The organism is Nonomuraea jiangxiensis (assembly GCF_900099965.1).
GTDB classification, from domain to species: domain Bacteria; phylum Actinomycetota; class Actinomycetes; order Streptosporangiales; family Streptosporangiaceae; genus Nonomuraea; species Nonomuraea jiangxiensis.
Genome location: NZ_FNDJ01000050.1, coordinates 1 through 48846 on the forward strand (window position 1 = coordinate 1; position 48846 = coordinate 48846).

At 71.6% G+C, this 48846-nt stretch carries 44 protein-coding genes; 21 read left to right on the top strand and 23 right to left on the bottom strand.

All coding sequences use genetic code 11. The features are described from left to right. Positions 1-666: 666 nt before the first annotated feature. Positions 667-2142, bottom strand: coding sequence for an MFS transporter (locus tag BLS95_RS51965; protein WP_218136433.1), 1476 nt, complete (start codon positions 2140-2142; stop codon positions 667-669). A gap of 132 nt (positions 2143-2274) precedes the next feature. On the opposite strand from BLS95_RS51965, the gene BLS95_RS51970 reads away from it, so the two are divergent. Both BLS95_RS51970 and BLS95_RS58785 read left to right on the top strand, forming a co-directional pair. Then, the gene (locus tag BLS95_RS51970) at positions 2275-2646 is read left to right on the top strand and encodes an ArsR/SmtB family transcription factor (RefSeq protein ID WP_090947048.1); all 372 of its coding nucleotides are present in this window, start codon (positions 2275-2277) and stop codon (positions 2644-2646) included. A gap of 1022 nt (positions 2647-3668) precedes the next feature. Continuing rightward, positions 3669-3842 carry a hypothetical protein gene (locus tag BLS95_RS58785; protein WP_245765802.1) on the top strand — a complete coding sequence of 58 codons (174 nt, stop codon included), beginning with the start codon at positions 3669-3671 and terminating at the stop codon, positions 3840-3842. A 50-nt stretch (positions 3843-3892) separates the two neighbouring features. Here the strand turns inward: BLS95_RS58785 and BLS95_RS51980 are convergent, their stop codons facing one another. From BLS95_RS51980 to BLS95_RS59450, 4 genes are all read right to left on the bottom strand, one after another. Beyond that, positions 3893-5227 carry an MFS transporter gene (locus BLS95_RS51980; protein WP_176993887.1) on the bottom strand — a complete coding sequence of 445 codons (1335 nt, stop codon included), beginning with the start codon at positions 5225-5227 and terminating at the stop codon, positions 3893-3895. Positions 5228-5330: 103 nt separating this feature from the next. After that, a complete protein-coding gene (locus BLS95_RS55230) occupies positions 5331-5510 on the bottom strand; it encodes a hypothetical protein (protein WP_143044287.1) in 180 nt (59 codons plus the stop codon). A gap of 527 nt (positions 5511-6037) precedes the next feature. Beyond that, a complete protein-coding gene (locus BLS95_RS51990) occupies positions 6038-7231 on the bottom strand; it encodes an FAD-dependent oxidoreductase (protein ID WP_090947051.1) in 1194 nt (397 codons plus the stop codon). Between the two features lies 1 nt (position 7232). Then, the gene (locus BLS95_RS59450; RefSeq protein WP_090947052.1) at positions 7233-7787 is read right to left on the bottom strand and encodes a TetR/AcrR family transcriptional regulator; all 555 of its coding nucleotides are present in this window, start codon (positions 7785-7787) and stop codon (positions 7233-7235) included. A 512-nt stretch (positions 7788-8299) separates the two neighbouring features. On the opposite strand from BLS95_RS59450, the gene BLS95_RS52000 reads away from it, so the two are divergent. The 4 genes from BLS95_RS52000 (at position 8300) to BLS95_RS52015 (ending at position 12655) form a co-directional block, all read left to right on the top strand. Continuing rightward, positions 8300-8839: an LOG family protein gene (locus tag BLS95_RS52000; protein ID WP_176993888.1), complete on the top strand. Its 540-nt coding sequence runs from the start codon at positions 8300-8302 to the stop codon at positions 8837-8839. A 100-nt stretch (positions 8840-8939) separates the two neighbouring features. Continuing rightward, entirely contained in the window at positions 8940-10073 is a 1134-nt protein-coding gene (locus tag BLS95_RS52005) for an acyl-CoA dehydrogenase family protein (RefSeq protein WP_090947054.1), read from the top strand. 121 nt (positions 10074-10194) lie between these two features. Then, positions 10195-11259 carry a YihY/virulence factor BrkB family protein gene (locus BLS95_RS52010; RefSeq protein ID WP_090947055.1) on the top strand — a complete coding sequence of 355 codons (1065 nt, stop codon included), beginning with the start codon at positions 10195-10197 and terminating at the stop codon, positions 11257-11259. A 145-nt stretch (positions 11260-11404) separates the two neighbouring features. After that, the gene (locus BLS95_RS52015) at positions 11405-12655 is read left to right on the top strand and encodes a glycoside hydrolase family 16 protein (RefSeq protein ID WP_090947056.1); all 1251 of its coding nucleotides are present in this window, start codon (positions 11405-11407) and stop codon (positions 12653-12655) included. Between the two features lie 232 nt (positions 12656-12887). Here BLS95_RS52015 and BLS95_RS52020 read toward each other — a convergent pair whose 3' ends face one another. Further along, entirely contained in the window at positions 12888-14021 is a 1134-nt protein-coding gene (locus tag BLS95_RS52020) for a TIGR03364 family FAD-dependent oxidoreductase (protein WP_090947057.1), read from the bottom strand. A 144-nt stretch (positions 14022-14165) separates the two neighbouring features. On the opposite strand from BLS95_RS52020, the gene BLS95_RS52025 reads away from it, so the two are divergent. Together BLS95_RS52025 and BLS95_RS52030 are read left to right on the top strand one after the other, a co-directional pair. Continuing rightward, positions 14166-14951 (top strand): GntR family transcriptional regulator, encoded by a 786-nt coding sequence (locus BLS95_RS52025; RefSeq protein WP_090947058.1) that lies wholly within the window; start codon positions 14166-14168, stop codon positions 14949-14951. Then, positions 14948-15718, top strand: coding sequence for an HAD family hydrolase (locus BLS95_RS52030; RefSeq protein WP_090947059.1), 771 nt, complete (start codon positions 14948-14950; stop codon positions 15716-15718). Before BLS95_RS52025 ends, BLS95_RS52030 begins: the two co-directional genes overlap by 4 nt. Before the next feature lie 36 nt (positions 15719-15754). On the opposite strand, the gene manD is transcribed toward BLS95_RS52030, so the two are convergent. The 4 genes from manD to BLS95_RS52050 all read right to left on the bottom strand — a co-directional run bounded on the left by manD (position 15755) and on the right by BLS95_RS52050 (position 20141). Then, positions 15755-16984 (bottom strand): D-mannonate dehydratase ManD, encoded by a 1230-nt coding sequence (manD, locus tag BLS95_RS52035; RefSeq protein ID WP_090947060.1) that lies wholly within the window; start codon positions 16982-16984, stop codon positions 15755-15757. Positions 16985-17072: 88 nt separating this feature from the next. After that, positions 17073-17888 (bottom strand): carbohydrate ABC transporter permease, encoded by an 816-nt coding sequence (locus BLS95_RS52040; RefSeq protein WP_090947061.1) that lies wholly within the window; start codon positions 17886-17888, stop codon positions 17073-17075. Then, a complete protein-coding gene (locus BLS95_RS52045) occupies positions 17885-18829 on the bottom strand; it encodes a carbohydrate ABC transporter permease (RefSeq protein ID WP_218136435.1) in 945 nt (314 codons plus the stop codon). Before BLS95_RS52045 ends, BLS95_RS52040 begins: the two co-directional genes overlap by 4 nt. A 61-nt stretch (positions 18830-18890) precedes the next feature. Continuing rightward, the gene (locus tag BLS95_RS52050; protein WP_090947062.1) at positions 18891-20141 is read right to left on the bottom strand and encodes an ABC transporter substrate-binding protein; all 1251 of its coding nucleotides are present in this window, start codon (positions 20139-20141) and stop codon (positions 18891-18893) included. Between the two features lie 169 nt (positions 20142-20310). Between BLS95_RS52050 and BLS95_RS52055 the strand changes: the two genes are divergently transcribed. Further along, the gene (locus tag BLS95_RS52055; protein WP_245765803.1) at positions 20311-21072 is read left to right on the top strand and encodes a FadR/GntR family transcriptional regulator; all 762 of its coding nucleotides are present in this window, start codon (positions 20311-20313) and stop codon (positions 21070-21072) included. Between the two features lie 30 nt (positions 21073-21102). Here the strand turns inward: BLS95_RS52055 and BLS95_RS52060 are convergent, their stop codons facing one another. Beyond that, positions 21103-21498, bottom strand: a complete 396-nt coding sequence (locus BLS95_RS52060; protein ID WP_090947064.1) for a VOC family protein — start codon at positions 21496-21498, stop codon at positions 21103-21105. 60 nt (positions 21499-21558) lie between these two features. On the opposite strand from BLS95_RS52060, the gene BLS95_RS52065 reads away from it, so the two are divergent. Continuing rightward, complete coding sequence (locus BLS95_RS52065; protein ID WP_090947065.1) at positions 21559-22014, top strand: MarR family winged helix-turn-helix transcriptional regulator; 456 nt, start codon at positions 21559-21561, stop codon at positions 22012-22014. Here BLS95_RS52065 and BLS95_RS52070 read toward each other — a convergent pair. The 7 genes from BLS95_RS52070 to BLS95_RS52100 form a co-directional block, all read right to left on the bottom strand. Further along, entirely contained in the window at positions 22009-22506 is a 498-nt protein-coding gene (locus BLS95_RS52070) for a cupin domain-containing protein (RefSeq protein ID WP_245765804.1), read from the bottom strand. The genes BLS95_RS52065 and BLS95_RS52070 overlap by 6 nt on opposite strands. Before the next feature lie 48 nt (positions 22507-22554). Next, entirely contained in the window at positions 22555-23238 is a 684-nt protein-coding gene (locus tag BLS95_RS52075) for a CGNR zinc finger domain-containing protein (RefSeq protein WP_143044288.1), read from the bottom strand. A gap of 43 nt (positions 23239-23281) precedes the next feature. Then, the gene (locus BLS95_RS52080) at positions 23282-24487 is read right to left on the bottom strand and encodes an MFS transporter (RefSeq protein WP_090947067.1); all 1206 of its coding nucleotides are present in this window, start codon (positions 24485-24487) and stop codon (positions 23282-23284) included. 123 nt (positions 24488-24610) lie between these two features. Further along, entirely contained in the window at positions 24611-27955 is a 3345-nt protein-coding gene (locus BLS95_RS52085; RefSeq protein ID WP_245765805.1) for a glycosyl hydrolase family 95 catalytic domain-containing protein, read from the bottom strand. Between the two features lie 192 nt (positions 27956-28147). Next, entirely contained in the window at positions 28148-29077 is a 930-nt protein-coding gene (locus tag BLS95_RS52090) for a CAP domain-containing protein (RefSeq protein WP_090947068.1), read from the bottom strand. A 179-nt stretch (positions 29078-29256) separates the two neighbouring features. After that, positions 29257-29712 carry a hypothetical protein gene (locus tag BLS95_RS52095; RefSeq protein ID WP_143044289.1) on the bottom strand — a complete coding sequence of 152 codons (456 nt, stop codon included), beginning with the start codon at positions 29710-29712 and terminating at the stop codon, positions 29257-29259. Positions 29713-29877: 165 nt separating this feature from the next. Next, entirely contained in the window at positions 29878-30642 is a 765-nt protein-coding gene (locus BLS95_RS52100; protein WP_090947070.1) for an HpcH/HpaI aldolase family protein, read from the bottom strand. 167 nt (positions 30643-30809) lie between these two features. On the opposite strand from BLS95_RS52100, the gene BLS95_RS52105 reads away from it, so the two are divergent. Next, entirely contained in the window at positions 30810-31445 is a 636-nt protein-coding gene (locus BLS95_RS52105; protein ID WP_245765806.1) for an RNA polymerase sigma factor, read from the top strand. A 2-nt stretch (positions 31446-31447) separates the two neighbouring features. Further along, positions 31448-32521, top strand: a complete 1074-nt coding sequence (locus BLS95_RS52110) for a CU044_5270 family protein (RefSeq protein ID WP_090947072.1) — start codon at positions 31448-31450, stop codon at positions 32519-32521. 11 nt (positions 32522-32532) lie between these two features. Here BLS95_RS52110 and BLS95_RS52115 read toward each other — a convergent pair whose 3' ends face one another. Further along, positions 32533-33006 carry a MarR family winged helix-turn-helix transcriptional regulator gene (locus BLS95_RS52115; RefSeq protein ID WP_218136436.1) on the bottom strand — a complete coding sequence of 158 codons (474 nt, stop codon included), beginning with the start codon at positions 33004-33006 and terminating at the stop codon, positions 32533-32535. Positions 33007-33127: 121 nt separating this feature from the next. Here BLS95_RS52115 and BLS95_RS52120 point away from each other — a divergent pair, with 121 nt between their 5' ends. Beyond that, positions 33128-34195: an LLM class flavin-dependent oxidoreductase gene (locus tag BLS95_RS52120; RefSeq protein ID WP_218136437.1), complete on the top strand. Its 1068-nt coding sequence runs from the start codon at positions 33128-33130 to the stop codon at positions 34193-34195. Then, the gene (locus BLS95_RS52125) at positions 34192-34860 is read left to right on the top strand and encodes an NADPH-dependent F420 reductase (RefSeq protein WP_090947074.1); all 669 of its coding nucleotides are present in this window, start codon (positions 34192-34194) and stop codon (positions 34858-34860) included. Before BLS95_RS52120 ends, BLS95_RS52125 begins: the two co-directional genes overlap by 4 nt. A gap of 58 nt (positions 34861-34918) precedes the next feature. On the opposite strand, the gene BLS95_RS52130 is transcribed toward BLS95_RS52125, so the two are convergent. The 3 genes from BLS95_RS52130 to BLS95_RS52140 all read right to left on the bottom strand — a co-directional run bounded on the left by BLS95_RS52130 (position 34919) and on the right by BLS95_RS52140 (position 38098). Then, positions 34919-36508 carry a hypothetical protein gene (locus BLS95_RS52130; RefSeq protein WP_143044290.1) on the bottom strand — a complete coding sequence of 530 codons (1590 nt, stop codon included), beginning with the start codon at positions 36506-36508 and terminating at the stop codon, positions 34919-34921. A gap of 97 nt (positions 36509-36605) precedes the next feature. Next, positions 36606-37034 (bottom strand): hypothetical protein, encoded by a 429-nt coding sequence (locus tag BLS95_RS52135; RefSeq protein ID WP_090947076.1) that lies wholly within the window; start codon positions 37032-37034, stop codon positions 36606-36608. 104 nt (positions 37035-37138) lie between these two features. Continuing rightward, the gene (locus tag BLS95_RS52140) at positions 37139-38098 is read right to left on the bottom strand and encodes a DUF418 domain-containing protein (protein ID WP_245765807.1); all 960 of its coding nucleotides are present in this window, start codon (positions 38096-38098) and stop codon (positions 37139-37141) included. Between the two features lie 666 nt (positions 38099-38764). On the opposite strand from BLS95_RS52140, the gene BLS95_RS52150 reads away from it, so the two are divergent. The 7 genes from BLS95_RS52150 to BLS95_RS52180 all read left to right on the top strand — a co-directional run bounded on the left by BLS95_RS52150 (position 38765) and on the right by BLS95_RS52180 (position 48513). After that, positions 38765-39199 (top strand): PadR family transcriptional regulator, encoded by a 435-nt coding sequence (locus BLS95_RS52150; RefSeq protein WP_090947077.1) that lies wholly within the window; start codon positions 38765-38767, stop codon positions 39197-39199. Between the two features lie 186 nt (positions 39200-39385). Further along, the gene (locus BLS95_RS52155) at positions 39386-39934 is read left to right on the top strand and encodes an RNA polymerase sigma factor (RefSeq protein WP_090947089.1); all 549 of its coding nucleotides are present in this window, start codon (positions 39386-39388) and stop codon (positions 39932-39934) included. Beyond that, complete coding sequence (locus BLS95_RS52160) at positions 39931-40917, top strand: hypothetical protein (protein ID WP_090947078.1); 987 nt, start codon at positions 39931-39933, stop codon at positions 40915-40917. The genes BLS95_RS52155 and BLS95_RS52160 overlap by 4 nt, the downstream gene beginning before the upstream one ends. A gap of 32 nt (positions 40918-40949) precedes the next feature. Then, a complete protein-coding gene (locus tag BLS95_RS52165) occupies positions 40950-41234 on the top strand; it encodes a hypothetical protein (RefSeq protein ID WP_090947079.1) in 285 nt (94 codons plus the stop codon). Positions 41235-41394: 160 nt separating this feature from the next. Further along, positions 41395-44424: an ABC transporter permease gene (locus BLS95_RS52170; RefSeq protein WP_090947080.1), complete on the top strand. Its 3030-nt coding sequence runs from the start codon at positions 41395-41397 to the stop codon at positions 44422-44424. Continuing rightward, entirely contained in the window at positions 44421-46997 is a 2577-nt protein-coding gene (locus tag BLS95_RS52175; RefSeq protein WP_090947081.1) for an FtsX-like permease family protein, read from the top strand. The genes BLS95_RS52170 and BLS95_RS52175 overlap by 4 nt, the downstream gene beginning before the upstream one ends. Before the next feature lie 151 nt (positions 46998-47148). Then, the gene (locus BLS95_RS52180; protein WP_090947082.1) at positions 47149-48513 is read left to right on the top strand and encodes an NAD(P)/FAD-dependent oxidoreductase; all 1365 of its coding nucleotides are present in this window, start codon (positions 47149-47151) and stop codon (positions 48511-48513) included. Positions 48514-48516: 3 nt separating this feature from the next. Here the strand turns inward: BLS95_RS52180 and BLS95_RS52185 are convergent. Continuing rightward, a partial coding sequence (locus BLS95_RS52185) for a dihydrofolate reductase family protein (protein WP_176993567.1) occupies positions 48517-48846 on the bottom strand: 330 nt, incomplete at its 5' end.

A 48846-nucleotide genomic window follows, 5' to 3' on the forward strand; every position in this document is an offset into this window, starting at 1 on the left:
GTGACCACGACACCAGCATCACCGAGCTGGGCGCCCGAGCCGACGATGCGAAGCAACGGCCGTAGACCCTGGCCGGTACCCGAGCCGCGAACTGTCCTTGGCGTCATGATCCAACACCGTGATCAAACCGGGACCTCAGTCGGAGGCTCCTGCGTTATCGCAGGTCAGACGCTACTTTGTTGAAAATTTCTTCATTGCTATGGGGACCCCTGGAGGGGTCCCCGCATCACGGCCGAACACGACCCCGCCCGGCGCCGCCGACGCAGCGACTGACAGTGAGGCTCCTGCGGGGCGACCATGGTCCCGCAGGAGTGCAGGCCCCGCGTCCGATGAACCGGTGTGCCAGCGTCTTCACTCACTGCAGTGGGTCGGTGACGGCCTCCAACTCCAGGTGGCGGTTCATGTCGAGCTCGAAGCGCCCGTACAGGTTCGATGGGTCCAGAACAAGGCCGACAGGCCCCGCCGGTCGGCCGGGCTCAGCCGCTGCGGGTCCGCTTCGGCCGCCTGGTGTTCCGGTAGACGATCCTCGTACGGAACAGGCCCAAGACGAGTGCGTTTCGCGCCGTTCCTCGAGGCCCCGGCTGGGACCTTTATCGGAGGGCGGCCGCATCCCTTGAATCACGAGCTCACCAGTCGCCGAGCCCATCAGGCGGGCGGGGCTCCCCATCAGACCCTGTGGCGTTCGGCTGGCTCGAGTGCGTCGTCGCCCGGGTCCTGCGGGGTGGTGGCGGTACCGCGCGGCGACAGCAGCGCGATGAGGGTTCCGAGCAGTATGCCGCCGGCGGCGAGGTAGACGGCGGTACGGCTTCCGTCGGCGATCGAGGAGCGGAGCACCGGGCCCGATCCCTTGACGCCTGCGTTGGCGATCGCGATGAGCACCGCGAGGCCGATGGCGTTACCGAGGTTGAGTGTGGTGGAGGCCATGCCGGAGGCGACGCCTTGTTCGCGGGGGGCGACTCCGGCCGCGGCGGCGATCCACATGGCGGTCCAGGTGACGCCCTGGCCCACGCCCGAGATCACCAGCCCCGGGACGATAGCGAGGTAACCGCTGCTGTCGTGGAATCCAAGTGCGAGGACGGCGGTGCCGGCCGTTCCGGTGAGGAAGCCGGCGAGCAGGGTGGTGCGGGTTCCGAGGCGGGTGGTGAGGCGTTCTCCGAGTTGGGTGCCGATCGCGATCGCGAGTGAGGGGACCAGGAAGCCCAGGCCGGTCTGCAAGGCGCTGAAGCGATGAACGGTCTGCAATAGCACGGTCAGGAAGTAGGGCAGGGTGCCGAACGTCGCCATGTAAATGAACGTGACCGTGATCCCGGCGACGAGGCTGCGGTTGCCGAAGAGCCGGGGCGGCATCAGCGGGTCGGCGCTCCGCCACTCGATCGCCACGAAGGCGGCCAGCAGCACTGCCGCCAGCACCACGGCCGCGATGATCGCCGGGGACAGCCAGCCGATCTCGGGTCCCTGGACGAGGACGAATACCAGCAGTGTCGCGCCGCCGGTCACCGTCATGGCGCCGGGCAGGTCGAACCTGCGGTCCTGTTGACGACGCCCGTCACGCGGAATGACGGCCAGGGCGGCGATGGCGACGAGGCCAGCCAAGGGGACGTTGACGAAGAAGACGGCAGGCCAGCCGAAGGCCTGCGTGAGGACGCCGCCGAGCAGGGCACCTATGGTTAGCCCGCTGGCTCCGGCACCGCCCCACACTGCCAGCGCGCGGTTCCGCCGGGGGCCTTCCTCGAAGAGCGTGTTGATCAGTGACAGGGTCGAGGGAAGCAGGAGCGCTCCGCCGATACCCTGGATCGCGCGGGCGACGACGATGACGCCCGGGGTGCCCGCCAGTCCGCCGGCCAGTGAGGACCCGGCGTAGACGGTGAGGGCGAGAACGAAGATCCGGCGGCGGCCGAGCAGGTCGGCAGCGCGCCCGCCCAGCAGCAGGAACCCTCCGGCGAACACCACATAGGCGCTGACGACCCACTGCTGTGTCTGGTCCGAAAAGCCCAGGTCGGCGCCGATCTCCGGCAGTGCTACGAACACGATGTTGAGATCGAGGGAAAAGATCAGCTGCGCCAGTGCCAGCAGGGCCAGGCTCCAGCCCAGGTGGGTGCCGCCTCGCTGACTCCGGCTGGACGACATGGACATATTGGTCATCAGTCCGCCTTTCCAATAAGTTCGACTGTACGCATACTTGCGTACAGTACGCGAGTGCGTCAACAGACGTAGCACCGCGGGCGCGCAGAAGGAGGACGGATGTTCGCTAGTACGCGTACGTACACTGGGTATGTGATTCCTCAGCATCCCGAACGCCACCAGATCCGGTTGGAGAATGTCCTCACAGCCCTGGGCAACCCGTTGCGGCTGAAGATCGTCCGCACGCTCGCTGCCGGCGGTGAACAGGCCTGCGGGACGATCCTGGACGGCGTGTCGAAGTCGACGCTGACCCGTCACTGGAAGGTTCTGCGCGACAGCGGGATCATCTGGCAGCGCCCCTACGGCCGCGAGAACCTGCTGTCCCTGCGCCGCGAAGACCTCGACGCCCGCTTCCCTGGCCTGCTCGACGCCCTGCTGACCGCCGCCGACGTCGAACAGACCGAGTCGAGCCCGGACGCATCGGAACGGCAAGTCACGCCAACGTCAGCCGAGGCGACCGCCTAACGCGACTTTGCGTTCCGATGCTGGAAAGGCCGCCAATTACATCTGATGCGAATTTGCGATCCTTTGCGAGGTGTCATCGACGGACGGGTGGCTGACCACGTCAACCAGCAGCGATAGAGCGTAGCGATCATGTACCGAAACCCGTGCCTGTGACCGCTGTTCATGCCATCGATTCTCAACACATTGCGGCCGGTCACCACGACAATGTCCGGACAGAGACGCTGGGATCATGCGACGGCCGCGTGGCGCGCGCCGGATGACGCACGCCATCGTCAGCTGACCGTGGAAGCAGCGGGTCGTCAATGACTTCCCATTCCAGTTGCAGAGCCAGGCTGCGGCGCTGTTCCTCGACGGCCCACGGGCGGGCCGCCCGCCGGTGGGGGAGGAGCTTCAATGGTGAGCCCGCTGGTGGACGGGCATGATGTGCACGGAACCGCGGGGTGGCGGAGTTCAGCGGCATCCTGTACGCCGCCCGCAGGCGGGCATGGTGCCGAACGGCATCACAGACCACTAACAGGCGGAGAAGTCACAGACCACTACCGCTAATTTCTGCACTCAGCCTCCTCGAAGGCCGACCGGCGGAGAAATCCGGCCGCTCGACCACCAGGTCCGCAATCACCGGCTCCCGCAGCGTCTGACCGTGCTGTTCCTGGACAACCCACCCCTCGACCGGCCCGTGCCACCCTTCGTGAACCATGAGGGACCCGTCGACATCGCGCATCTCGCGGGTACCGGCGGGGCCATGTTCGGGCTTCCTGCCGCACCGGCCCGCCCTGCCGCACCGGGCGGTCCTTGGAGTCGTAGTGGGTGGCGGTCCGCATGTCGGTGCTGCGGGCGCGCACGGCGTCCATCAGGCCCATGCGCTCGATCACGCGGAGGGCCGCGCCGCGGATGTCCACCTTGTAGCCGCCCGTACGGATCGCGGGGGCGCGTTCGACCACGGTCACGGTGTAGTCGTGCCGGCGGAGCCAGTAAGCCGTCGCGGTGCGGGGCGAAGCGATGCCTGATCGAGAAGGGCCGGCGTGAGCCTGGCGGGCATCGGACACCACTTCAGGTCGAAGGAAGCGCTGATGAACGAGGCGCTGTTCGAGCTGATGGGGCAGATCGACCGGGTGCCCGAGGTTTGCGAGCAGCTCACGCGAGGGATCACGCAAGCTCGGTCGGGGAGGGCGGCACCGTCCAGGCGCTGCGCATGATCGTCTCTTGAGTCGGGGGCTGGCCTCCGCCCGGGCCGACAGGGGGTCGATCACAGCACTGTGGGGATGCCGGTGCCCAGGGTGGCGACGGCCACGATCAGGCCGGTGGAGATCAGCAGTGCGGTGTGCAGGCCGTTGACCGGGCCGGTTGCGGCAGCCAGTGAGCCGAAGAGCGCGACGCCGAGCACGCTGCCGGTCTGGCGTGCGGCATTGAGCGTCCCCGAGGCCCGCCCCGAGCGCGAGCGGTCCACGCCGCTCAGCAGGACCGAGGCCATGACAGGGACGATCAGTCCGAGGCCGAACCCCTCGGCCATGAGCGGCACCACCAGCGCCGCGTAGGGCGTACGTGCGGTGGTGCCGAGCATGGCCAGGCATCCTGCCGCCAGGAGCGACGTGCCGATGAGGAGGACGCGGCGGGCGCCGAGCGCGCCGGTGAGCCGGTTGGCGGTGAGGTTGGCCGCCATGATCGCCGCCATCATCGGCGCGAAAGCCAGCCCGGTCCACAGCGCGGAGGCATGCTGTTCCTTCTGGAAGTACAGGCTGAGGACGAAGATCAGCCCGTAGAACGCCACGTTGACGAGCAGGCCGATCGCCACCGGCACTCCGAACCGTGCCGAGCGGAACAAGCTCAGCGAAAGCATAGGCTCCGCCCCGCGGACCTCCGCGACCACGAACCCCGCACCGGCGGCGAGCGCGACGGCGAAGCCCGCGAGCACGACCGGATCGTCCATCCCGCGCGAGCCCGCCTCGATCGTGGCCACCGCGAGCGCGGTCAGCGCGGCGACCGCGCTGACCTGCCCGCACAGGTCCAGGCCCTGGTCGCGCGAGCGTGGTGAGCCGGTCGCGTAGCTCAGGGTCAGCCAGATGCCGATGGCGCCGATCGGCACGTTGACGAAGAAGATGGACCGCCATCCCAGCGTCGCGATCACCAGGCCGCCGACGACCGGGCCGGCCACGAGCGCCGTGCTGGCGCCCGCCGCCCACAGCCCCACGGCCCGCGCCCGGGGCTCCGGCTCGGTGTAGGCGTGATGGAGCAGGCTTAGCGAGCAGGCCGCGAGCGCTGCCGCGCCGATTCCCTGAACCGCCCGCGCGGCGATCAGCTCGGCCATGTTCGCCGCCAGCCCGCATCCTGCCGATGCGGCCACGAACACGGCGAAACCGGCGATGAACAGTCGCTTGGCGCCGTAGAAGTCACCCAACGTACCCGCCACGAGGATCAGCGCGGCGAGGGCCACGGTGTAGGCATCGACCACCCACTGCAACGCCGTGACGCCTCCGCCCAGCTCCGCGCCGATCGGCTTGATCGCCACGTTGACCACGCTCACGTCAAGCTGGATGACCGCGAATCCCAGGCTGGCCGCGACCAGCACGAACCCCTGCCGCACCTGTCCCGTCCGAGCACGCGATGTCGCGCCTGAGGACGCATCTGCTTTCTGCATCGGGTCAAACTACGCGCCCAACATTTCGATGACGGCCGAACCGTAGGGCCTACGTACCGGCATGATCGCGGTGGGTGGGCTTGGCCGTCTGACAGCCCCCGGTCGGCTCTGACGCGGCATCTTCGGCCGCCTCGCTGCGGGGCAGGGCGCCGTTGGCGGTGTCGAGCAGGTCGGCCGGCGCCGGCATGTGCACACTCAGCGCGTTACCCGATCGGATCCGAACCGCCATCGGAGTAGGCAAGCCGGCGGCCAGTTCGGTCCAGGACGGACCCGATGCGGGGTCGCAGGTGGCCCATTTCGTCGGCGAACGCACGGGCGGCTTGCTGATAGCCGTCGGTCCGGCTGGCCAGCGTGCTTTCCAGGGTGGTTGGCGGGGTGACGGGGGTGCCCCCCAGGAGGGCCTCGCTGCTGGGGGGAAGCCGCCTGCGCACTATCCCACCAGCGGCCGGCGGCGCGGGCCAGCAAGAGCAGCTTCAGCGGTGTGTGTTCGGCGTGGCGGGCGCAGGCCTGCGGGCGCGCAGCAGGCCGGCCGGGGATCCGGCGTCAACGAAGTAGATCAGCGGGCCGAGCCTTTCCCTGCCTCCGAACGCGGCCCGCGCCGGATCCCGTTCGATTTCACAGCGCGGCCCTCCACCACATGAACTGCCCTGCTGCGCCTGGCTGCGCGGGCGTGCCGGGCGGTGGTGCCCAGCACAGCGCCGGTAGCTGGTCTGTCTCCCTTGCGCACGCGAGGACGTGGGAAGGGAATGGTGTCGGTCATGCGGCGATGTGCTCCGGACGGACGCCCATACCGATGAAACGACCCAGGAGGTGGCGCAGCGGTGGCAGCGTCCGGAACGCCGTGAAGATCGGAGGCACATGCTGGGTCGTGTCGTCGCCCAGGTCCTTGGGATAGAGGTCGCGCAGGATGCCGAGCTGGAAGGCCTGGGTGATCCTCGCGGCGCGTTCTCTGCGGGACTGCACCCGGGCCAGATCGGCGTCCTGTGGTTCGCCGCCTCGGGCGAGAAGCGGGCCCAGCAGGTTGGCGGTGGCCACCGCGTCCTGCACGGCCAGGTTGATACCCACGCCGCCCGCGGGCGACATGGCGTGGGCGGCATCACCGATACACAGCAGTCCCGGCCGGTGCCAGCGTGGAAGCCGGTCTACCCGGACGCTCAGGTGGTGTATCGCCTCCCAGTCGTGGATCTGGTCCACGCGGTCGCGCAGGGCGGGGGCCAGGTGCGCCACCCGGTTCCGGAACGCCGGCAGCCCGGCGGTCTTGAGTTCGTCGAAGGCGGCCGCCGGGATTGCATAGGCCATCTGCCAGTAGTCACCACGGTCGATGGAGATCAGCGCCCCCTTGCCTCCTTGGAAGAAGGGCACTTGGTCCTGTGGGCGGCGGGGCAGGTGGAACCACAGCACGTCCATGGGTGGCGAGGCGCTCACGGGGGTGAGGCCGGCGCCGGCCCGTACGGTGGAGTGGCGGCCGTCGGCGCCGATCACCAGGTCGGCCCGCACCTCCACGGGGCCCTCGGCGGTGTCGGCCAGGACGCCGGTCACCCGTCCCTGATCGGTGAGCAGTTCCGTGGCCCGGGCGCGGCGCAGGAGGCGGAAGGAGGGGTAGGCCGTGGCCTTGCCGGCCAGGAAGTCCAGCACATCCCACTGCGGCATGAACGCGATGTAGGGGCAGCGCACGTTCAGCCGGCTGAAGTCGGCGAAGGTGACGTCTCGGCCGCCCATGTTGACAGCCACCTGCGGCATCTTGGTGTGCGGGAGGTTCAGGAACTCCTCGATCCAGCCCAGTTCGGCGATCAGTTCGAGGGTGGAGGGGTGGACGGTGTCGCCGCGGAAGTCGCGCAGGAAGTCCGCGTGTTTTTCCAGCACGGTCACCTCCACGCCCTGACGGGCCAGCAGCAGCCCGGTCATCATGCCCGCGGGGCCGCCCCCGACGACACAGCACTGTGCGCGCATCTCATCCTTCTTCCGGAAACAGCAGCCCGACCAGGGCCGCGATGTCGATGGGGGTGCCCAGCCGCCGGTTGACGGCGACGGTGGCGAACAGGGTCCTGGCGGCCGTGACCGTGTCGTGCGGGCGCAGCTCGCCGGCGTCGATGCGTTCGAGCAGGAAGTCTCCGATGAGCCGCTGGCCTTCACCAGCCAGCGCCGCCAGCGGCCCGCGGGCCTGGGCGGCGCTGAAGAACACGGCCATCAGCTCGGCGTTGTCGGCCAGCAGCCGGTCGAACGCCTTCAGCAACTCGGTCAGCACCTCTGGAGCCGGCCGCGCGTCGTTCTGCTCCGTCCGCAGCTCCCGCAGGCGGGGCAGGAAGCCCCGCTCCGACAGGAGCGTCTCCACCATCGCCTCTTTGCTGTCGAAATAGCGATAGAGCAGGCCGGGTGTCACCTCGGCGGCCTCAGCCACATCCTTGACCGTGGCCCCGTCCACGCCCTTGTCGGCGAACACGCGCAAGGCCGCGTCCAGCAGTTGCCCCCGGCGCCATACCGCCTGCTCACTTCGAGTTCTGGGCATTATTCACCTCATTGAGTAAACGTTTATTCAACATACCATGCAGGTGCCTGTCGCACGGCGCTGGGCGCTGGGCGCTCGCGCGTTCGCCATCGGCGAGCTTGCGGAGGAGTCCACTCACGTGGCCGATGAGGACCTGGTCGGCACGCGGCTGCGGCTGCGGTCCGGCGCGAACGCTACCTTGGTGGGTGGTGGCCTGCCGATCAACTTCCACTACGCCGAGAGCCTGCCGAACTCCTACGCCGGCCTCATCCTGGCCGGCCTGATCGTCGGCGCGGCGACGCCGGCCAAGCCCGGGCACGGGTTCGCCCCCGGCCACAACGTGGCGGCGACCGACCGGGTGCTCGAAGCGACGACCCCGACGGCAACGGTTGGGTCCTGCAGGAACGCCCCGGCACCGAGCCCTGAGCCCCGGCACCGGGTTGACGACGCCGCGCGGGCACAGGCGGGCCGGTCCCTCCGCGCGGATCGGCTCGCCGTTCCATCGAGACCGGGCGACCCTTACGGTGGTCCGCATGAACATTTGTGTCTTCCTGTCGGCCGCCGACCTGCCCGAGACCTACACCAAGCCCGCCCGCGAGTTCGCCGAGCTGATCGGAAAGGGCGGGCACACACTGGTGTGGGGCGGTTCGGACGTGGGCCTGATGAAGGTGATGGCCGACGGGGTGCACGAGGCCGGCGGCCGGCTGATGGGCGTTTCGGTGGACTTCCTGGCCCACAAAGTACGCGCCGGCGTGGACGGCATGATCATCGCGGCCGACCTCGCCGAGCGCAAGAAACTGCTGCTGGAGAAGGCCGACGCCGTGGTCATCATGGTGGGCGGCACGGGCACGCTGGACGAGGCCACTGAGATCCTGGAGCTGAAGAAGCACGGCAGGACGGACAAGCCCGTCGTCCTGCTGAACACGGCGGGCTTCTACGACGGGCTCAAGACGCAGTTCCGGCGCATGGAGGATGAGGGCTTCCTGCCGCGCCCCCTCACCGACCTGGTCTTCTTCGCCGAGGAACCCGTGGGGGCGCTGGCCTTCCTGGAGGAGTCGCTCGGCATGCGCTGACCGTCTCCGGCGCACCGGGGCGCGACTTCCCTGCGTAGAGGGTGGAGGGAACGGGGAAGGCCCTACTCGGACCAAGACCGAGCCGCGAGGGGGAGCAGCGATGGGGCGGGACCGGGGGACCGACGCGTTCGACGAGATGCTGGAGGAGCTGGCCCGCCGCCGCGGCGAGTTCCGCGACCTGCGTTACGTGCCCGCCGACTTCGTCGCCCGGCTCAAGGCGCTCGGCCTCTACCGGGTCGCCACGCCGGAGCGGTTCGGCGGCGAGCCGATGCCGCCCGCGGAGTTCCTCCGCAGGATCGAGCGGATCTCGGCCGTCGACGGCTCCACCGGCTGGGTGGCGAGCTTCGGCGCCCAGCTCGTCTACCTGGGAGCGCTGCCGCTGGAGACCCAGGCCGAGCTGTACGCCGGCGGCCCGGACGTGGTCCTCGCGGGCGGGCTGTTCCCGGTCCAGGAGGCCGTCCCGACCGAGCGCGGCTTCCGGCTGAACGGCCGGTGGAAGTTCGCCAGCGGCTGCATGGCCGCCGACATCATGGTCGTCGGCATCCCCGGCGACGACGCCACCGCGGGCAAGCCGCGCGGCGTCCTGGTGAGCCCGGACCGGCTGGAGATCGTGCAGGACTGGGACGTCGTCGGCATGCAGGGCACCGGCTCGTTCGACGTGGTGGCCAAGGACGTCCAGGTGGACCGGGAGTGGTCCTTCATCCGCGGCGGGACGCCGGTGATCGACGAACCGCTCTACCGATATCCCGCGATCACGTACGTCGCCCAGTCGCTGTCCGTCGTCGCCGCCGGCGTCGCCCGGGCCGCCCTCGACCACGCCGAGGAGGTCGGCGGCGGCCGGGCCGGCATCACCGGTGCCCCTGCGCTCGCCGAACGCGCCTACTACCGCGCCGGCATCGCCGAGGCCGAGGCCACGCTCCGCTCCGCCCGCGCCTACTTCTACGAGGCCGCGGACGAGAGCTGGCAGGCGGTCGCCGCCGGTGGCCAGGTCAGCGACAGGCAGAACGCCCACATGCGGCTGTCCGCCGCCCACCTGGCCCGCATCTGCTCGGAGGTGGTGCACAAGGTGGTCTCGCTCTCCGGCACCGCCGCCATCCACCGCGGCCACCGGCTGCAGGACCTGCTCGGGGACGCGCAGGTGCCGCAGCAGCACGCCTTCCTCGGCCCCGCGATGTACGACGCCGCGGGCGCCGTACTCATGGGCCGCCCGCCGACCGTCCCCGCCTTCCGCTGAGCCCCGCGCGTTCGTCGGCCACAGGGCGCGCCTGCACCGGGTCGCCATCCCGCCGTTGAGGGCACCGGGACGGCCGCATTATCACCACTTGAATGCCGCAAACCGGGGTAGAACGTCCGCCGTGGGATCCACCGTCACCGTCCCCCAGACGCGCACGATGGACGGCGAGGAGCTGTCCGCCGACGACGCGTGGGAAACGCTCCGCAAGTACGGCGTCTGGCACTTCGTGCGCGACTCGCTGATCAGGTTCCGGTACGGCGACGGCATGAGCCACTCGCGGGCCCTGGCCTTCCAGCTCTGCCTGGCCATCATCCCCGGCGCCATCGCGGTGGTCGGCCTCAGCGCGGTCACCGACCAGCGGGAACTGGGCCGGGTGCTGGAGCTCACGCTGCGTGCCCTGGCGCCCGGAGGCGGCGCGGAGGCCGTCACCGAGGCGCTCGAAGGCGGCAACGGCACCAGGGACGAGCTGGCCCTCTGGCTCGGCCTGGCCACCACGCTGGCCGCGCTGACCACCGCGATGGCGCAGTTCGAGCGGGGGGCGAACCGGATCTACGGTGTGGAGCGCGACCGGCCCTTCCATCGCAAGTACGCCAGGGCGGCCGTGCTCGCGCTGACCGCCGGGGTCTTCATGATCACCGGATTCACCGTCCTGGTCGGCGGCGGCGAGCTCGGAGACGCCCTGAGCGAGACGTTCGGCTGGGGTGCGGGTGCCCAGGTGGCCTTCGCCGTCATCCGCTGGCCGCTCGGGTTCCTGCTCGCGCTGACGTCCACGGTCACGCTGTTCCGGGCCTCGCCGCGACGCAGGCAGCCGGGCCACACCTGGCTGGCGGTCGGGGCGCTGGCGGCGCTGGCGTTGTGGACGTTCTTCACGCTGGCGCTGGCCCTCTACACCGAGTACAACGGCACGTTCGGGGCCACGTACGGGCCGCTGACCGCCGTCATGGCGCTGTTGTTGTGGTCGTTCCTCAGCTCGATCGCGCTCTTCCTGGGGATGGCGTTCGCGGCGCAGCTGGAAGCCTGCCGGGCCGGCTGCGTCGAGCCCGCGCACGCCGACTCCGGACCCAGCGCGGAGGAGGAGCGGGAGCCCTTGGTCGGGGAGGTCGGCTCGGCCGTGATCGCCGCCGTCCGGGGCGTGCTCCCCGCCAGAATCAGGCGCGCGAACCGCGAGGACCACCGCTCCCATTGACCCGAGCGCGTTTACCGGGGCCGAGATAATCGCCTGGCCTGCGCCTCGCCCATTTCTGGAGAGCGCTCTCTTGACACCGGAACTAATGTTGCCGGAAGGTTTCCGTAAAACAACCCCTTAATCCTCTGCGGATGAGGTGCCCCGAATGGTTCACACCCCCCAAACCAGAGCGTTGCTCGCCATCGGTGCCGCTCTCGCCACGTTGATCGCCCTGCTCGTCCCGATGGCCGGCCCCGCCGGCGCCGCTCCCGCCCCCGGCCCGCTGGTCTGGTCCGACGAGTTCAACGGAGCCGCGGGCAGCGCCGTAGACCAGTCGAAATGGCGCTTCGACATCGGCGGCAGCGGCTGGGGCAACAACGAGCAGCAGTACTACACCAACAGCACCCGCAACGCCGCCATGGACGGCGCCGGCAACCTGGTGATCACCGCCCGCCGGGAGAACCCGTCCAACTTCCAGTGCCACTACGGCACCTGCCAGTACACCTCCGCCCGCCTGCTCACCTCCGCCACCTTCACCCGGGCGTACGGGCGGTTCGAGGCGCGCATGAAGATCCCGCGCGGCCAGGGCATCTGGCCGGCGTTCTGGATGCTCGGCAACGACATCGGATCGGTCGGCTGGCCCAACAGCGGCGAGATCGACATCATGGAGAACATCGGCCGCGAACCCAACACCGTCCACGGCACCATCCACGGCCCCGGCTACTCCGGCGGCGCGGCCATCGGCGCCCCCTACACGATCGGCGGCGCGTTCGCCGACGGCTTCCACACCTTCGCCGTCGACTGGACCCCGAACCTGATCATCTGGTACGTCGACGGCAACGAGTACCAGCGCCGGACCCCCGCCTCCCTCGGCGGCAACCGCTGGGTCTTCGACCACCCGTTCTTCATGATCATGAACGTGGCGGTCGGCGGCTACTGGCCCGGCTACCCCGACGCGTCCACCACCTTCCCGCAGTCTCTGACCGTCGACTACGTCCGCGTCTACGCCCCGCCGACCGACGGCGGCGGCGGCACCGGCGGGCGGATCACCGGCCTCGGCGGCAAGTGCGTGGACGTGGCGGGCGCCGCCACCGCCAACGGCACCGCCGTCCAGCTCTACGACTGCAACGGCTCCGCCGCCCAGAACTGGACCTGGAACAGCGACGGCTCGGTACGCGCGCTCGGTAAGTGCATGGACGTCACCGGCGGCTCCACGGCCAACGGGGCACGGGTGCAGCTCTATGACTGCAACGGCTCCGGCGCGCAGCGGTGGACCTTCAACTCCGGGACCGGCCAGATCGTCAACCCCCAGGCGAACAAGTGCCTCGACGCGACCGGCTCCAGCTCGGCCAACGGCACCCGGCTGCAGATCTGGACCTGCACCGGTGGCGCCAACCAGCGGTGGACCCGCGGCTGACCTCCGCATCCCGCCGACCGGTCGGACTCCTTCCGAAGGGTCCGGCCGGCCGCGAGAATAACGCGGTGTGCTCACCGGCCGCCGCATCGGACTTTCAAGAACGCGCTCTCCCCGCCATTTCCTGGCGCGGGTCTGATGGTTGAGCTCGCCTGCCGGAGACACCGGCTCGAATGGCGTCCGAGACGTCCCCGCCGACCGCGGGCTCGGGGCGCGCGTCGTGCGTTCCTGGGGGTCAGGCCGCCAGGTCGTCGAGGACCTCGGGGGCCAGGCCCAGGGCGGTGGTCATGCCGATGCCGGAGGTGACCGACACCACGCGCACGCCCGGCATGGGGGCGGCGATGAGGAACGGGTCCGCGGCCGAGGCGTAGACGCCGCGCCACCGCTCCCGGACCACCAGCCGATCGGCCCCCAGCAGGCGGGCGCTCTCGGCCAGGACGTGCCGGTCGAGCTCGTCGTCGTCGAACGGCTCCGGCGTGACGGCGTAGCCGTGAGTGTCGCCGATGGTGAGGTCACCGTCCGGGCGCTGGGTGAACATGAGGTTCAGGCCGATGCCGGTCAGCACCGGCTGCTCGGCCTCCAGGCGGGCCCGCAGGGCGGGCTGCGTCGGGCAGGACCGGAAGCCGCCGTAGCGCAGGAGCGAGAAGCCGGACAGCACCGCGGGCCCGACGCGGCGTCCGTGCGGGTCGGCCACCCGCAGCATGCGCAGGACGCAGCGGCGCAGCCCGGCGCGCTCGGCCAGGTCGGGGAAGTGCCGGTCGACGTCATGGCCGACTGCCATGACCACGTTCCCGGCCCGGATGCGTCCCCGGCTGGTGGTGACCAGGCCGGGTTCGACGAGGTGCGCGGAGGTGGCCCAGTGGAAACGCACGCCCCGGCCGGCCAGCCAGGCGGCGATGGCGTGCACGGCCTGGCGCGGGTCCACGCGCACGTCCAGCGGCAACCAGGCGCCGCCCACCACGCCGGGGCCCACCGGCACGCGTTCGGCCACCCGGCCGCCGTCGAGCAGCACGGCCTGGCCGTCGCGGGTGGCGGCGAACTCCTCCAGCACCGCGTACTCGTCGTCGGCGCGGGCGACCACGACGGTGCCGCTCTCTTCTAGCCAGAGCCCCGCCTCCTTGGCCAGGCGCAGCCAGGCGGTCCTCGCGGCTGTCGCGTACCGCAGAGCCGCGCCGTCCTGGGCGGTGAAGCAGCCGTGCCCGAAGTTGCGCACCGAGGCGCCGACGGCGCGCTCGTCCCGCTCGACCACCACGACGGACATCCCGCGGTCCACGGCGGCCACGGCATGGGCCAGCCCCACGACGCCCGCACCGACGATCACGAGATCGGCCGCATCGAGAGACCTGTCCCACGACAGATGACTTGTCATGACAAGTAAGCTGCCCGGGCTGGTCGGGCGGCGTCAACGCCGGGCCGCACATGTCATCTCGCGTTCGCGCCGACGTCATCGTCGCATGTGAGAAGGGCCATGGAGGAATCGGGAGGCGCCCGCACTCCTGTATGGTCAAGTCACATGGACGCACCTCTCCACGAACGCGTCGCCTCGGAGCTGCGCCGCCGGATCAGCTCGGGGGAGCTGCCGGTGGGCGCGGCCGTTCCCTCGGAGTCGCGGCTGTGCGAGCAGTGGGGCATCTCGCGGGGCCCGATCCGCCAGGCGCTGGCCACCCTGCGCGCCGAGGGTCTCATCGGCGGTGGGCGCGGCAGGCCGCCGGTGGTGCGCAGCCAGAGCGTGCCCCAGCCGTTCGAGACCTTCCTGTCCTTCTCGCGCTGGGTGGAGCTGATGGGCCGCACGCCCGGGCAGCGCACGCTCGAGATCGCCCGCCGCCCGGCGACCCCGGAGGCGTGTGACGCCCTCGGGGTGGAGGAGGGCGCGCCCGTCGTGCAGCTGCTGCGGCTGCGGTTGATGGACGACATGCCCGCCATGGTGGAGCGCACGACGTTCGTCTGGTCTGTCGGGCGGCTGCTGTTCGACTTCGACTGCGACTCCGGGTCGGTCTTCGCCCACCTGAGCCGCTGCGGCGTGGACCTGAGCCGGGCCCGCCACGTCATCGACGCGATCGCCACCGACGAGACCGACGCCGCGCTCCTGGGCGTCCCGCTCGGCTCGCCCCTGCTGCGCGAGCGCCGCCAGACCTCCTCCGCCGGGGGTGAGCCCGTCGAGTTCTCCGACGACCGCTACCGGCCGGACCTGGTCTCGTTCACCATCGACAACTCCCAGCAGGCCCATCCGGCGCTGCTGCGCGGCCCGAGCCCCGACGGCCCGCGTCCCGCCCGAGTCCCCCAAGGAGCAACCCCGTGATCGAACTGGCGGTCCTGGACATCGCCGGCACCACCGTGGACGAGCACGGCGCCGTCTATCTCGCGCTGGAGCAGGCCGTACGGGCCGCGGGGGGCGCCCCCACCGCCGCCGACATCCAGCGCTGGATGGGCGCCGGCAAGCGCGAGGCCATCACCGCCCTGCTGACCCCCGCTCCGAGCCAGGCGCCCTCCCCGAGCCGGGCCGGCATCCCGAGCGCGGCCGAGTCGCCCAGCCTTGCTGAGTCGTCCAGCCTGGCCCTGGCCGGGCCGCCGAGCGGGCCGCCGGGCCCGGATGTCGTCGAGGCGGCCTTCGCGGACTTCCGCGCCCGGCTGAGCGCGGCCTACGCCGCCCGGCCGCCCGCGCCCCTGCCCGGCGTGCCCGAGGCGATCACCGCGCTCCGCGCCGCCGGTGTCAAGGTGGCGCTCACCACGGGGTTCGACCGCGAGGTGACCACGGCGCTGCTGGCGGCGGTCGGCTGGGACGACGGCTTCCTGGACGCGGTGGTGTGCGTGGACGACGTGCCGTGCGGCCGGCCCGCGCCTTACATGATCTTCCGGGCGATGGAGGCGACCGGCGTCCGCGACGTCGGCCGCGTCCTCACCGCCGGCGACACCGTACGCGACCTGCAAGCGGGCACCAACGCGGGCGCCCGCGTCGTGGCCGGGGTCCTCACCGGCGGCCAGGACGCCGTCACCCTCGGCGCCGTACGCCACACCCATCTCCTGCCGAGCGTCGCGGACCTGCCCGCCCTGCTCCGCCTGCGCTGAGCCCGGCAGCGTGCGTCCGCGGGGCCGACGCGAGGCTCACCAGTCGTGGATGGTGCCGTCCTTGAGCCGGTTGAACGGCAGGTACGCCGGCTGGTACGGAAAACGCGCCGCCGCCTGCTCGTCGAGCTCCACACCCAGCCCCGGCTGCTCCCCGGGATGCAGATAGCCGTCGGTGAAGCTGAACGACTGAAGGAACACCTCGTCGGTCGCCGGGCCGTGCCGCATGTACTCCTGGATGCCGAAGTTGTGGATCGCCAGGTCCAGGTGCAGGGCGGCGGCCATGCCGACCGGCGAGATGTCGGTCGGGCCGTGGATGCCGGACTTGATCTGGTATTGAGCGGCGTAGTCGAGCAGCTTGCGCATGGCCGTGATCCCCCCGGTGTGGGTGACGGCGGAGCGGACGTAGTCGATGAGCTGCTCGCTGATCAGGGTCTGGTAGTCCCACACGGTGTTGAAGACCTCGCCGATGGCCAGCGGGGTGGTGGTGTGCCGGCGCACCAGCCGCAGCGCCTCCTGGTTCTCCGCCGGCGTGCAGTCCTCCAGCCAGAACAGGTCGTACGGCTCAAGGTCCTTGCCGAGCCTGGCGGCCTGGATGGGGGTCATGCGATGGTGCCCGTCGTGCAGCAGCGGCAGTTCGGGGCCGAACTCGTTGCGTACCGCCTCGAAGACGCCGGGCAGGTGGCGCAGGTAGGCGCGGGTGTCCCAGTCCTCCTCGGCGGGCAGCGCGGCACGCTGGGCCGGCTCGTAGTCGTATCGCCTGCCGCCGGCGCTGGGCTGGGCGGCCACGCCGTATACGGCGTTGATGCCCGGCACGGAGGTCTGCACCCGGATCGACCGGTAGCCTAGCTCCAGGTGCCGGCGGATCGAGTCGAACAGCTCGGGCAGGTCCCGGCCCGAGGCGTGCCCGTAGGCCATGACGCCGTTCCTGGAGGCGCCGCCGAGCAGCTGGTAGAGCGGCATCCCGGCGGCCTTGGCCTTGATGTCCCACAGCGCCACGTCCACGGCCGCGATGGCGGCCATGGTGACGGGGCCGCGCCGCCAGTACGCCGAGCGGTAGAGGAACTGCCAGGTGTCCTCGATGCGCTGCGGGTCGCGGCCGATCAGCAGGGGGACGACGTGGTCGGCCAGGTAGGAGGCGACCGACAGCTCCCGCCCGTTGAGGGTGCCGTCGCCCAGCCCGGTGAACCCGTCGTCCGTCGTGATCTTGAGGGTGACGAAGTTGCGGTCGGGGCTGGTGACGATGACGTCCGCGGCGATGATCTGCACGGGGGTGCCTTTCTGGTAAGAGCGGGTCCGGTCACGGCCGCGGGGCCGGGAGAGGCGGTATCTGAGCACGCGAGAGGGCCGGCGCGGGTCAGCCCTTGGTCGCGCCGGCGGTCAGCCCGGAGACCACATATTTCTGTACGAACAGGGCGATCACCATGATCGGCAGGGTGACCACGGTGGCCGCGGCCATCAGGCCGCCCCAGTCGATGCTGGCGTAGCCGACGAAGTCGAAGATCGCCACCGGCAGGGTCTTGGTGTCGGCGTCGGAGAGCACGAGCGCGAACATGAAGTTGTTCCAGGAGAAGATGAAGGACAGGATACCGGCGGTGGCGATGCCGGGCAGGGACAGCGGCAGGGTGATGCGCCGGAACGCGCCGACGTGGGTGAGCCCGTCGACCAGCGCCGCCTCCTCCAGCTCCGCGGGCAGGCTGTCGAAATAGCCCATCATGATGTAGACCACCAGCGGCAGCGAGACGAACATGTGGCTGATGATCAGCACCCCGAAGCCCCCGACCATCTTCAGGTTGGAGAAGACGTAGTACCAGGGCACCAGGAGCGAGACCCCGGGGATGACCCGGGCCATCAGCACCACCAGCGCGGACTTCCTCATGTTGAACCGGCTCATCGAATAGGCCGCCGGCAGGCCGAGGACCAGCGACGCCACGGTGGCGGCGAAGGCGACCCAGAGGCTGTTGACGATGAACTCGACGTAGTTCGCCTGCTGGAGCACCTTGGCGTAGTTGGCCAGGGTGGGGGAGAAGGCCAGCGCCTTGTCCGGGTCGTAGATGTCGACGTTGGTCTTGAGCGACGCGGAGATCATCCAGAGCAGCGGCGCGACCAGGACGAGCACCACCAAGGTGAGCGCCACCACCCGGAACACCCGGTACGCGGCCCTGGGCCTCATCGCCGTGCCTCCTTGCGCCGGGCGGTCAGGGCCCACATCGCCCCGATGATGATGAGGAAGAAGAGGATGAGGACGGTGGAGGAGACGCCGTACTCGTTGTAGTCGAAGCTGAGGCCGTAGGCATAGACGTTGAGCGTCTCCACCTCGTGGAACGAGCCGCCGCCGCGGCCCTTCGTGGAGTAGAGCAGGTCGAAGGTCTTCAGCGCGTCGATGCCGCGCAGCAGGACCGCCACGGTCAGCGTGGGCATCAGCAGCGGCAGGGTGACGTGCCGGAACCGCTGCCAGGTGCCGGCGCCGTCGATGCGCGCCGCCTCCTGCGGCTCCTCCGACAGCGAGGTGAGCCCGGCGAGCAGGATCAGCACCACCATCGGCGTCCACTGCCACACGTCGATGAAGATCGTGGTGGGCAGCGCCGAGTGCTGGCCGGCGAGCCACGGCTGCGGCCCGACGCCGAACCAGCCGAGCACCTGGTTGGCCAGGCCGATGTTCGGGTCGAAGATGAGCCGCCACATCATGCCGACCGCGACCGGGGTGGCGACGAGCGGCAGCAGGATGGCGACCCGGACCCACCGCTGCCCCTTGAACGGCCGCCAGAGCAGCAGCGCGATCGCCATCCCGAGGACCACCTCGAACAGCAGCGCGGCCACGGTGAACGTGGCGGTCCGCCCGACGGCGGGCCAGAACCGGTCGGTGTCGGAGAGCACGTCGAGATAGTTCCGCAGGCCCACGAACTCGCTCTCCGCGCGGACCGATCCCTCGGCGTCGGTCAGGCTGAGATAGCCCGTCCAGGCCAGCGGGAACACGAGCAGCGCGGCGACGAAGACCATCGCGGGCGCGGCGAAGAGCCACTTGCGGTGGTCGTTGACCCAGCGCGCCCAGCCGGGTGTCACGGGGACGGCGGGGGCGCCGCGCGGCGTCCTGGTCGTGGTGATCGTTGCCATTGAGGTCTCCAAGGGGTGGGCGGGTGACGGGCGCGCTATCCCGTCACCGCGCGGGTGCCGCTTACCTGGCCTCGTCGTCCAGGAACGCCTGGAACGCGGTGTTGGCCGTGTCCGCGGCAGCCGCCGCGTCCTTACCGGTGATCGCGTCCACGAGCGGCTGGCCGACCACCTCCCTGGCCTCGGCGACCTTGATGACCTGCGGCCGGTCGTGGCCCACCCCGGTCTTGGTGCTGGCCTCGATCGCCGCCACCAGGTCCTCCGGGAACCCCGCGGTGCCCTCGGGGTCGGCCCAGACCGACGTACGGGCGCCCGGCACGCCCGACTTCTGCTGGGCGAGCGTCTGCTCCTTGCCGGTGGCCCACTCGATGAACTTCCAGGCGTTGGCCGTGTTCTCCGAGCCGGCGTTGATGCCCAGCGCCCACGACGGGATGTTGTACGGCTTCGACCCGGCCGGGCCGGCCGGGAACGGCGCGAAGCCGACCTGGTCCGCGACCTTGGACTTGGCCGGGTCGGTGGCGTTCTTGTAGAGCGAGTTCGCCTCGGTGTAGAAGGCGGCCTTGCCCTGGGTGAAGATGGCCATCGCCTCGGGCCAGCCCATGTCGGTGCTGACGTTCGCCGGGCCGGAGTCCTTGATCAGCGCCCCGTAGAAGGCGTACGCCTGCTTGGCCGCGTCGCTGTTGACCGCCGCCTTGCCGCCGCCGTCGACGAAGTCGCCGCCGAAGCTGTAGAGGAAGCTGGAGAACTGGGTGACCGCCGCCGACTTTCCGGTACGGGCGACGAAGCCCGCGACGTCCGGCTCGGCCGCCTTGATCTTGGCGGCGGCGGCCTTCAGCTCGTCGAGGGTCTTCGGCGGGGCGCTCAGCCCGGCCTTGTCGAGCAGGTCCTTGCGGTAGTAGAGGACCTCCTGCTCGGTGATGATCGGGATGCCGACCGGCTTGCCCTCGTACGTGGTGGCCTCCATCGGCCCGGCCTGGAAGTCGCCGAAGTTCCAGCCCGCGTTGGACTTCACCTGGGCCGACAGGTCGGCCAGGTACTTGTTCCTGGCGAAGAGCCTGCCCTCCTGCAGGGGGCGGTACATCATCACGTCGATGTCGGAGGAGCCGGCGTTCAGCTTGACGTTGTACTGGTCGGAGAGCTGGTCCTCGCCGAGCTGGGTGACCTCGACCTTGAGCCCGGTCTGCTTCTCGAACTCCGGCAGCGCCTTCTTGACGTTGTCGGTCCACACGTGGTTGGCCAGCGTGACCCGGATCGTCGTGGACCCGCCGCCGCCGTCGCCACCGCCGCAGGCCGACAGGCTCACGGCGGCAACCACGGCCAGAGAGATACCGAATGCCGATCGACGTCGCACGCCATCTCGCCTTTCTGTCACGGCCGCCGCCCTCCCGGAGAGCGCTTTTTGTAACGTCTGTTTAATGCCGGGATGCTAGGACAAAAAAGCGGACTTATTCAAGGGTTAACCGCCAACTGATATGCTTTATCGCGTGAAGCAGTCCTTCCCAGGGGGCGCACCCACCCAGCCCCCCGCTGCCGAGGCCGGGCTGCACGCACGCGTCCTCGACCACCTCGGCACCGCCATCTGCAGCGGCGACGTGGCCGCGGGTTCCGTCCAGAGCATCGACGACCTGGTCGACCGCTATCAGGTCTCCCGCTCGGTGATCCGCGAGGTGCTGCGGGTGCTCGCGTCCATGGGGCTCATCGAGACCCGGCGCCGGGTCGGGATCATGATCCAGCCCGCCGAGGCGTGGAGCGTCTTCGATCCGCAGGTGATCCGCTGGCGGCTGGCCTCGGACGGCCGGATGGCGCAGATGCGCTCGATCACCGAGCTGCGGACCGCGATCGAGCCGTACGCCGCCTGGCTGGCCGCGGAGCGGATCGACGACGACGAGGCGAGCGAGCTGGTGGGGCTCGCGGCCAAGATGTGGGCCGCCGGCAAGGCCGGTGACGAGGCGCGCTTCCTCACCCTGGACATCGACTTCCACCGGCGGCTGCTGGCCGCCTCCGGCAACGAGATGTTCGCGAAGCTGCAGCTGATCGTCGCCGAGGTGCTCGCCGGCCGGCACCACTACCACCTGATGCCGCACTATCCGGACGAGGAGGCGCTGCGGCTGCACACCGACGTGGCCCAGGCGATCCAGCGGCGCGACGGCGAGCGGGCCAGGCGGGCCATGGTGGGCATCATGGAGCAGGGGTTCGCCGAGATGAAGTCGCTCTGGGCACGCACCGCCGAGCCTGACGGCGCCTGACTTTCGGCCGTGGCCACTGCTGCTCCCAGGTCAGTACGACTGGAGCTCGATCAGGTTGGACTCCGGGTCACGCAGGTGTGCCGTACGCAGGCCGGGCGCCCACTCCGGGCGGTCCTGGGGCGGCGCCACCTCGACCGCCCCGTGCCGGACCAGGCAGCCGGCGGCCTCGTCCACGTCGTCCACCTTCATGACCAGCATCGCCGTGTCCCCGGCGGCACCCGGGTCCGGTGAGCCGGTGACCTGCGTGATGGCCTCGCGACCGTACAGGACGAGGGCCGCCTGGCCGTCGACGTCCCAGTTGGCGTACCCGTGCTCGGGCAGGACCTTGACCGGCTCGACGCCCAGCAGCTCGCGCAGCACGCCCTGGTAGAAGGCGACGGCGGAGGGGAAGTCGCGGACCAGCAGGCGGGGATAGAGGACGTCCATGGCGGCCACTCCTAATAGTTGGTGAATACCAATGATTGGTGTGTACCTACACTAGCGGACATGGATCTGCCGCCGTCACTGCTGGCCATCACGACGTTCACCCTGCACAAGGTCGCCGTCATCCACCGGCGCGCGGTCGCCGACCGGCTGTCGGCGGAGATGGGGTTCGGGCTGTGGCCCTTCGCGGTCCTGAGCGCCCTGGACGACTTCGGCCCCGCCACGCAGCGGCTGATCGGTGACAGGCTCGGCCTCGACCCGAGTGACATGGTCCGCCTCATGGACGATTTGATCGGCGCGCGGCTGGCCGAGCGCGAGCGGGACCCGGCCGACCGGCGGCGCTACCAGGTGACCCTGACCTCCGCTGGGCGGGCGGCCCTGGAGCGGGCGCGCCGCGTGATCGCCGACGTCGAGCGGGACACCCTCGCCCCGCTGACGGCGGACGAGCGCGAGCAGCTGCGCGGACTCGCACTCAAGCTCTTCACCCGCCAACCCGGCGGGGAGCGGCCGCGGTCATGACCGCGGGGCGCGGCGGTCCCGCCGGGCTTCCAGCTCCTCCGGGCCGACCACGGTCAACATCGGCTGCCCGGGCGCGCAGAACATCGTCACCACGAACGCCGACTCCTCGTCGTCGAGGTGGTTGCCGTCCTGGTAGTGGATCACGTCGCCACCGGGCTCCCAGAACGCCTCGCCCGCCCGCACGACCCGTACGGGCTCGCCTTCGAGCTCGAAGGCGATGGCCCCCTTGATCACGTAGCCGTACGCGGGCCCGGAGTGCCGGTGAGGCGGCGCGCCGGGGCTCTTCGGCGGCAACGTGACCAGGATCGTCATCGCCTCCGCGCCCTCCGGCGCCGGCGGCGCGCCCGGCACGGTGTGGACCACGTCGATCTGCGGCGGCGGCCCGCTCTTGTCGGGGTTGTCCAGGTGGTGAGCGTGCGCGTGATCGGTGCTCATCAGGTCTCCTTCGCGGGTGGTGGCCGGCTCGATCCGGCCGTCTACCAGCTCAGACAAGACAGCACCCCGAAGTGTGACAAGGACCTTCCGTGGGTGAGCGCAGGGCTACGGGGTGCCCGCCCGCGCGGCGCGGCGGCGCTCGGTGAGCCGGCGGGACTTGGCCGCGGTGCCGCAGTCGGCCATGCGGCACCAGCGGCGGGAGCCGTTGCGGCTCTGGTCGAGGAACAGCCACCCGCAGCCGCCCTCGGGGACGGGACAGCGGCGCACCCGGGTCAGGTCGGCCGTCCGCAGCACGTCGAGCGCGGTCTCGGCGATCCGGTCGGGTATGAGCATGGCCGGCACGGTGCCGTAGGTGAGCCTGATCCGGGGCGGGTCGCCCCTGTCGAGCACCAACGTCGCCCGGGCGGCCGCCCCGGACCACCGCTCGTGCAGCCTGACCAGCGCGGCCCCGGCCGCGATCGGGTCGCCCTCGCCGGGGCCATCCGGGTCGCCCGCCGAGGGCTGGATCGCCGCCAGCAGCACGAGGTGCAGCCCCTCCCGGAGGTCGCGTACGGCGGCCAGCCCCGCCTGCGCCGCCGCGGGATCCTCGCGCCACACCGCACCGGCCCGGTCGGCCTCCGCGTCGCTGATCAGGCCCGCCCTGACCGTCCAGCGCAGCAGCGCGGAGGCGTCGGTCAGATAGTCATGGGGCGGCTCGCCGTCGAGCGGTGCTCCGCGTTCGACCGTGTTGACCAGGTCGAGTGCGGGATGTCCGCCGACCAGAGGCAGCCGGCACACGTCGAGTGGCATGCCCACCAGGCTACTCCCTAAGGGGGTGACACAGGTTGCAGCATCACGCGACCCCGGTGGTCTCCAGCAGCGGCTCCCCGGCGGGCTTCGGCCGGTGGGCGAACCGGGGTTCGGCCAGTACGACGGCGAACGCCGCCAGGCTGAGCAGCGCCCCGACGAGCACCGTGCCGCGCGGGCCCGGGCCGGGCAGCAGCACGCTGCCGAGGAACGCGCCCACGGTGATGCCCACGTTGAACGCCGTGGAGGTAGCGGCACTGGCCATGACCGACTCGCCGGGCGCGTACACGAGCACCCGCGCGCCCAGGGCGGCGGTCAGCCCCGCGAGCGTGAAACCGGACAGGGAGATCGCGACGACGGTCGCGACCTGGGAGGCGCCGAACGCGTACTGGCCGGCGAGCGCGAGCGCCTGCAGGCCGACGAGCCCGGTCATGGTGAGCCAGCCGTGGCGGTCGATGAGGTAGCCGACCACGAACACGCCGGCCAGGCCCGCGATCCCGCGGACCAGCAGCAGAGGGCCGACCGACGACTCGGCGAAGCCGCTGACGCCGGTCAGGAACGGGCTGATGTAGGTCAACGCCGTGAACGCGCCGGTGACCGCCACCGCCGTGGTGGCCACGATCGACAGGTACCGGCCGCGGTCGGGGGCGCTGCCCCGCTCCGCCGCGCCCTGCCCGGGCGGCATGCCGGGCAGGGCGACCATGACGGTGACCAGCGCGAGCAGGCCCAGGCCGCTGAGCGCCAGGAACGCCGTCCGCCAGTCGGTCTGCTGGCCGAGCCACGTGCCGGCCGGGATGCCGGCCAGCGTCGCGGTGGAGGCGCCGGCGTACAGGATCGACACGGCCCGGCCGCGGGCCTCGGCCCGGAACAGGCCGGCGACGGCCGGTGTCACGACGGCCCAGAACACCGCCTGGCTCAGCGCGGTCACCATCCGGGCCGCCATGAGCAGCCAGTAGTCCCACGCCACCGCCGACAGGCAGGTCGCCACGACGAAGACGGCCAGCAGGAGGCACAGCAGCCGCCGCCGGGGGAGCCGGCGAGCCAGCCGCGTGAGCGGCAGCGTGGCCACCACGATGATCAGGCCGTACGCGGTGACCAGCAGCCCGACCGCCGACGCGCTGGTGCCGAGGTCCTTCGCGATCGAGGGGAGCAGGCCGATGGGCAGCGCCTCGGTCGTGACGTAGAGGAACACCGCCAGGGTCATGGCGATCAGAGCGACGATCGCCGACCTGCTTCCGAACCGTTCTCGCATGCTGCCTCCCGGACCGGGTCACCACCATCTTCGATTATGGAGGTAGCTCAAGCAGCGAACGCTCAGCATTCGATGAGCTTGAGCTGCCCCCTAAACCAATTTAGACGGTAGGGCGGTCGTCGTTCAAGACGCCGGGAAGGCGAGGTTCCGCCAGTTCGTCACCTCCTCGGCGGTCAGCGCCCGCGCGAGCACGGCGGCACGGTCCACGCCGCCGGTCAGCCGCTGCCCGCCGTTCTGGTCGGCTCCGAAGCGCAACGGGCGGGAGGCGCAGCCGGTGATGCCGTCCGCGCTGACCTGGGCCGTGGCCCTGCGCTCGCCCTCCACGTACGCGGTGACCGCGCCGGTCCGGTCCAGGGTGACCACCACGTCGATCCAGCGGCCGGTGGGCAGGGTGGTGTTCAGCCCGACGTTGGCCCCCGCGCCGATGAAGCGCAGCCTGTTGTCCGGGGTGATGTCGATGAGCACGCCGTCGGTGCCCGGGTCGCCGGACGGCTGCGAGTCGAACAGCCGCCGGTAGCCACTGCCGCCGATCATGACCTCGGTCGCGAACGTGGCCTCCCGCACCAGCCCGAGCGTGGTCGCGCCGGTCGTCAGGTACGTGTTCCCGTCCAGCCGCAGCCCGCTGCCGGTCGGCGCGGTGGCGTCGTAGACCGCCGCACCGCCGGTGACGGTGGCGTTGCGGCCGTGGCCGGAGGTGTCGGCGACCGTGCCGCCCTCCTTCGGGTCCCAGGCGACCAGGCGCGAGCCGGGTTGGGCCGGCGCGCAGGGCTCCAGGGCGAGCACGGCGGTGGCCGCGCCCTTCCAGGAGTCCCCGGCGACCGCCGCCGACAGCACCGCCCGCCGTGAGCCGTCCGCCGGTCCCGGGGTGACGGTGAAGACGGCGGTCCGCGTCTTGCCGGGGGTCGTGGCGGGCAGGTGGCGGGTGGCCGGTTCGACGGTCCAGCCCTGCGGGGCGGTGAGCGTCACGTCGCCCGCCGGCACCGCGCGGCGGCGGGTGGCGGTCACGGTGACCTCGGCCTGGAACGGGCTGCCCGGACTGGCCGTGTCGGGCGCCTTCAGGGCGACGGCGGCCTCGTTCTGGATGGTGTACGCCTTGCCGGCGCGGGCGTTCCAGCTCAGGGTGTCGCCGTCGCGGTGCGGGCCGACCTCGTGACCCTGCTCGTCGTAGACGCGGTAGCGGCCGGCGATGAACGACGACTTGACCTTGATCGGGCCGGTCTTGCCGGGACGCACGGTGACGGTGGCGGGGGCGCCGTCCTTCCAGGCGGCGTCCACGGTGACGTCACCGCGGGCACGCAGACCCGACACCGAGCCGTCACGCCAGGTGGACGGCAGCGCGGGCAGCACGTGCACCACGTCGTGCTGGCTCTGCAGCAGCATCTCGGCGACGCCGGAGGTGGCGCCGAAGTTGCCGTCGATCTGGAAGGGCGGGTGGGTGTCCCACAGGTTGTCCAGCGTGGAGCTCTTGAGCTGCTCGGCGAGCATCTGGTGGGCGTGGTCGCCGTCCAGCAGCCGCGCCCAGAAGTTGATCTTCCAGGCCTTGGACCAGCCGGTGCCGCCGTCGCCGCGGGCGTTCAGCGAGACCTTGGCCGCCGCGGCCTCCGGGCTACCAGGGGTGATCTGGTTGCCGGGGTGCAGGGCGTACAGGTGGGAGACGTGCCGGTGGGTGTCGTTCGGGTTGTCCCAGTCGGTCTTCCACTCCTGGAGCTGGCCCCAGGAGCCGATGCGCAGGCCCGGGTCGAGCTTGGCCAGGGCCGCGCTCACCTCGGCCTGGAAGTCCTGGTCCACCTTGAGCTTCTTCGCCGCGGCGAGGGCGTTGGTGAACACCTCGCGGACGATCTGCTGCGACATCGACGCGCCGGCGGAGAACTGACCGTTCTCGGGGGAGAAACTCGGCGAGACGACCAGCTTGCCGTCGCGCGGGTCGGTGTAGAGGAAGTCCAGCCAGAACTCGGCCGCGCCCTTGATCACCGGGTACGCGGTCTCCCGCAGGTAGCCGGTGTCGCCGGTGAAGCGGTAGCTGTCGTACAGGTGCTGGGTGGTCCAGGCGGCGGCCTCGGGGAACCAGAAGGAGGCGGCGTAGTCGTGCACGCCGGTGAAGCCGAAGGGGTTGGTCTCGTTGTTGACCACCCAGCCGCGGGCGCCGTACATGTCCTGCGCCGTCTTGCGGCCGGGCTCGACCATGGCCGAGATGTAGCGGTCGTACGGCTCGGTGGTCTCGTGCAGGTTCGTCTGCTCGGCGAGCCAGTAGTTCATCTGCAGGTTGATGTTGACGTGGTAGTCGGCCGACCACGGCGGGCTGGTGGAGTTGTTCCACACGCCCTGCAGGTTGGCGGGCAGGAGATCGTTCTCCCGCGAGGAGGCGATCAGCAGGTAGCGGCCGTAGGCGAAGAACAGCGCCTCCAGCGCCCTGTCGTCGGCGGAGGCGCCGCCGGTGTAGTTCCTGCGCAGCTGGTCGGTGGGGACGGCCGGGACGGATCCGCCGAGGTCGAGCCGCACCCGGTCGAACAGCTTGCGGTAGTCGGCCACGTGCGCCTCGCGCAGCGCGCCGTAGCCCTTGGAGGCGGCGGCGTCCACCGCGGCGGTGACCTTGGCGTGCGGGTCCTCACCCCGGTAGGCGGGGTAGGTGCCGGCGTAGTCGGTGCCGGCCGACAGCACGAACACGGCGCTGTCGGCACCGGTGACGGTGATCCTGTCGCCGGCGTCGGTACGGGTGCCGCCCTGGGCGATCACCTGGACCTGGGCCTCGAAGTTCATCCGGTTGCTGCTCAGCCGGCCGCGGATGGTGAGCCGGCCGCCGGCGGCGGTGACGGTCTTGTCGTTGCGCGGCGAAGTGTGCCGCAGCGTGAACGACACCTTGCCGCCCTGGTCGGCGGCGATCCTGCCGACGATGACGTTGCCGGGGTTGCTGGCGAAGTACTCGCGCGTGTACCGCACCCCGTCGGCGGTGTAGCCGACGCGCGCGACCGCCTCGCGCAGGCTCAGCTCGCGGCGGTAGTCGGCCGGCTGCTGGGGCGCGCCGGCGAAGTCGAGGAACAGCTCGCCGAACGTCTGGTACGCCCCGAAGCCCGTCTTGGGCTGGCCCAGCTTGGCGGCCACCTCGTTCGGCGACACCCGGCCTTCGCGGTCGATCCGCTCCTGCACCTCGGCGATGGCGCCCGGCCGCGGCGTCCGCCAGTTGCCGAAGTCGTAGCCGGAGACGCCGGGGCCGCCGGTCCACAACGTCTTCTCGTTGAACTGGAGCTGCTCCGACGCCACGCCGCCGAACACCTTCGCGCCCAGCGGGCCGTTGCCGATGGGCAGCGCCTGGGTCTCCCAGTCGGTGGCGGGCTTGTCGTACCAGAGGGTCAAATCATCGGGTGTGTGAGGGTTGTCGGCGGCTTCCGCGGCGGGGGCGGATAAACCGGTGGCGAGCATCAGTGCGGCGACCAAGGCCGAGCTGACGCGCCGCCGAAGAGGGTGGGGCACGGGTGTTCTCCGATCACATGGCAATCTTGACCTAGGAGATAGCACCGAAATGCCGCTTTAACAAGAGCTTACATCCGATGTATCCGGAACGACACGCGCGCCCGGGACGGCAGTCCCGCCCGTCGTGCGCGGTGGACCGAAGATCGGATGACTGTCGGCGGGGCCGCCCGCCCGCCTTTGTCGGCCAGGGGATCAGGGGGCGGCGAAGTCCTGCGTCCAGTAGAGCTCGCCCTGGGGGTTCTTCGCCGCGCCCACCCCGATGAGGGTGTAGGAGCAGTTCATGATGTTCTCCCGGTGGCCGTCGCTCTCCATCCAGGTCTGGACCACCGCCTTCGCCGACGGCTGGCCCATGGCGATGTTCTCGGCCCAGGCCGAGCCGGTGAAGCCGGCCGCGCGGATGCGGTCGGTCATGTCGCGGCCGTCCTGGGAGTCGTGATCGAAGTAGTCGTTCTTCGCCATGTCGGCCGAGTGCCCGTGCGCCGCCGTGCGCAGCCGCGCGTCGTGCTTGAGCGGCCCGCAGCCGCCCTTGGCGCGCTCGGCGTTGGTCAGCCGGACGACCTCGTTCTCCAGGGCCGTGCCGACGGACGGGCCGGGCGCGTCCCCTTCGGGGGCCGGTGACTGCGCCGTGCGGGCCGGGTGCGGCGTGGCGGCGGGGGTGGGGGCCGGGGTGACGCAGGTCAGCCGTACGGCCTTGGACCTGGTGGTGCGGCCCCGGTAGTCGGTGGCGACCGCGTAGTAGGTGCCCGGCTCGCAGGGCAGTTTCAGGGCGACGCGGCCGCTCTTCGCGGCACCGCTCTTGATCACCGGATCGTCGCCGGGCACCGCCCGCTTGATCCGGATCCGCAGCAGCGCCGGATGCACGCAGCCCCGGCGGGCGGCCGAGGTCTGGATCCTGAGCGCGGAGACACCCGGCCGGGTCACGCTCACGCGGCACTCGTCCGACTCGGCCACCGGCTCCACGGTCGGCGTCCGGCTGGGTGTGGGGTCGGGCGCCGCGCCGTCGGCTGGTGTGGCCGGTGCGGTCGCCTCGGACGTCGCGGCGCCGCCCTGCGCCCCGCCGGGAGACGGGGCGCAGGCGGCGAGGCCGAGTACGGCGGCGAGGACCCCAAGGGGTCTACGCATGGGGATTCCTCCAGAGGCGGGAGACGTTCGTGGTCCCGCATTCTGTCGGCTCCGTTACCAATTTGTCACGAAAAATCGGACAATTCGCCTGTGATTTGCGTCAACCGTAGCGCCTTGTGAGGGCGCTGTGACACACGGAGACCCGGCTCCAGGGCTCCGAAGAGGCCCCGCGCCGGGCGTCAGCTGCCGTGACGGATCTCGAGATAGGTGCACGTCCTGTTCAGCAGGACATCCGTGCCCGGGTTGAAGCGCAGGCTCCAGCCGCCGAGGCACGCGATCGTCCCCGTGTAGTCCCCCGACGAGAGCCACTGCACGGGGAACGAGCCGATGTGGATGCCGCCGACCGTGCCGCCGAAGCACCGCGTCGGGCGGCTCGCCGAGGTCAGCCAGATCTGGCGCGGGATCTCGCTGGAGTTGCACCGCCGCTCGTTGATGAGCGGCCGGACGGGCTCCGACAGGCCCTGCGCCGAGGCGGGCGCCGCCTGCGCCGAGCCGGGCGCCGCCTGCGCCGCCTGTGCCGGGGTGCCGCACGCGAGCGTGGCCACGACCGCCATCGCCGCGGCCGGTACGGCCCACACCGCCTTCATGGCCGCTCGCCGGGGGGCAGTGGGGTGAAGCCTGGCGTCGTTCGTCATCTCTCACTCCTTCGTCGATGTCCCGGCAGGTGACAGCCCTCCCGGGACGTTGACGCCATTGGAGCAGCCGGCGGCTTCAGCTCCGCTTCACCACCGAATCACGGCCTGGCCCCTGTCATTTCCTTCTCAAGCGAGGTCGGCGCGCGGACCGCTAGGTCGGCGGGGTCAGCCGAGTGCGCCGATCTCACGTATCCCGGCCCCCAGGGCCGTCTGATAGATCCACAGGTCGGCGCTGTAGGCGAGCATCCTGTACCCGCGCTCGACCACCATGGCGGCCTCCGGCGCGCCGCTCGTCATGAACCCGGCCCATTTGCCGGCCGCCCGCGCCGCCTTGGCCACGCGGTCCAGCGCCGCCAAGAAGTCGGGGTGGTCGAACTGCCCCGGTATGCCCATGCTGTTGGTCAGGTCGAACTGGCCCACCCAGAGCACGTCAACGCCGTCGACGGCGGCGATCTCCTCCACCGACTCCAGCCCGGCGACGGTCTCGATCTGGGTGATGACCATGGTGTCGGCGTTCGTGGCGCGCATGTAGGCGACCTTGTCGCCGGTCGCGTAGTCGTCGTGGGCCACGCTGAAGACCGCGCCGCGCACGCCCTCGGGCGGGTATTTCGCCCACCGTACGATGTCGCGGGCCTGCTCGGCGGAGTCCACCATCGGGATCATGACACCGCGCGCGCCCGTGTCCAGCGCGCGGGAGATCTGGCTGTGCTCGGCCGTCGGCACCCTGATGTACGGCTCCACGCCCGCCGGCCGCGTCGTCGCCACGAGCCGGCCGAGCGTCTCCCACCCCCAGCCGGTGTGCTCGGCGTCGAAGATCGCGAACCGTGCCCCCGCTCCCGCCACCAGCCGGCCGATGCCATTGGTCGCGAACTCGAAGACGAACGTGCCGACGACGAGTTCCCCGTCGCGGAGCGCCTGCTTGATGGTCAACGCGGGACCTTCCTGGAGAGAGGACGTGGCTGGTCGAGCGCCGCCCGGCGATCCGACCCGCCGTCCAGGATGCCGCAGGTGCTGCCCGCCGTCATCGCCGGCATCGGGCGGGCCTGACGTGATTACCGGCCGCGAACGCTCCCGGGCTCATCGGTGAAGAAAGGACGATGGATTCGCGCAGAGAAAAGGCGGCCGATGACCCCCAGAGCGATGGCGAGAGCCTCGACATGACCCAGATGACGCAACACGACAGCGACGCCGCGCTCATCGAGAGCTCCTTACGGCGGCCGGACTGCTTCGCCGCGCTGTTCCACCGCCACCACGCGTCGATTCACGGCTACGTCGAACGCCGACTGTCGCGCCCGCTGGCCGACGACATCGCCGCCGAGACGTTCCTGATCGCGTTCGACCGGCGCGACGGCTACGACCTGTCCCGGCCGGACGCCCGGCCCTGGCTGTACGGGATCGCCTCGAACCTGATCTCCCGCCACCACCGGACCGAGATCCGGCAGTACCGGGCGCTGGCCAGGACAGAGGTGGAGGAGAACGGCGAGGACCACGCCGATCGGGTGGCGGACTCGCTCGACGCCCTGGCCACCCGCGGCCGGCTGGCGGCGGCGCTGGCCGAGTTGCCGGCCGCGGATCGGGACGTGCTGCTGCTGGTCGCCTGGGCCGAGCTGACCTCCGACGAGGCCGGCAGGGCGCTCGGCATCCCGGCGGGCACCGTCCGCTCGCGGCTGCACCGCGCCCGTACGAAGATCCGCGCCGTACTGGATCCGGCGCTCACCAGGAAGGAGCGTTGATCATGGGTGACTACTCGCAGGCCGATCTGGAGGCGCTCCGCCAGGCATGGCCCCAGCCCGCCCCGCCGTCCCCGGAGGCCCGCACCGCCGCCAGGGACGCGCTCCTCCGCCGGGCCGCGGCGGCGGCGCCTCAGCACGCCGGTCGCATCCGCCTGTCCGGCATCGGTGGGAGGACCCGCCTGTCCAAGGCGGGCCGGCGGGCCGCCACGATCGGCCTGCTCGCCGCGCTGATCTCGGCGGTCGCGCTGGTGGCCAACCCCGGGGGAGTGGAGGCGCCGCACTCGATCGTGCCCGGTATCGCGGTGCCGGTCGCCAACGCGCAGGCGCTGCTCGGCCGGGCGGCCGCCGCCGCGGGCAACCGCGCGTTCACCGCTCCCCGGCCTGACCAGTGGGTCTACATCGAGACGCGCCTGCAAGGCGTTCCGAAGGCCACCACGGACGAGGTGCAGACCCCGGACACGCCGCTGGAGACCAGGGTGGACCGGAGCTGGACCAGGGCCGACGGCAAGGAGATGGCCTACTTCGAGAACGGCGAACTGGTCCGCTCAGCGACCGGCGGCGCCATGCCCCCGCAGGACTACGCCACGGTGGCCTCTCTCCCCACGGATCCCGACGCGCTGCTGAGCTGGATGTACGCCAAGGTGATCGGCGGCCCGAACGGATCCGAGGAGGACCGGCACAATCAGGCCTACCGGCTGCTCGGCTCGATGCTCGCCCAGAACCTGGTGCCTCCGGCGCAGGAGGCCGCCGTATATGGAGCCATGGCCAAGATCCCCGGAGTGACGGTGAACACCGACGCGGTCGACGTCGACGGGCGCCCGGCGGTGGCGGTGGCCCGGGTCGAGAACGGCTGGGTGAGCCACGAGCTGCTGCTCGACCGCTCCACCTACACCTACCTGGGCGAGCGCGCGCTCGCCAGCGCCGACTACACCGCTCCTGAGCCGGGCGTCCGCAGGGAAGGAGACCAGAAGATCCTCTACCAGGGCCCCTCCTACACGATCAAGAAGGGAACGATCATGACTCTGGCCGTCCGCCTGGGTATCGGCATCACCGATCAACCTGGCGTAAAGCCCTGAGCATCGGTTGCCTACCGGGCCCGCAACTCCGCCAGGCGCCCCCGGAGCGCGGCCGCCAGCTCGCCCGCCGCGGTGAGCTGGCCCGGGGACAGCGCGTCCACGAACAGCTCGCGCACCGCCCGCAGGTGCGGGATGGACGCCCCTCGGAAGGCCTCGGCGCCTCCGGCGGTGAGGACGATCTCGGCTCCCCGGCTGTCGGTGGCGCACTCCTCGCGCCGGACCAGCCCGCGCTGTTCCATCCGCCCGAGATGGTGGGACAGGCGGCTGCGCTCCCAGCCGATCGTCGCGGCGAGCTCGGACGGGCGCAGCCGGTGCCCGTCCGCCTCGCTCAGCGCGAGCATCACGGCGTAGTCGCCCGGCGACAGGGACGACTCGCTCTGCAGACGCGAGGACAGCTCGGAACGGAGGGCTTCGGCGGTCTCGATGAAGTCCCTCCAGATCCGCAGTTCCTCGGTCGTCGGCAGCCGGCGCTTCCGCTGCGTCACGATGACCACCTCCAGGCCGGGTAATTGACACGTCAATCATCTGCGGAACATGATTGACGTGTCAATCATTTTCTCCACGTGGCGATGAGGCGATCACCCGCCACCGGAGCAGGAGAGTCGCGTGACCGATATCGCATCCGAGATCACATTCGGGCTGGACACGTTCGGCGACGTGCCGGAGAACGACGACGGAGTGCCCCTTTCCCATGCGGCGGCGATCCGCCAGGTCGTCGAGGAAGCGGTTCTGGCCGACGAGCTCGGCGTCGACGTGATCGCGCTGGGCGAGCACCACCGCCCCGAATACTCGATCTCCACCCCCGCGACCGTGCTCGCCGGCATCGCCACCCGAACCTCCCGCATCCGGCTGGCCTCGGGCGTGACGGTGCTGAGCTCGGACGACCCGGTCCGGGTGTTCCAGCGCTTCGCGACGGTGGACGCGCTCTCGAACGGCCGCGCCGAGGCGATCCTCGGCCGTGGCTCCTTCACGGAGTCGTTCCCCTTGTTCGGCTACGACCTCGCGGACTACGACGTACTGTTCGAGGAGAAGATCGAGCTGTTCGTCAAGCTGCTCGACGAGCGGCCCGTCACCTGGAACGGCACCGTACGCGCCGCGCTGGCCGACGCCGACGTCTTCCCCAAGACCGAGTCGGGACACCTGAGCACCTGGGTCGGCGTCGGCGGCTCGCCCCAGTCGGTCGTCCGCACCGCGCACTACGGCCTGCCGCTCATGCTCGCCATCATCGGCGGCGCCCCGGAGCGGTTCGCGCCCCACATCGACCTCTACCGCCGGGCCGCCGAGCAGTTCGGCACGACCGCGCATCCGGTCGGCATGCACTCGCCGGGTTTCGTCGCGGACACCGACGAGGAGGCCAGGGAGGTGTTCTGGCCGCGCTACCGGGTGATCCGCGACCGGATCGGGGCGCTGCGCGGCTGGCCGCCGATCCGCCGCGCGGAGTACGACGCCGAGATCGAGCGCGGCTCCCTGTACATCGGCTCGCCGGAGACGGTCGCGCGCAAGATCGCGCGTGCCGTTCGCAGCCTCGGTGTCGGACGTTTCGACCTCATCTACAGCTCGGGATCCCAGCCGGTCGGCGCCCGGCTGCGGGCCGTCGAACTCTACGGCGCCAAGGTGATCCCGATGGTGCGCGACATGCTCGCCGATCGCGCGCCGGCCGTGGAGCGGTCATGACGCCGGGCGAGGTCCGTACGATCGGCATCCTCGGTGCGGGCCTGGTCGCGGGGTCCGGCGAGCCGGCGCGGATCGCCCTCATCGTCGAGGTCGTCACGCCCGGCGCGACCGCGGTGAGCACGGCGGAGGCCGCGGCACGGTCGGACGTGGTCGTGCTGGCGCTGCCGCTCGGCAAGCACCGCAACCTCCCCGCCGACGCGCTGCGGGGCAAGCTCGTGATCGACGCGATGAACTACTGGTGGGAGGTCGACGGCGTCCGCGACGACCTCACCGATCCCCGTACGTCCTCCAGCGAGATCGTCCAGGAGTTCCTGGCCGGTGCCCGGGTCGTCAAGGCGTTCAACCACATGGGCTACCACGACCTCGAGGAGGGGCCCAGCCCCGCCGGCACGCCGGGCCGCCGGGCCGTCGCGATCGCCGGAGACGACGCGGACGACCTCGCCGTCGTCGGCTCGATCGTGGACGCGCTCGGATTCGATCCGGTGATCGCGGGCCCGCTCGCCGAGGGCGTGCGCATGGAGCCGGGCACGGAGCCGTTCGGGGCGAACGTCGACGCGCCGCGACTACGCGCCATGCTCGACCGCTTCGCCGAGTCCCAGCGAGGCCGCGCGGTGCTCCACGCCCGCGGCCTGACCACCCGCGACCCCTTGACCCCTTCCTCCTAGCCCGACACGCGACGCCCCTGAGCCGGCTCGCGACGCCCTTGGCCCACCCGCGACACCCCTAGCCCGACACGCGACGCTTCCTGCCTGTTCCGGTGGCGGCGAGGGCCCGCAGCTCCTCGCGGAGATCCGGGTCGGGTTCCGCGTCGGCGGCCTCCCGTATCCAGCCGAGGACCTCGTCGGGCATCGCGGGCCAGGCGGCCAGGGCACGCAGCGCGCACCAGCGGAGCCGGACGACACGGTTGCGCAGAGCCGCCCGGATCAACGGGAGACCGAGGCCAGGGCGACTGCCCAGCCCGTCCACGACGGTCTCCAGGAGCAGCTCGGCCTCGTACTCCGGGCCGAAGCCCTGATCGGTGCCAGGGCCGGTGGCGAGGTCGTCCACCGGCAGCAGCTCCAGCGCGGTCTCCACCACCTGGGCGGCCTGGGCGGCATCGGCGATCCGGAGGGCGGTGTACCAGCAGTAATTATCGCCGGGTTCGGCCCGCAGGTGGGCGATCACTTGGGGGATCGCCGGGAGGGCCAGGCGTTCGGCGGCCGACAGGGCTGCTCGGAAGGTGCCCGTGCCCGGCTCGGCCAGTCCTGCCAGCACGATCGCCCGCCAGTCGTCCCGGGCGGCCAGTCGGTCGTAGCGGTGCCGCAGGGCCCGTACGTCCTTCCGCGGCCAGCCGGGATCGCCGTCGCGGAGGTAGGCCCTGATGGTGAGCACGTTGTTCACCAGGCCCAGCGTCGCCTCGCGGCCCGCCGCCAGCTCGGCGAAGCGCGACAGGGCCGGTACGGCGTCGGCGTAGCCGGAGATCCCCGTGCTCGGGCCCGACTCGCCCTGCACCAGCGTGGCCAGCACGCCGCCCGCCGCCGTGACGAGGCCGTCGTCGGGGGCCGGGACGAGCAGGGCGGCGTACAGGCCGCCGGTCGTGGCGGCGATGGGGGCGAGATACTCGTCCATGATGGAGTTGCGCCAGCCCTCGCGCAGCACCCAGTCCTTGATCTCGGGATCGTCGCAGTCGTGCAGCCGTTCGACGGCGTGGATGCGGCCCCAGCCGCCGACCCGGCGGGCCAGCTCGTAGACCGCCCGATGGCCGTCGGGCTGGCTGCGCAACAGCGCGACCACCGCGTACAAGGTGAACTCCTCCAGGGAGCCGAGGAGGAGCAGGAGGTCGCGGTCCCGTTCGTCGCCGCAGGCCCCGACCAGCGCGATGCCGATCTTCGTGGCCTCGCGGCGGGTGCCGTACTCGGCGAGGTCCCGCCCGATGGCACGCAGCCGGTCCTCGCGCAGGCGCCGGCGTGCGAGCTCGTCGAGGAGGTCGTCGGCGACCGCGAGCGCCTCGGACTCCGCCAGGCGGTCGTGCAGCCCCGACATCAGCTCCGGAGCCGGTGCCTCGGCCAGCGCCTGGAGGAGGCGGGCGGCCTCTTCGACGGTGTCGGAGTCAGAATGAGGCTCGGAATGATGGGAGCGGATGCCGTCCATGACGGTGCTGGAGATGAACAGGCCGCTCGGCCTGGGGGGCTCGTCCGGCAGGTCGTCGGCGGGCCAGGGACTGGAGCCGAATCTGGCGGACATGGTCAGCGCGTGGGCGAAGAAGCTGGGCCGTTCGTCGGCCGGCCGCCACGAGCCGGGGCTCATCGGCCCGGGCGGTGGCCGCCCTTCCATGAGATGGTCATGGTCGCATGATGCCCGGACCGCCCTGTCCGCCGCAAGGGTGTTTCCGAGCTCCTTGATCCACCGCCCGGCCGGGACCCGCCGGGGCTCACCCGATGAACTGGTGATCGCTGCGCAGCCGGCCGTCGCCGTCCACGGTCAGGATGTCCAGGCCGCCGCCCAGGGTCTCGCCCGTACCGGTCGACACCATCGCCCAGCGGACGCCGACCACGTTGGGCATCAGGAGGAGCGGCTCCTCGGCCGCCTCGAAGACGTGCTCGCCCGAGGCGACGAACATCTCGTAGGCCCGGGTCACCCTGGCCTCCAGGGCGTCGTGGCCGCGGACCACCAGCTCCGGCGCCGGGAACGCGAGCGCCGCGGCGGCCTCCCGGATCTCCTGGGGCGGGTCGACCAGCACGTGGGTCCCGTCGGGCGCCCACAGCTCGCGGATGAGGGCGCTCCGCCGCGCCGGATCCGGCTCGTTCCACTGGGCGACATAGCGGTCGGCCCACTGCTTGACGTCGAGTTCGTTGCTCATGCGCAGCAGTGTGCATCCCGGCCTGCGATACCGCGATTCCCTGCGGGGAATCACGCCGCGAGCCGGCCGGTACGCCATGCTTCCGATACCGGGCCAATGGGGGCTCAGCTCGCGGGGATGCGCGGGGCCGGGCGGTGGGCCCAGGTGGCCCAGCGCCAGAGCCACTCGGCGGGACCCTGGCGGTGGCGGCGCAGCCAGAGGGTGGCGAACGACCACTGGATCGCCAGGATGGCCCCCGCGGTCAGGAACGCCGCCGTCGGGGACCGGCCGGTCGGCACGCCGAGGATCCGATCCGCAGCCAGGACGAGGAGTGTGGCGGTCAGGTAGTTCGTCAGTGCCATCCGGCCCAGGGGCGCGAACAGGGTCCGCAGCACCGGTCGCAGGGGCGTTCTGAGCAGGACCAGCAGGGCGCACACGTACACGCCGGCGAGCAGCAGGTCGGCCAGGGAGGACGTCAAGGACCCCGCGCCGGGCGGCACGTCGGCCTGCACCCACCGGGCCACGGCCGTTCCCGCCCCGAAGGCCAGGCCCAGCAGGACCGGCCCCAGGGTGGACCCTTCGATCCGCTCGACCACCCCGTACCGGACCAGCGCCGAGCCCAGCAGGAACAGCCCGGCGATCAGCAGGAGACCGCCCCCGCCGCCGACCAGCGCCGCCGCGATGAACGCGGCGGCGAGGCCGGACATGGCCCACCGAGGGAGCCACGTCGAGGGCAGCAGCACCACCAAGCCGACGACGGCGTACTTGGTCAGGATCTCGCCCGGCCACAGCAGCATGTGCACGAGGCCGATCGCGAGCAGCGCGAGCAGCCGGCGCAGCAGGACCAGCCGCGGGCGGGGGACGCGGCCGGCGGCGGAGTCCAGCAGCAGCGCGAACCCGATCCCGAACAGCAGGGAGAAGACCGGGAGCCCGAGCCAGGGGTCCGCGTCGCCCATGGGCAGCGCCGCGACGGCGGTGCCGCCGGTGGCCATCAGCTGGATGTTGGCGAACAGGATCTCGCACAGCACGAACCCGCGCAGCACGTCGAGCGCGGCGATCCGCGCCCGGCCGGAGGAGGTCGTCACGGGACCTCCCGAGCGGTCATTCGATCTTTCTTGAGCATGGGACCCATCCTGCGGAGACCGCCCGGTACGGGCATCGACCACAAGTCGGGTCTCGCGGCCCGCGACGGTACTTTCAGCCCCACGTTCGCCAGGTCTGGTCGACGGTGCCGGCCAAGTGCAGGTCCAGCTCCGGACAGTGGAAGAGCCAGGTCCCGGTGACTCCCGAGTGACCGACGAGCGTGACAGGGCGGCGCCCGGTGACATGAGCCGGCCGACCCTGAAGAACATGGTGCCCAGTCCGTAGCGGAGGATGGGGATGTTGCGCAGCCGGTTGCGACGCTCGGTGAGAAGTCCCAGTGAGCGGGCGTCGCTGAAGAGCTCGCCGTCGAGCAGCGCTCGCTGAAAGGCGAGGAGATCGCCGGTGGTGCTGAACAGGTGGTTGGACGACTCGATCATGGAGGTCAGGTCCACACGGCGCTGTTTCGCGTAGAGCGGCGAGGGTGCCGCGGTCGCCGGATCCGGCGGGCGATGTCCTCGAAGGTCCAGGCCGTATCCTGACCGGCGGCGAGGCGCTTGAGCACACTGGGCCCCTCACGGCGCTTCTCCAGGTGATCGGGCAACCCGGACGTGTGACTCGCCAGGTGGGCGCACCGTGATCGCGGGCGTCCGGTCGACTCCCTTGAGGACGTGGAGTCCCGTGGTCGTGCTGGCTTCGGGGCCGGCGTCGCGCTCTTCTACAGCGCCAGCTCGGGCAGCATCAAACGCGCGCTGGACACCCTGCTCGCGCAAGGGTTCATCGAGGTCGCCAGCATCGAAGCCGGAGGCCGGGGGCGGAAGGTGTACCGCCTGACCGACGCCGGTCGTCAGGAGTTCCGCGCGTGGATGACGGGGGAGCCGGCCGAACGCCTACCGGTGCTCCGCCGCATCACGGCGCGCATCGAGACCGAACTCGCCGGGCTCTCGGCCCTCGGCAAGCACCTCGACCCCCTGGACGTCCCCGCGGAGCACACCGACCTCGCCACCCACCAGCGCGCGACGCTCGACTACGGCATCGCCTCACACCGCTTCGCGCTCGACTGGTTCCGCGACCACATCGACCGGCTCAAGCCGCTCGACCCCTGACGCCGTACAGAAACGAGGACGGGGAAGGCGAGCGCACGAACGGCGGCCTCGCGCGGAGTTCTCGGAAGCCAAACCGAAAGAACACGAGATTTCGCGGAATAGCGCGAAATGATGGGCCGGATCTCGCCATGTACGAGGATGTCCGCATTTCGTACTGGTGAAGGAGGCCGACCGTGGGACGTGCCCGTGGATGACGACGACGTGGCCAGGTTCGAGGCCGTCTACAGGGAGACGTACGACCTGATCGCGGCCTACGCCGCGCGCCGCTGCGACTCACCGCAGGACGCGGCCGACGTCGTCGCGGAGACCTTCACCATCGCCTGGCGCAGGGTGGGGGAGCTGCCACCGGGACAGGAGGCCCGCCTCTGGCTGTACGGGGTGGCGCGCAAGGTGCTGGCCGATCACCGCCGGAGCGCGGTCCGGCAGCGGCTGCGCAGCGTGGAGCTCGACGCGGAGCTGGCCGATCTCTATGGAGACCACCCGGACAGCGGTGTGGAGCTGAGCGCGATCGGTTCGGTGTTCCGGAGCCTGTCCGACGACGACCGCGAGCTGCTGTCGCTGGTCGCCTGGGAGGGCCTGGAACGCGAGGAGATCGCCACCATGCTGGGCCTGTCACGCAACGCCGTACGCATCCGCTTGTACCGCGCCCGCAGGCGTTTCTCACGGGCGCTGGACGAAGCCGGTGTCCGGTTCACATCAGAGAGCCGGATGATTCCGGCGGGGAGGTCGCTGTGAGGAGCGCCGACGAGATCAACGAACTGCTGCGCCCGCTGGCCCGGGTCGAGCCCGGACAGCCGGACAGCCACGCGTCCGGTGCGGGGGCACGGGCACTGCTGGCCTCGATCGCCACCCAGGAGCAGGGCGTCCCCGCCGGAGCGGCGTGGCGTCCCCACCGGCGCCTTCCGCGCGACCGGCGCCGGCTCGGGCTGGGCCTGGCCGCCGCGATCGTGCTCGCGGCGGGCCTGGTGGTGGGTCCGAGCCTGCTGGAGGACGGACGTGGCGGGGTGGCCTCCTACGCCAACTCCGCGGTGGAGATCCACCGGGAAGGGGAGCAGTACGTCGCCCACATCAAGGACCCGTTCGCCGATTACGGCAAGTACACCGAGGCGTTCCACGCGGTCGGCCTGAACGTCGATCTGCGCCCGGTGCCCGTCTCGCCAGGGAGCGTGGGGAAGATCCTGGGGATGGTGATCACGGGTTCCGCCGGCCCTGACCGGGCAGCCGAGCCGGACCCCGCCGGCCCTCGCTTCGACGGCATCCCCCTCACGATGGGGACGACCCCCAAGGGGTGCCGGCCAGGCCAGGACGGCGGCTGCTCCATGGTGATGCGGATCCCCGCCGCCTTCACCGGGACCGTCGACGTCCAGCTGGGCCGTCAGGCGAAGCCGGGGGAGGACTACGCGAACCCCGACCTGGCCATGGCGCCGGGCGAGATGTTCGACGGGGTTCGCCTGCGCGACGGCCGCCCCGTGGACGACGTCCTGGCTGAGGCGCGCAAGCGCGGCCTGACGGTGGTGTTCAGCCTCATCCGGACGGCTGCCAAGACCGGTGGTCTGTCCTTCGAACCGCTTCCCGCCGACCGGGTGGGACCCGACTGGATCGTCTGGCACGCCTGGCAGGTGAAGGCCGGCGTGATCCGGCTGCTCGTCACACCCGAGCGGTTGCCCGAGAACCCCTTCTACAACGGAAGCGCGCCCCCACCGGCCTCCCTGGAGTAACGGCCGATACCGAGCGATCTACACTCGCTCACATGACGCGCTTGGCCGATCGGCTCGGTCCTTACTCCCTGGTCCTCGCCCTTCTCGGCATCATCACCGCTCTCCCGCTGGCTTCGAGATGGGGGGCGCCGCTCTGGGTGACGCCGGTTCTCGGGGCCGTCGCGGCAGCGGCGGCGTGGCCCGCGGTGCGGAAGAAGGCCACGATCTCCACGGTGTCCAACCGCAGTATGTCCGTGGCGGGGCTGGTGCTGGGGTTGGTGGCGATCGGACTCGGCGCGCTGCTGCTGGCGTCGGACGCTCTCTGGCCGTCCTCTTGACCTGACCCTGTCGCACTGACAGATCAGGACGCGGTGCGCCGTCGTTTGTCACGGTTTCGCGATCACATAGGCGTATCAGGTGCGTCACCGTTGAAGTGATCTGTCTTGCTCTCCGTCCGACTGTGCCCCGAAGGTCTACTCAACGGGCGGAGGGGGACGGATGCGAGCGCCGTTGGTCGTCAAGAGGGCGTTCAGCGAGCCGCTGCTCCTCCTGGCCGCCTTCGGGTCGATCATGCTGGCCACCACCACGCTGGTGGCGCTGACGATGTACGCCTCCTCCATCGCGGGAGCCGGTGTCCGCAGGGTGGCGGAGACGGCGTCGTTCGGCCGGACGGCCACCACGATCAGCGCCCAGATCACCGCCGAGACCCTCCCCACCTACGACCGGGCCGTACGCGACGAGCTCACCAGGGCCTACACCACGCTCCCGGCCGTCACCACCAGTCTCCGCTCGGACTCCTACGTCATGCCGGGACAGGACGGTAAGAAGGTGCCCGAGCTGCTCAGGTTCGGCAGCTACGACGGGCTCGACCGGCACGCCAGGCTCGTCTCCGGCGCCTGGCCGCGGGCGGGCGGCGACCGGGTCGAGGTCGCGATCTCGGTGCCGGCGGCCGCGGCGACCGGGTTCGAGGCCGGGCAGGAGTTCGTCACGAAGGGGCGGCTCGACTCGCGCCCGGTCGCGGTCCGCGTCGCCGGCGTCTTCCAGCTCGCCGACCCCGTGGGCGAGCGTTGGGCGGGCGAGGAACTGCTGAGCAGGGGAGCCGAACGCGGGGAGTTCACCACGTACGGGCCGCTGATGGTGGCGAAGGAGACGTTCGTCGCGCGCTTCGCCACCAGCGTCAGGGCCATCTGGACGGTGGAGCCCGATCTCGGCGCGCTGACGCCCGAGCGGCTGCGCCCGCTGGCGGCGGCGGTCGGCCAGGTGGGCGAGCGGCTGATGGCGGCCGGCTGCGTGAGCTGCGTGACCGCCGGTCAGTTGCCCGAGCTGCTCACCCAGCTCGCCACGGCGTCCCTGGTGGCCCGCTCCACCATGCTGATCCCGGTGCTGCAACTGCTGCTGCTGGCCGCGTACGCGCTGATGCTGACGGCCCGGCTGCTGGCCGACCACCGCCGCATGGAGGTGGCGCTGCTGCGCTCGCGCGGCGCGGGCACCGTGCGGCTGGCCGCGCTGGCGGGCGGTGAGGCGCTGCTGGTGGCGGTCCCGTGCGCGGTCGTGGCGCCGTTCCTGGGCCCGCCGCTGCTCGCCGTGGTCCACCAGTTGCCGTGGATCAGGGCCTCGGGGGTGCGGCTGGCGTCGGTGGCCGATCTGGGCTCGTTCCTGGTGTCGTTCGGCGTGGCGCTGGCCGCGGCGGTGCTGCTGGTGCTGCCGGCCCTGGTGGGGGCGCGGCGCACGTACGTGCAGGAGCAGACGGCGCGCGGGCGCGGCGGCGTGCGCGGGCTGATCGAGGGGGCGGGCGCGGACCTGGCGCTGCTGGCGGTGGCCGCGCTGGCGATCTGGCAACTGCGGCACTACGGGGCGCCGGTCACCGCCACCGCGGCGGGCGGGCTCGGCATGGACCCGCTCATCATCTCCGGGCCGGCGCTGGCCCTGCTCGCGGGCGGCATGCTGGGCCTGCGGCTGGTGCCGCGCGTGTCGAAGCTGGCCGAAAAGCTCACCTCGCGCAGGCCCACGCTCGCCCCCGCGCTCGGGGCGTGGCAGGTCAGCAGGCGCCCGCTCAAGTACGCCGGCCCCGCGCTGCTGCTGACCCTGGCGATCGCGATCGGCATCGTGTCCCTGGCCACCACCTCCACCTGGCAGGCCTCACAGCTCGACCAGGCCGACCACCAGGCCGGGTCCGACCTGCGGCTGTCGGGGCCGGCGGACGGGCCGGAGCTGGGCTCGCTCGGGCGCGGCACGGCGTTCACCACCTTGCCCGGCGTCACCACGGCCTCGCCCGCCTTCCGGGAGCAGGTCGAGGTGAGCGGTGAGAGCGCGGTCCTGCTAGGCGTCGAGGCGGGCAAGCTGGGTGAGCTGTTCGACCTGCGTCCCGACCTGTCGGCCCAGACGGTCGCGCAGATGTCCCGGGCCCTGCCCGGGGACCAGGCGGGCAGGCTGGAGCTGCCCGGACGGCCGCGCACCCTCACCGTGCGGGTCGTGGCGGCCGGTGCCGTGCCGGCCCGGCTGGTGCTGTCCGACGCGCTGGGCACGTGGCGGGACCTGCCGCTCGGCGACCTGCGGCCGGGCGAGAACCGGATCGAGCTCGACCTGGCCGCGCTGGCCGGACGCTCCGGCCGGATCACCTACCCGCTCGCGCTGCGTGGCCTGCTCACCGACGAGACCGGCCTGAGGCTGACCGGGCTGAGCGCGGACGGCCGGGACCTGCCGGTGTCCCAGGCCGCGAGCGAGACACCAGGGCTGATCACCTTCGCGCCGCAGCACGGGCTCAGGCCGCTGCCCGTGGTCCTCACCCCCGGCCTGGCCGCCTCGCTCAAGCTGGGCGTCGGGCAGACCGGGCCGGCCCGCTTCGCCGGCCGCGTTCTGCAGGTCAAGGTGGTCGGCGTCGTGGCGAGCATGCCGACGAGCGCCCCCGGTCAGCAGGCCGTGCTCGCCGACTGGGAGACGCTGCAGGCGTACGAGCTGGCCGCGGCGCGACCGCCCCGGCCCGCCACCGAGTGGTGGCTCGCCGCCGCCGACACCGCCCGGGCACGGGAGCTCCTCCGCGAGAACCCGCAGTGGGAAGTGACCACGGTCGACAGGAGCGAGCTGACGGTGGCGCTGCGGGACGATCCGCTGGCCAGCGGGCTGCAGGGGGCGCTGATCCTGGGCTTCGCCGCGGCGCTGGGGTTCGCGGTGCTCGGGTTCCTGGCGAACGCCGTGGTCGTGGCGCGGGAGCGAAGACCCGAGTTCGCCGTCCTGCGGGCGCTCGGCACCAGCTCCCGTCAGGTGTTCGGGCTGCTGGCGACGGAGCAGGCGTTCGTCATCGGGCTGTCGCTGATCGCCGGGACCGGGCTCGCCGTGATCATCGGGAACCTGGTGGTCCCGCGCATCGTCCTGACCGGGCAGGCGTCGGCGGTCACGCCCGGCGTGCTGCTCCACATCCCGTGGGCGGCCACGGCCGCGATGCTGGTCCTGGTGGCGGGGGTGCTGCTCGGGATCGTCGCCGCGATGGCCCGGCACCTGCGGCTCGGACAGATCGTGGAAGAGCAATGAGGATCCCGCTGGGAGCCCGGGGGCACGCGGGCACATCGGCACTGCTGGTCATGCTGACGGCGGTCGCCTGCCTGCTCGTCGCCGGGCTGCCCAGGACGATGCAGGCGTCGTTCGACGCGGCGCTGCGCCAGTCGCTGACCACCGCCCCCGCCGCGCGGACCGACCTGACCGTGACCGGGGACCCGGCCATGCCCTACGGGAACCTGCACGGCCGCGAGCGGCTCGAAGCCCTCGACCCCCAGTGGCGCGGGCTCCTCCCGGCGGCGCTGCGGCCCCTGGTCAGGCCGGCCGGCCACATGAGCGTCAAGACCGTCCGCACACCCGTCGTCGGGACCGACAACCACATCAACCCCGGCTGGCTCTCCGACGCCGACCGGCGGGTGGACTGGGTGCAGGGCCGCAGGCCCGGCCAGCCGTCCACCATGCGCTACGGGGACAGGACACTCCCGCTGTTCGAGGTGGGGGTCGTCGACGAGGCCGTGGGCATGATGGGCCTGCGGATCGGCCAGACCAAGGTGATCGGCTACCCCGTCTCCGCCGCGTTGCGGATCGTCGGCGTCTTCAAGGCGAAGGACCCGGCCGACCGTGCCTGGAGCCACGACATCGACATCCTGCACGTCACGCGGGTGGTGTCGGAGGACGCTCCGGACCGGTTCCACACCACGGCGCTGGTGTCCGACGACGGGCTGGCCACGCTCACCGGCAACGTCCGCGACGTGACCTACCGCTGGGTCCTGCCGCTCGACGGGCGGGCCGCGAGCGCGCTGGACGTGGCGGCCATCGACGCGGCGGTCACCGAGTTCCAGCGGCAACTGGAGGTCGAGGGGACGAGCACCACCAACTACCGCCTGGCCACCGGGCTGCCCCAGCTGCTCGGCGACTTCATGGCCGCGCTGTCGGCCGCGCGGACCATCATGTACCTGGTGCTCGGCGGGCTGCTCGCGGTCGCGCTCGGCGTGATCGTGCTGGGCGTGCGGCTGCTGACCGACCGGATGGATCAGGCGCTGGCGCTGGCGCGGGCGCGCGGCGGGTCGTTGTGGCAGGTGGCGGGGGCCGGGGGAGCGCTGACCGTGCTCGTGGTGGGGCCCGCCGCCCTGGCCGGGTACGCGTTGTCCTTCCTCATGCCGGGGCCCGTGCTGCCGATCGTGCACCTCGGACCGGCGGTCGTGGTCGTCACCGCCGTGGGCTTCGCCGTGGCGCGGCTGGTGCTCGCGCATCGCACGCCGCTGCACGAGAGCCGCGACGACGTGGTCGCCACCCGGCCGTCCGCCCGGCGGGTGACCCTGGACGTGCTGGTCGTCGTGGTCGCGCTGGCCGGGGCCTATCTGCTGCGGGCCCGCGGGTCGGCCGGGTCCGCGGAGCAGGATCCGTTCCTGCTGCTGATCCCGATCGCGCTGACGGTCGCGGCGGCGCTCATCACCGTGCGCTGCTACCCCTACCCGTTGCGGCTGCTCGTCCGGCTGACCGCGCGCGGCCGGGCGGCCGTGCCGTTCCTGGGGCTGACCAGGGCGGCCAGGGCGCGCTCCGCCAGCGCGCTGCCGGTGCTGATCCTGCTGCCCGCGCTGAGCGTGTCGGTGTTCGCCGCGGTGATCTCCGACGGGATCGCCGCCACGCAGCGGCTGGCGTCCTGGCAGAAGGTGGGCGCGCCGATCAAGCTGACGTCCGTCGAGGACATCCCGGCCGAGGCCATCCAGCGGGTACGCGAGGCCGCCGGGGTCGAGCAGGTGGCGCTCGCGCTGACGGGCCGGACGCAGATCGGGGCCACCGGGGAGCGGCCCTCCGCCCTCGCCGTGGACCTGGCGCAGTGGCGGCAGGTCCTCGGTGACGCGCCCGTCGACCTCCCCACACTGTCCGGGGGCACGTCCGCGCTGCTCTCGCCCGCGCTGGGCGACCGGGGGACCTTCGAGATCATGTGGCTCTCGCCGATGAGGCTGACCACCCAGGGGGTGATCGACTCCATTCCCGGGTTCTCCACCAGCGGGCAGTTCCTCCTCGTGCCGCGCGAGGCGCTGCCCTGGCCCGCGGCGAACACGCTGCTCATCAAGGGCGACATCGCGCCCGCCGAGCTGGCGCGGCTCGTCCCGTCGGCCACGGTGGAGACCCAGGAGCAGGTGCTGGCCGCCATCCAGGCCGATCCGCTCACCGGCACGGTCCGCTCGACCCTGCTCGTGGTGACGGTGGCGCTGGGGGCGTACGCGCTGGTCGCGATCGTCCTGTCACTGGTCGTCGGGGCGCCCGGCCGGGTCAGGGCGGTGTCGCTGCTGCGGACGCTCGGGCTGTCCGACCGGCAGGCCCGGCGGCTGACCGTGCTGGAGTTGCTGCCCCTGGTCCTCGTCACGGCACTGGTGGGCCTCGCGCTGGGCCTGGGACTGCCGGCCGCGCTCGGGCCCGGCGTGGACATGTCCTCCTACGCCGGCGGCCTGCCCGTCGGCGACTACACGCCCGGCCTGCTCACGCCCGTGGTGCTGGCGGGCGGGCTGGCCGTCTGCGCCGTACTCGGCGCGTACGCGCACACCGCCGTCGGCCGGCGGCGCAACCTGGGCGCCGTCCTGCGCGTGGGCGACCTGCCGTGAACGTGCCGATCGCGGCGTCCGCGTGTGCGGACCGGGTCACGGGGTCGCGTCGCGGGGTGCGGAAAATCTCTCCAGCAGGATCGCGAAACCTGTCACAAAATGCGGTGCTGTCCCCGTCTTTCTGGTGAAGGACCCGAAAGGAGACGGGGCAATGAGGAAGCACATCCTGATCGTCGGTGGCGGATATGTCGGCATGTACAGCGCCATGAGGCTGCGTAAGCTGATCCGTTCCGGCGAGGTGGCCGTCACGGTGGTGGACCCGCGCGGCTACATGACCTACCAGCCGTTCCTCGCCGAGGCGGTCGGCGGCTCCATCGAGCCGCGCCACGTGGCCGCCCCGCTCGGACAGGTGCTCAAGGGCGTGCGGGTGCTGACGGGGCGGGTCACGCGGGTGGACCACGGGGCGCGCAGCGCCGAGTTCCAGCCGGTCCAGGGGCCGGCCAGGACGCTCCCGTACGACATCCTCGTCATGGCGGCCGGTTCGATCACCCGCACGTTGCCCATCCCGGGGCTGGCCGAGCACGCGGTCGGCTTCAAGACCATCGGGGAGGCCGTGCACCTGCGCAACCACGTGCTGGCCCAGCTCGCCGCGGCCGAATCCACCGACGACGAGCAGGTGCGGCGCAGGGCGCTGACGTTCGTGGTGGTCGGGGGCGGGTTCTCCGGCGTCGAGGCGCTGGCCGAGATGCAGGGGCTGGCCGACGCGGCCCTGCGCTACCACGAGGGGATCAGGGCCGCCGACCTGAGCTGGACCCTGGTCGAGGCCACCGACCACATCCTGCCCGAACTGCACGAGGACCTCGGCCGCTGGACCGTGGACGCGCTGCGCAAGCGCGCCGTGGACGTGCGGCTCGGCACCCGGCTGACCTCGGCGGCCGGCGGGGTGGCGGTGCTCTCGGACGGGACCGAACTCGACGCCGGCACGCTGGTGTGGGCCGCGGGCGGGCGGCCGAGCCCGCTCGCCGCGGCCAGCGGGCTGCCGGTGGACCGCACCGGGCGGATCACCGCGACCGAGTACCTGACGGTGGCGGGTGTCGCGGACGCGTTCGCGGCCGGTGACGGCGCCGCCGTGCCGGACCTGACCCGGCCGGGGGAGTTCACGGCGCCCAACGCCCAGCACGCGGTACGGCAGGGCAAGCTGCTGGGCCGCAACCTGGTCGCGTACGTACGGGGCAGGCGGCTCAAGCCGTACCGGCACGCCTACCTCGGCTCGGTCGCCGGTCTCGGGCACCACCAGGGGGTCGCCCAGGTGTACCGGATCAAGCTCACCGGGTTCCTCGGGTGGCTGGCGCACCGGACGTACCACCTGGGCTGGGTGCCGACCGCCAGGCACAAGGCGGCGGTGCTGGCCGACTGGCTGCTGGCGTCGTTGTTCCGGCGTGAGACCGTGCGGCTGGAGGCCGTCGAGCACGCGGACGAGGACTTCCGCCAGGCCATCGCCGTCGAGCGGGACGCCCGGGACGCCCACGTGGCCTCGATCGGCGGGCGGGACGCGCGCCGGGTCCCGGCGGCGTGATCCTCAGGCGTCCTCGGAGAGGGAGCCGAGGAGGGGCTTGCCGGTCCACTCGTAGGTGACGTACACGACGCCCGAGCCGGTGGTCCGGCTCCCGGTCAGCTTCAGCCCGGCCGCGGCCGTGCCCTCGGCGAACAGCCGCTTGCCCTGGCCCAGCACGACGGGGGAGATCACCAGCCGGTACTCGTCGACCAGTTCCGCCTGCTGCAGGGTGTGGATCAGGTTGCTGCTGCCCTGGGTGATGATCTCGCCGTCGGTGCGCTTCTTGAGCTCGGCGACCGTGTCGGCGGCCTCGCCGACCAGCACCTCGGTGTTGCGCCAGGTGGCCGTCATGGG

What these genes read in the sequence shown, in the direction of transcription:
- BLS95_RS52060 (WP_090947064.1), bottom strand. Translation starts at nt 21,498, where the DNA reads ATGGACGTCCTCTATCCCCGCCTGCTGGTCCGCGACTTCCCCTCCGCC.
- BLS95_RS52175 (WP_090947081.1), top strand. Translation starts at nt 44,421, where the DNA reads ATGAGGATCCCGCTGGGAGCCCGGGGGCACGCGGGCACATCGGCACTG.
- BLS95_RS52005 (WP_090947054.1), top strand. Translation starts at nt 8,940, where the DNA reads ATGGGGCGGGACCGGGGGACCGACGCGTTCGACGAGATGCTGGAGGAG.
- BLS95_RS52095 (WP_143044289.1), bottom strand. Translation starts at nt 29,712, where the DNA reads ATGACGAACGACGCCAGGCTTCACCCCACTGCCCCCCGGCGAGCGGCC.
- BLS95_RS51965 (WP_218136433.1), bottom strand. Translation starts at nt 2,142, where the DNA reads ATGACCAATATGTCCATGTCGTCCAGCCGGAGTCAGCGAGGCGGCACC.
- BLS95_RS52180 (WP_090947082.1), top strand. Translation starts at nt 47,149, where the DNA reads ATGAGGAAGCACATCCTGATCGTCGGTGGCGGATATGTCGGCATGTAC.
- BLS95_RS52110 (WP_090947072.1), top strand. Translation starts at nt 31,448, where the DNA reads ATGGGTGACTACTCGCAGGCCGATCTGGAGGCGCTCCGCCAGGCATGG.
- BLS95_RS52000 (WP_176993888.1), top strand. Translation starts at nt 8,300, where the DNA reads ATGAACATTTGTGTCTTCCTGTCGGCCGCCGACCTGCCCGAGACCTAC.
- BLS95_RS59450 (WP_090947052.1), bottom strand. Translation starts at nt 7,787, where the DNA reads ATGCCCAGAACTCGAAGTGAGCAGGCGGTATGGCGCCGGGGGCAACTG.
- BLS95_RS52015 (WP_090947056.1), top strand. Translation starts at nt 11,405, where the DNA reads ATGGTTCACACCCCCCAAACCAGAGCGTTGCTCGCCATCGGTGCCGCT.
- BLS95_RS52130 (WP_143044290.1), bottom strand. Translation starts at nt 36,508, where the DNA reads ATGGAAGGGCGGCCACCGCCCGGGCCGATGAGCCCCGGCTCGTGGCGG.
- BLS95_RS52170 (WP_090947080.1), top strand. Translation starts at nt 41,395, where the DNA reads ATGCGAGCGCCGTTGGTCGTCAAGAGGGCGTTCAGCGAGCCGCTGCTC.
- BLS95_RS52135 (WP_090947076.1), bottom strand. Translation starts at nt 37,034, where the DNA reads ATGAGCAACGAACTCGACGTCAAGCAGTGGGCCGACCGCTATGTCGCC.
- BLS95_RS52020 (WP_090947057.1), bottom strand. Translation starts at nt 14,021, where the DNA reads ATGACAAGTCATCTGTCGTGGGACAGGTCTCTCGATGCGGCCGATCTC.
- BLS95_RS52040 (WP_090947061.1), bottom strand. Translation starts at nt 17,888, where the DNA reads ATGAGGCCCAGGGCCGCGTACCGGGTGTTCCGGGTGGTGGCGCTCACC.
- BLS95_RS52065 (WP_090947065.1), top strand. Translation starts at nt 21,559, where the DNA reads ATGGATCTGCCGCCGTCACTGCTGGCCATCACGACGTTCACCCTGCAC.
- BLS95_RS52045 (WP_218136435.1), bottom strand. Translation starts at nt 18,829, where the DNA reads ATGGCAACGATCACCACGACCAGGACGCCGCGCGGCGCCCCCGCCGTC.
- BLS95_RS52090 (WP_090947068.1), bottom strand. Translation starts at nt 29,077, where the DNA reads ATGCGTAGACCCCTTGGGGTCCTCGCCGCCGTACTCGGCCTCGCCGCC.
- BLS95_RS55230 (WP_143044287.1), bottom strand. Translation starts at nt 5,510, where the DNA reads ATGGCGGTTCGGATCCGATCGGGTAACGCGCTGAGTGTGCACATGCCG.
- BLS95_RS52075 (WP_143044288.1), bottom strand. Translation starts at nt 23,238, where the DNA reads ATGCCACTCGACGTGTGCCGGCTGCCTCTGGTCGGCGGACATCCCGCA.
- BLS95_RS52125 (WP_090947074.1), top strand. Translation starts at nt 34,192, where the DNA reads ATGACGCCGGGCGAGGTCCGTACGATCGGCATCCTCGGTGCGGGCCTG.
- BLS95_RS52105 (WP_245765806.1), top strand. Translation starts at nt 30,810, where the DNA reads ATGGATTCGCGCAGAGAAAAGGCGGCCGATGACCCCCAGAGCGATGGC.
- BLS95_RS52165 (WP_090947079.1), top strand. Translation starts at nt 40,950, where the DNA reads ATGACGCGCTTGGCCGATCGGCTCGGTCCTTACTCCCTGGTCCTCGCC.
- BLS95_RS51990 (WP_090947051.1), bottom strand. Translation starts at nt 7,231, where the DNA reads ATGCGCGCACAGTGCTGTGTCGTCGGGGGCGGCCCCGCGGGCATGATG.
- BLS95_RS52025 (WP_090947058.1), top strand. Translation starts at nt 14,166, where the DNA reads ATGGACGCACCTCTCCACGAACGCGTCGCCTCGGAGCTGCGCCGCCGG.
- BLS95_RS52080 (WP_090947067.1), bottom strand. Translation starts at nt 24,487, where the DNA reads ATGCGAGAACGGTTCGGAAGCAGGTCGGCGATCGTCGCTCTGATCGCC.